This window comes from Kitasatospora sp. SolWspMP-SS2h (assembly GCF_003259315.1).
In the GTDB taxonomy this organism is placed as follows: domain Bacteria; phylum Actinomycetota; class Actinomycetes; order Streptomycetales; family Streptomycetaceae; genus Kitasatospora; species Kitasatospora fiedleri.
On record NZ_QLLT01000031.1, the window covers coordinates 1 to 57425 of the forward strand.

General features: G+C 74.2%; 50 protein-coding genes, 2 rRNA genes and 1 riboswitch (1 of these 53 running past the window's edge). Of the genes, 38 read left to right on the forward strand and 14 right to left on the reverse strand.

Annotated features, from left to right (window positions below; translation table 11 throughout):
• The 13 genes from K353_RS28805 to K353_RS28865 all read left to right on the forward strand — a co-directional run.
• A 23S ribosomal RNA gene (locus K353_RS28805) occupies nucleotides 1–113 on the forward strand; the annotation flags it as partial.
• Nucleotides 114–189: 76 nt separating this feature from the next.
• A 5S ribosomal RNA gene (rrf, locus tag K353_RS28810) occupies nucleotides 190–306 on the forward strand.
• Between the two features lie 101 nt (nucleotides 307–407).
• Nucleotides 408–1019 (forward strand): CDP-alcohol phosphatidyltransferase family protein, encoded by a 612-nt coding sequence (locus K353_RS28815; protein WP_111556448.1) that lies wholly within the window; start codon nucleotides 408–410, stop codon nucleotides 1017–1019.
• A gap of 125 nt (nucleotides 1020–1144) precedes the next feature.
• On the forward strand, nucleotides 1145–3640 hold the full coding sequence (locus K353_RS28820) for a mannose-1-phosphate guanyltransferase (protein WP_111556449.1): 2496 nt from the start codon (nucleotides 1145–1147) through the stop codon (nucleotides 3638–3640).
• 125 nt (nucleotides 3641–3765) lie between these two features.
• Nucleotides 3766–4827 (forward strand): DUF881 domain-containing protein, encoded by a 1062-nt coding sequence (locus K353_RS28825; protein ID WP_111556450.1) that lies wholly within the window; start codon nucleotides 3766–3768, stop codon nucleotides 4825–4827.
• On the forward strand, nucleotides 4824–5156 hold the full coding sequence (locus K353_RS28830) for a small basic family protein (RefSeq protein ID WP_030463668.1): 333 nt from the start codon (nucleotides 4824–4826) through the stop codon (nucleotides 5154–5156). The genes K353_RS28825 and K353_RS28830 overlap by 4 nt, the downstream gene beginning before the upstream one ends.
• Before the next feature lie 9 nt (nucleotides 5157–5165).
• Entirely contained in the window at nucleotides 5166–6086 is a 921-nt protein-coding gene (locus tag K353_RS28835) for a DUF881 domain-containing protein (RefSeq protein ID WP_233533891.1), read from the forward strand.
• A 502-nt stretch (nucleotides 6087–6588) separates the two neighbouring features.
• A complete protein-coding gene (locus K353_RS37315; protein ID WP_318552205.1) occupies nucleotides 6589–7131 on the forward strand; it encodes an FHA domain-containing protein in 543 nt (180 codons plus the stop codon).
• A gap of 65 nt (nucleotides 7132–7196) precedes the next feature.
• Nucleotides 7197–7940, forward strand: a complete 744-nt coding sequence (locus K353_RS28845) for a MerR family transcriptional regulator (RefSeq protein WP_111556451.1) — start codon at nucleotides 7197–7199, stop codon at nucleotides 7938–7940.
• Nucleotides 7941–8036: 96 nt separating this feature from the next.
• The gene (locus K353_RS28850; protein WP_030463664.1) at nucleotides 8037–8510 is read left to right on the forward strand and encodes a bifunctional nuclease family protein; all 474 of its coding nucleotides are present in this window, start codon (nucleotides 8037–8039) and stop codon (nucleotides 8508–8510) included.
• 269 nt (nucleotides 8511–8779) lie between these two features.
• A complete protein-coding gene (locus K353_RS28855; protein ID WP_111556452.1) occupies nucleotides 8780–9457 on the forward strand; it encodes a MerR family transcriptional regulator in 678 nt (225 codons plus the stop codon).
• A gap of 118 nt (nucleotides 9458–9575) precedes the next feature.
• The gene (locus K353_RS28860) at nucleotides 9576–10259 is read left to right on the forward strand and encodes a vancomycin high temperature exclusion protein (RefSeq protein ID WP_233533892.1); all 684 of its coding nucleotides are present in this window, start codon (nucleotides 9576–9578) and stop codon (nucleotides 10257–10259) included.
• Between the two features lie 60 nt (nucleotides 10260–10319).
• On the forward strand, nucleotides 10320–11693 hold the full coding sequence (locus K353_RS28865; protein WP_111556454.1) for a DNA polymerase IV: 1374 nt from the start codon (nucleotides 10320–10322) through the stop codon (nucleotides 11691–11693).
• A 103-nt stretch (nucleotides 11694–11796) separates the two neighbouring features.
• Here K353_RS28865 and K353_RS28870 read toward each other — a convergent pair whose 3' ends face one another.
• Both K353_RS28870 and K353_RS28875 read right to left on the reverse strand, forming a co-directional pair.
• Nucleotides 11797–13266, reverse strand: a complete 1470-nt coding sequence (locus K353_RS28870; RefSeq protein WP_111556455.1) for an MFS transporter — start codon at nucleotides 13264–13266, stop codon at nucleotides 11797–11799.
• 162 nt (nucleotides 13267–13428) lie between these two features.
• On the reverse strand, nucleotides 13429–14529 hold the full coding sequence (locus K353_RS28875; protein WP_233533893.1) for a PRC and DUF2382 domain-containing protein: 1101 nt from the start codon (nucleotides 14527–14529) through the stop codon (nucleotides 13429–13431).
• Nucleotides 14530–14718: 189 nt separating this feature from the next.
• Nucleotides 14719–14825: riboswitch (glycine riboswitch) on the forward strand.
• A gap of 218 nt (nucleotides 14826–15043) precedes the next feature.
• Between K353_RS28875 and gcvP the strand changes: the two genes are divergently transcribed.
• Nucleotides 15044–17917: an aminomethyl-transferring glycine dehydrogenase gene (gene gcvP, locus K353_RS28880; RefSeq protein ID WP_111556457.1), complete on the forward strand. Its 2874-nt coding sequence runs from the start codon at nucleotides 15044–15046 to the stop codon at nucleotides 17915–17917.
• Between the two features lie 87 nt (nucleotides 17918–18004).
• On the opposite strand, the gene K353_RS28885 is transcribed toward gcvP, so the two are convergent.
• Nucleotides 18005–18397 (reverse strand): DUF1844 domain-containing protein, encoded by a 393-nt coding sequence (locus K353_RS28885; protein ID WP_370447676.1) that lies wholly within the window; start codon nucleotides 18395–18397, stop codon nucleotides 18005–18007.
• A 460-nt stretch (nucleotides 18398–18857) separates the two neighbouring features.
• Between K353_RS28885 and infC the strand changes: the two genes are divergently transcribed.
• The 7 genes from infC (at nucleotide 18858) to pheT (ending at nucleotide 26256) form a co-directional block, all read left to right on the forward strand.
• Nucleotides 18858–19571: a translation initiation factor IF-3 gene (gene infC, locus K353_RS28890; RefSeq protein ID WP_111556458.1), complete on the forward strand. Its 714-nt coding sequence runs from the start codon at nucleotides 18858–18860 to the stop codon at nucleotides 19569–19571.
• Between the two features lie 133 nt (nucleotides 19572–19704).
• Nucleotides 19705–19899: a 50S ribosomal protein L35 gene (gene rpmI, locus K353_RS28895; RefSeq protein WP_030268653.1), complete on the forward strand. Its 195-nt coding sequence runs from the start codon at nucleotides 19705–19707 to the stop codon at nucleotides 19897–19899.
• A 104-nt stretch (nucleotides 19900–20003) separates the two neighbouring features.
• Nucleotides 20004–20390 (forward strand): 50S ribosomal protein L20, encoded by a 387-nt coding sequence (gene rplT / locus K353_RS28900; protein ID WP_111556459.1) that lies wholly within the window; start codon nucleotides 20004–20006, stop codon nucleotides 20388–20390.
• 103 nt (nucleotides 20391–20493) lie between these two features.
• Nucleotides 20494–21363 (forward strand): RNA methyltransferase, encoded by an 870-nt coding sequence (locus K353_RS28905; protein WP_111556460.1) that lies wholly within the window; start codon nucleotides 20494–20496, stop codon nucleotides 21361–21363.
• 45 nt (nucleotides 21364–21408) lie between these two features.
• On the forward strand, nucleotides 21409–22497 hold the full coding sequence (locus K353_RS28910) for an ATP-binding protein (RefSeq protein ID WP_111556461.1): 1089 nt from the start codon (nucleotides 21409–21411) through the stop codon (nucleotides 22495–22497).
• A gap of 127 nt (nucleotides 22498–22624) precedes the next feature.
• The gene (pheS, locus tag K353_RS28915; RefSeq protein ID WP_100835352.1) at nucleotides 22625–23746 is read left to right on the forward strand and encodes a phenylalanine--tRNA ligase subunit alpha; all 1122 of its coding nucleotides are present in this window, start codon (nucleotides 22625–22627) and stop codon (nucleotides 23744–23746) included.
• Nucleotides 23746–26256 (forward strand): phenylalanine--tRNA ligase subunit beta, encoded by a 2511-nt coding sequence (pheT, locus tag K353_RS28920; protein ID WP_111556462.1) that lies wholly within the window; start codon nucleotides 23746–23748, stop codon nucleotides 26254–26256. The genes pheS and pheT overlap by 1 nt, the downstream gene beginning before the upstream one ends.
• A gap of 233 nt (nucleotides 26257–26489) precedes the next feature.
• Here the strand turns inward: pheT and K353_RS36125 are convergent, their stop codons facing one another.
• Nucleotides 26490–27107, reverse strand: coding sequence for a hypothetical protein (locus tag K353_RS36125; protein ID WP_233533894.1), 618 nt, complete (start codon nucleotides 27105–27107; stop codon nucleotides 26490–26492).
• A gap of 601 nt (nucleotides 27108–27708) precedes the next feature.
• Nucleotides 27709–28200, reverse strand: a complete 492-nt coding sequence (locus K353_RS28930; protein ID WP_111556496.1) for a GNAT family N-acetyltransferase — start codon at nucleotides 28198–28200, stop codon at nucleotides 27709–27711.
• Nucleotides 28201–28448: 248 nt separating this feature from the next.
• On the opposite strand from K353_RS28930, the gene K353_RS28935 reads away from it, so the two are divergent.
• Nucleotides 28449–29309: a chitosanase gene (locus tag K353_RS28935; protein WP_111556463.1), complete on the forward strand. Its 861-nt coding sequence runs from the start codon at nucleotides 28449–28451 to the stop codon at nucleotides 29307–29309.
• Between the two features lie 246 nt (nucleotides 29310–29555).
• Nucleotides 29556–29954, forward strand: a complete 399-nt coding sequence (locus K353_RS28940; protein WP_111556464.1) for a hypothetical protein — start codon at nucleotides 29556–29558, stop codon at nucleotides 29952–29954.
• A 118-nt stretch (nucleotides 29955–30072) separates the two neighbouring features.
• On the opposite strand, the gene K353_RS28945 is transcribed toward K353_RS28940, so the two are convergent.
• On the reverse strand, nucleotides 30073–30939 hold the full coding sequence (locus tag K353_RS28945) for a 3-hydroxybutyryl-CoA dehydrogenase (protein ID WP_111556465.1): 867 nt from the start codon (nucleotides 30937–30939) through the stop codon (nucleotides 30073–30075).
• A gap of 260 nt (nucleotides 30940–31199) precedes the next feature.
• Here K353_RS28945 and K353_RS28950 point away from each other — a divergent pair, with 260 nt between their 5' ends.
• Nucleotides 31200–32018: an SDR family NAD(P)-dependent oxidoreductase gene (locus K353_RS28950; protein WP_111556466.1), complete on the forward strand. Its 819-nt coding sequence runs from the start codon at nucleotides 31200–31202 to the stop codon at nucleotides 32016–32018.
• A gap of 52 nt (nucleotides 32019–32070) precedes the next feature.
• On the opposite strand, the gene K353_RS28955 is transcribed toward K353_RS28950, so the two are convergent.
• The 3 genes from K353_RS28955 to K353_RS28965 all read right to left on the reverse strand — a co-directional run bounded on the left by K353_RS28955 (nucleotide 32071) and on the right by K353_RS28965 (nucleotide 35000).
• On the reverse strand, nucleotides 32071–33066 hold the full coding sequence (locus K353_RS28955; protein WP_111556467.1) for a ketopantoate reductase family protein: 996 nt from the start codon (nucleotides 33064–33066) through the stop codon (nucleotides 32071–32073).
• A 41-nt stretch (nucleotides 33067–33107) separates the two neighbouring features.
• Nucleotides 33108–33959 carry a polysaccharide deacetylase family protein gene (locus K353_RS28960; RefSeq protein ID WP_111556468.1) on the reverse strand — a complete coding sequence of 284 codons (852 nt, stop codon included), beginning with the start codon at nucleotides 33957–33959 and terminating at the stop codon, nucleotides 33108–33110.
• Between the two features lie 153 nt (nucleotides 33960–34112).
• Nucleotides 34113–35000 carry a DMT family transporter gene (locus K353_RS28965; RefSeq protein ID WP_199528280.1) on the reverse strand — a complete coding sequence of 296 codons (888 nt, stop codon included), beginning with the start codon at nucleotides 34998–35000 and terminating at the stop codon, nucleotides 34113–34115.
• 55 nt (nucleotides 35001–35055) lie between these two features.
• Between K353_RS28965 and K353_RS28970 the strand changes: the two genes are divergently transcribed.
• Nucleotides 35056–36555 carry a PLP-dependent aminotransferase family protein gene (locus K353_RS28970; protein ID WP_111556498.1) on the forward strand — a complete coding sequence of 500 codons (1500 nt, stop codon included), beginning with the start codon at nucleotides 35056–35058 and terminating at the stop codon, nucleotides 36553–36555.
• Between the two features lie 43 nt (nucleotides 36556–36598).
• Here K353_RS28970 and K353_RS28975 read toward each other — a convergent pair whose 3' ends face one another.
• Nucleotides 36599–37531: a rhomboid family intramembrane serine protease gene (locus tag K353_RS28975; RefSeq protein WP_111556469.1), complete on the reverse strand. Its 933-nt coding sequence runs from the start codon at nucleotides 37529–37531 to the stop codon at nucleotides 36599–36601.
• A gap of 148 nt (nucleotides 37532–37679) precedes the next feature.
• Nucleotides 37680–38834, reverse strand: a complete 1155-nt coding sequence (locus tag K353_RS28980) for a methyltransferase (RefSeq protein ID WP_111556470.1) — start codon at nucleotides 38832–38834, stop codon at nucleotides 37680–37682.
• 41 nt (nucleotides 38835–38875) lie between these two features.
• Between K353_RS28980 and K353_RS28985 the strand changes: the two genes are divergently transcribed.
• A complete protein-coding gene (locus K353_RS28985; protein ID WP_233533896.1) occupies nucleotides 38876–39829 on the forward strand; it encodes an ADP-ribosylglycohydrolase family protein in 954 nt (317 codons plus the stop codon).
• Between the two features lie 35 nt (nucleotides 39830–39864).
• Here K353_RS28985 and K353_RS28990 read toward each other — a convergent pair whose 3' ends face one another.
• The 3 genes from K353_RS28990 to K353_RS29000 form a co-directional block, all read right to left on the reverse strand.
• On the reverse strand, nucleotides 39865–41079 hold the full coding sequence (locus K353_RS28990; protein ID WP_111556471.1) for a beta-ketoacyl synthase: 1215 nt from the start codon (nucleotides 41077–41079) through the stop codon (nucleotides 39865–39867).
• 637 nt (nucleotides 41080–41716) lie between these two features.
• Complete coding sequence (locus tag K353_RS28995) at nucleotides 41717–43063, reverse strand: NtaA/DmoA family FMN-dependent monooxygenase (RefSeq protein ID WP_111556472.1); 1347 nt, start codon at nucleotides 43061–43063, stop codon at nucleotides 41717–41719.
• A 122-nt stretch (nucleotides 43064–43185) separates the two neighbouring features.
• Nucleotides 43186–44103 (reverse strand): ribokinase, encoded by a 918-nt coding sequence (locus K353_RS29000; RefSeq protein ID WP_111556473.1) that lies wholly within the window; start codon nucleotides 44101–44103, stop codon nucleotides 43186–43188.
• 214 nt (nucleotides 44104–44317) lie between these two features.
• Here K353_RS29000 and K353_RS29005 point away from each other — a divergent pair, with 214 nt between their 5' ends.
• From K353_RS29005 to K353_RS29060, 12 genes are all read left to right on the forward strand, one after another.
• Nucleotides 44318–45316 carry a LacI family DNA-binding transcriptional regulator gene (locus tag K353_RS29005; protein WP_111556474.1) on the forward strand — a complete coding sequence of 333 codons (999 nt, stop codon included), beginning with the start codon at nucleotides 44318–44320 and terminating at the stop codon, nucleotides 45314–45316.
• Nucleotides 45317–45578: 262 nt separating this feature from the next.
• Nucleotides 45579–46607: an N-acetyl-gamma-glutamyl-phosphate reductase gene (gene argC, locus K353_RS29010; RefSeq protein WP_111556475.1), complete on the forward strand. Its 1029-nt coding sequence runs from the start codon at nucleotides 45579–45581 to the stop codon at nucleotides 46605–46607.
• Entirely contained in the window at nucleotides 46604–47782 is a 1179-nt protein-coding gene (argJ, locus tag K353_RS29015) for a bifunctional glutamate N-acetyltransferase/amino-acid acetyltransferase ArgJ (protein WP_111556476.1), read from the forward strand. The genes argC and argJ overlap by 4 nt, the downstream gene beginning before the upstream one ends.
• A gap of 22 nt (nucleotides 47783–47804) precedes the next feature.
• Complete coding sequence (argB, locus tag K353_RS29020; protein ID WP_111556477.1) at nucleotides 47805–48737, forward strand: acetylglutamate kinase; 933 nt, start codon at nucleotides 47805–47807, stop codon at nucleotides 48735–48737.
• Complete coding sequence (locus K353_RS29025) at nucleotides 48734–49936, forward strand: acetylornithine transaminase (RefSeq protein WP_111556478.1); 1203 nt, start codon at nucleotides 48734–48736, stop codon at nucleotides 49934–49936. Before argB ends, K353_RS29025 begins: the two co-directional genes overlap by 4 nt.
• A 25-nt stretch (nucleotides 49937–49961) precedes the next feature.
• Nucleotides 49962–50516 carry an arginine repressor gene (locus K353_RS29030; RefSeq protein WP_111556479.1) on the forward strand — a complete coding sequence of 185 codons (555 nt, stop codon included), beginning with the start codon at nucleotides 49962–49964 and terminating at the stop codon, nucleotides 50514–50516.
• A 110-nt stretch (nucleotides 50517–50626) separates the two neighbouring features.
• Nucleotides 50627–51820 carry an argininosuccinate synthase gene (locus K353_RS29035; protein WP_111556480.1) on the forward strand — a complete coding sequence of 398 codons (1194 nt, stop codon included), beginning with the start codon at nucleotides 50627–50629 and terminating at the stop codon, nucleotides 51818–51820.
• Between the two features lie 90 nt (nucleotides 51821–51910).
• Nucleotides 51911–53332: an argininosuccinate lyase gene (gene argH / locus K353_RS29040; protein WP_111556481.1), complete on the forward strand. Its 1422-nt coding sequence runs from the start codon at nucleotides 51911–51913 to the stop codon at nucleotides 53330–53332.
• Nucleotides 53333–53436: 104 nt separating this feature from the next.
• Nucleotides 53437–54801: an FAD-binding oxidoreductase gene (locus K353_RS29045; RefSeq protein ID WP_111556482.1), complete on the forward strand. Its 1365-nt coding sequence runs from the start codon at nucleotides 53437–53439 to the stop codon at nucleotides 54799–54801.
• A gap of 288 nt (nucleotides 54802–55089) precedes the next feature.
• Nucleotides 55090–55584 (forward strand): GNAT family N-acetyltransferase, encoded by a 495-nt coding sequence (locus K353_RS29050; protein ID WP_111556483.1) that lies wholly within the window; start codon nucleotides 55090–55092, stop codon nucleotides 55582–55584.
• A 469-nt stretch (nucleotides 55585–56053) separates the two neighbouring features.
• A complete protein-coding gene (locus K353_RS29055) occupies nucleotides 56054–57079 on the forward strand; it encodes a methionine ABC transporter ATP-binding protein (protein WP_111556484.1) in 1026 nt (341 codons plus the stop codon).
• Nucleotides 57076–57425, forward strand: the 5' portion of a protein-coding gene (locus tag K353_RS29060; protein ID WP_111556485.1) for a methionine ABC transporter permease. Its footprint extends 391 nt past the window's final position; 350 of the gene's 741 nt are visible here — the first part of the coding sequence; the start codon lies at nucleotides 57076–57078; its stop codon lies off the right edge, out of view. The genes K353_RS29055 and K353_RS29060 overlap by 4 nt, the downstream gene beginning before the upstream one ends.

The following is a 57425-nucleotide window of genomic DNA, read 5'->3' on the forward strand; positions in this document are numbered from 1 at the left end:
CCACCTCCTTGAGAGGGTAAGGCTCCCAGTAGACGACTGGGTTGATAGGCCGGATATGGAAGCCCTGTGAGGGGTGGAGTTGACCGGTACTAATAGGCCGAGGGCTTGTCCTCAGTTGCTCGCGTCCACTGTGTTGTTCTGAAACAACGACCCCCGCGTCATCGCGGGTGGCGACACGTTTCACCGTGTTTCGGTGGTCATAGCGTGAGGGAAACGCCCGGTTACATTCCGAACCCGGAAGCTAAGCCTCACAGCGCCGATGGTACTGCAGGGGGGACCCTGTGGGAGAGTAGGACGCCGCCGAACAATCTTTGTGGGAAAGCCCCCTGACGGGATGTCAGGGGGCTTTCTTGTTGTAGGGTCGGTCCCGCACGGTTGTCGGTGGTGAAAACAGGAGGCTCCGCACAGTGGAGGTCCAGGAGACGCGCGTTCAGACCGACCGGGTCCTCACGATCCCGAACCTGCTGAGCATGGCTCGGCTGGTGGGCGTGCCGATCTTCCTGTGGTTGGTGCTGTGGCCGGTCTTCGGAGGGCCGAAGAACGACGGGTGGGCGATCGTCGTTCTGATGTTGAGCGGGGTCAGTGACTACCTGGACGGGAAGCTGGCCCGGCGGTGGGGGCAGATCAGCCGGCTGGGGCAGTTGCTGGACCCGGCCGCGGACCGGTTGTACATCGTGTCGACGCTGGTGGGTCTGACCTGGCGGGAGATTCTGCCCTGGTGGCTGACGGCGCTGCTGGTGGCGCGGGAGGCGTTCGTCGGGGTGGTGCTGCTGCGGCTCAACCGGGCGGGTTACGGGCCGTTGAACGTGAGTTTCCTCGGGAAGGCGGCGACGTTCAATCTGATGTACGCGTTTCCGCTTCTGCTGCTGGGGGTGGGCACAGGGTGGGTGCACCAGGTTGCGGGAGTGGTGAGTTGGGCGTTCATCTGGTGGGGGACGACGCTGTACTGGTGGGCCGGTGCGCTGTATGCGGTGCAGGCCCGGCAGATCCTCCGGGCGGAGCACGCTGCTGCCGTTTGAGATCAGCATGAGACGTTTTACACGCCCTCCACGGTGAGTCGGACGTTTTCTTCCGGGTAGGGATGCGTCGGACCGGTTTGATGGACCCGCAGGGGTTCACCACCGCGAAGGAGGACGCACCCGTAATGAAAGCCGTTGTGATGGCGGGCGGAGAGGGCACCCGACTCCGCCCCATGACTTCCAGCATGCCCAAGCCGCTGCTGCCGGTGGCCAATCGGCCGATCATGGAGCACGTGCTGCGGCTGCTGAGGCGACACGGCCTCAATGACACCGTGGTGACCGTGCAGTTCCTGGCCTCGTTGGTCAAGAACTACTTCGGTGACGGCGAAGAACTGGGCATGCACCTCACCTACGCCAACGAGGAAACCCCGCTGGGCACGGCCGGCAGCGTGAAGAACGCCGAGGACGCGCTGCGGGACGATTCCTTTCTGGTGATCTCCGGCGACGCACTGACGGACTTCGACCTCTCCGATCTGATTGCCTTTCACCGGGAGAAGGGCGCGCTGGTGACGGTGTGCCTGACCCGGGTGCCGAACCCACTGGAATTCGGTATCACCATCACGGACGAGGAGGGCAAGGTCGAGCGCTTCCTGGAGAAGCCGACCTGGGGGCAGGTCTTCTCGGACACCGTGAACACCGGCATCTACGTGATGGAGCCGGAGGTCTTCGACTACGTGGCGGCCGGCGAGTCGGTCGACTGGTCGAGCGACGTGTTCCCGCAGTTGCTCAAGGAGGGCAAGCCGGTCTTTGGCTACGTCGCCGAGGGCTACTGGGAGGACGTGGGCACGCACGAGAGCTACCTGAAGGCCCAGGCGGACGTCCTGGAGGGCAAGGTCCAGGTCGAGCTGGACGGGTTCGAGATCTCGCCGGGCGTATGGGTGGCCGAGGGTGCGGAGGTGGACCCGGAGGCCGTGCTGCGGGGGCCGCTGTACATCGGTGACTACGCCAAGGTCGAGGCCGGCGTGGAGCTGCGCGAGCACACCGTGCTGGGGTCGAACGTGGTCGTCAAGCGCGGGGCGTTCCTGCACAAGGCCGTGGTGCACGACAACGTGTACGTGGGGCCGCAGAGCAACCTGCGCGGCTGCGTGGTCGGGAAGAACACCGACGTGATGCGGGCCGCCCGGATCGACGAGGGGGCGGTGATCGGTGACGAGTGCCTGATCGGCGAGGAGTCGATCGTCGCGGGCAACGTCAAGGTCTACCCGTTCAAGACGGTCGAGGCCGGCGCGTTCGTCAACACCTCGGTGATCTGGGAGTCCCGCGGCCAGGAGCACCTGTTCGGGGTGCGCGGCGTGTCGGGCATCCTGAACGTGGAGATCACGCCCGAGCTGGCCGTGCGGCTGGCGGGGGCGTACGCGACCACGTTGAAGAAGGGCGCGACGGTCACCATCGCGCGTGACCACTCGCGTGGTGCGCGGGCGTTGAAGCGGGCGATGATCTCGGCGCTGCAGACCAGCGCGATCGACGTCCGTGACCTGGAGAACGTGCCGATGCCGGTGGCCCGGCAGGCGACGGCGCGGGGGAGCGCGGGCGGGATCTTCCTGCGCACCACGCCGGGGGTGCCGGACTCGCTGGACATCCTGTTCTTCGACGAGCGCGGGGCAGACCTGTCGCAGGCCGGGCAGCGGAAGCTGGACCGGGTCTACTCGCGGCAGGAGTTCCGGCGGGCGTTCCCGGGCGAGATCGGCGACCTGCTGCACCCGGCGAGCGTGTTCGACTCGTACGCGACGAACCTGTTGCGGTCGGTGGACACCTCGGGGGTCCGGGAGGCCGGGCTGAAGGTCGTGGTGGACGCGGCGCACGGCAGTGCCGGGCTGGTGCTGCCGAGCATCCTGGGGCGGCTCGGGGTGGAGGCGCTGACGGTGGCCGGCGGTCTGGACGAGTCCAAGCCGACCGAGGGTGCCGAGGAGCGGAAGGCGGCGCTGGCCAGGCTGGGCGGGCTGGTGGCGTCCTCGCAGGCCGCGTTCGGCGTGCGGTTCGACCCGGTGGGTGAGCGGGTGTCCTTCGTGGACGAGCTCGGCCGGGTGATCCAGGACGACCGGGCGCTGCTGGTGCTGCTGGACCTGGTGGCGGCCGAGCGCCGTTCCGGGCAGGTGGCGCTGCCGGTGACGACGACCCGGATCGCCGAGCAGGTGGCGGCGTACCACGGCACCCAGGTGACCTGGACGACGACCTCGCCGGACGACCTGGCGAAGGCCGCGGCGGCGGACGGCACGATCTTCGGCGGCGACGGGCGCGGCGGCTTCGTGGTGCCCGAGTTCTCCGGGGTGCTGGACGGGGCGGCGGCGTTCGTGCGGCTGGTCGGCCTGGTGGCGCGGACGCAGCTGACGCTGAGCCAGATCGACGCGCGCATCCCGCAGGCGCACATCCAGAAGCGGGACATCGCGACGCCGTGGGCCGCCAAGGGCATGGTGATGCGCTCGGTGGTGGAGGCGGCCGGGAACCGGAAGCTGGACACCACGGACGGCGTGCGGGTGGTCGAGCCGGACGGCCGGTGGACGCTGGTCCTGCCGGACCCGGCGGAGGCCGTCACCCACCTGTGGGCCGAGGGCCCGGACGACGAGGCGACCGAGCGGCTGCTCGACGAGTGGGCCGCGGTCGTGGACGGCGCCGGGAGGTAGTGCGGAGAAATCCCGGTGGGGGCGGGCCCGCGGGTCCGCCTCCACCGGGGTTTGTCACGATCCTGTGCCGAAACCCTCCTGCGGGGCCCGGGGCTGGTCGTGGGGCACCTCGTGGTCGTGAAACGATGTGGCGCATGCCAGCAACGCCGACGCCGAGCGACCCGGAGGGGCGCTTCCGCCGCCCGGACGCCTCGATGTCCCTGCTGACCACGGTCATGGAGCACTCGCTCGACGACGGGTACGCGGAGGCGGCCCGGGCGCGCGGGGCGGAAGGCAGCTCCCGGATGCCGTCGACGGCCAGGGGGCGGCTGGTGCTGGCCCTGGGGCTGGCGCTGGCCGCGGTCGTGGTGACGGTCGGGGCGGTCAACACGCACGCCGCGGCGCCCGTCCTGGCCCAGGAGCGGGACGCCCTGGTGACCCGGGTGAACGACGCCAACAAGGCGGCGGACGAGTTGCAGCGGCAGGTCGAGGCGGACCGCGACAGGGTCGAGAAGGCGCAGGAGGCGGCGCTGCACACCGGCGACGACAGCGCGGCGGCGGAGCTGGCGGCGCGCACCGGGACCGGGGAGATCACCGGTCCGGGCGTCAAGCTGGTGATCGACGACGCGTCCGGGAGCGGTTCGGGCGGCAACGTCAGCGATCCGCGGAACACCGGCGGCTACGGCAAGGACGGCCGGGTCAAGGACCACGACCTGCAGTACGCGGTGAACGGGCTGTGGCTGGCCGGCGCGGAGGCGGTGTCCGTGAACGGGCAGCGGCTGACCGCGCTGTCGGCGATCCGGGCGGCGGGCGACGCGATCCTGGTGGACAACCGGCCGCTGGTGCCGCCGTACACGGTGCTGGCGATCGGGGACGGGCCGCGGCTGGCGCAGGCCTTCCAGGACAACGAGGGCGGCCGCTACCTGAAGATCATCCAGGACAGCTACGGGATCCGGTCGACGGTGTCGGCGCAGAAGTCGCTGACGCTGCCGGCCGCGCTGGGCGTGACGCTCCGGGTGGCCGGGCCGGAGGCGTCCCCCTCCCCGGAGCCCTCGGCCGAGCCGTCGTCCTCCCCCTCGCCGTCCCCGTCCGTCTCACCGTCGCGGTCCGGTGGGCCCTCGGGGTCGCCGGGTGCGGCGCCGTCGAAGTCCGCGCGGTCGACCGCCGCGAAGTCCCCTTCCACTGGAACAGGAGCTGCTACACCGTGATTGCCGTACTGGGTCTGGTGATCGGCGTGATCGTCGGCGTGTTCGTGCAGCCGGAGGTGCCGAACGCGGTGGTGCCGTACCTGCCGATCGCGGTGGTGGCGGCGCTGGACGCGGTGTTCGGCGGCGTGCGGGCGATGCTGGACGGGATCTTCGACGACAAGGTCTTCGTGGTGTCGTTCCTGTCGAACGTCGTGGTGGCGGCGCTGATCGTCTTCCTGGGCGACCAGCTGGGCGTGGGGTCGCAGCTGTCCACCGGCGTGGTGGTGGTGCTGGGCATCCGGATCTTCTCGAACGCGGCGGCGATCCGCCGGCATGTGTTCAGGGCGTAGGGAGCGGCTGTGAGCGAGGAGCGGGAGCCGCGGGAGCGGGACGCGGGACGGCCGGAGCCGGAGCTGCGGCCGGAGGTGCCGGCGGCACCGGAGGCGGGTGACACGCCCGGCGCGCGGTCCGCGGCGGCGGCGCGGGAGGCGTCCGGGGAGCCGCCGGTGGCGGCGCCCGCGGGGTCGGAGCCGGGGGAGCCGGCGGAGCCGCCCGCGGACGGGCGGACCCGGCTGAAGGCGGCGGTGTGGCCGCTGCGGGTGTCGCGGGGGCAGCTGGTGGTGGCGCTGCTGCTGTTCGCGCTGGGGCTGGCGCTGGCGATCCAGGTGCGGTCGACCAACGACCACAGCGAGCTGCGCGGGGCCCGGCAGGAGGACCTGGTGCGCATCCTGGACGAGCTGGACGGGAAGCAGCAGCGCCTGCAGTCGGAGCGGACGCAGCTGGAGCAGTCCCTGGCGCAGTTGGAGAACTCGTCCAACCAGGCCAAGGAGGCCCAGGAGCAGACCCGCAAGAAGGCGGCCGAACTGGGCGTGCTGGCGGGGACGGAGAAGGCGACCGGCCCGGGGATCGTGCTGACGATCGATGATCCCCAAGGGCAGGTGAAGGCGGATATGCTGCTGGACACCCTGCAGGAACTCCGAGCGGCGGGGGCGGAGGCGATTCAGATCAACGACGTGCGCGTGGTGGCCGGCACGTACTTCACCGACAACTCGTCGGGCGGCGGCGTGCAGATCGACGGGAAGAGCGTCTCGCAGCCGTTTCGCTTCACCGTCGTGGGCAATCCGCAGGACCTGGCTCCGGCGCTCAACATTCCCGGTGGTGTGGTGCGCAGCCTGGAGAACCACCAGGCGCGGGCGACCATCGTCCAGCAGCAGAAGGTGCTGGTGGACGCGTTGGCCACGCCGAAGCCGTTGCAGTACGGCAAGCCGGCGGCGAAGTGACGGGGCGCGCTCCGTACGGTTCGTCAGCTGCGGGCAGCCCCCGGTGGTGGGTTTCCGCGGCGGGTCGGCGACACTGGGTCTTACCGTTCGTCAGTCCCCGGCCGGATGCCGGGCCCACCGCCACACCGAGCCTTGAACCCTGCCCCGCGGGCGGTTCTGTCACACGCAAGGGGATTCGCCCGTGAGTTTTCTCTCGAAGCTGTTCGGCCGCAACAAGAAGGCCGCCGAGGCGCCGACCGCGCGGTACCGGCAGGAGGACGCCGGGGTGCCCCCGATGCGTCCGGCGCCGGAGGGGCAGCGTCCGATGTACCGGGACGACGTGACCCAGGGCGCGGGCATCCCGACCGGGCAGTTCGACGGGGCCTACGGCGCGTCGGTTGATTCCCCGGGCGGGCCGCGCATAGGTTTCCCGGCAGGACCCTCAACCTCCGGTGGAGGGTTTGCCCCGGACCCCTATGCCGGGCACGTCCAGTCGGGTGTGCCGCGCCAGGAGGCTGTGAACATGGCTGGCACCAGCCCGTGCCCGCGGTGCGGGAACCGGAACCCGGCCCAGGCCCGGTTCTGCTCGAACTGCGGTACTCAGCTGCGTGGCGGCGGGTTCCCGGAGGGCGCGGCCGAGACCACCTCGACCATCTCGATCTCCGGCATCGAGTCCTACGACCCGACGGCGACCTCGACGGGTGCCACGCCGGCGCTGTCGGCCGAGGTGATGGCGGCGATCGACGCGCTGCCGCCGGGCTCGGCGCTGCTGATCGTGCAGCGCGGCCCGAACTCGGGCAGCCGGTTCCTGCTGGACTCGGACGTGACCACGGCGGGGCGGCACCCGCAGGGCGACATCTTCCTGGACGACGTGACGGTGTCGCGTCGGCACGTGGAGTTCCGGCGGCAGCCCGACGGCGGCTTCTCGGTCGCGGACGTGGGCAGCCTGAACGGCACCTACGTGAACCGGGAGCGGATCGACGAGGTGCTGCTCGGCAACGGCGACGAGGTGCAGATCGGGAAGTACCGGCTGGTGTTCTTCGCCAGCCACCACCGGGGGTACTGACCACTTCTCCGTTTGGAGCCCGAGTGACCCCACAGATTCCTACCCCGTCCCTCGGGTCCTCGCCCGTGCCGGCCTCGCGCCGCACGGGCGAGGCGCGCCGGCGGGGTGACGAGCTGCTGTCGATCGGCGCGGTGCTGGCCTTCCTGCGGGACGACTTCCCGGAGGTGACGATCTCCAAGATCCGCTTCCTGGAGGCGGAGGGCCTGGTCGAGCCGCAGCGCACCCCGTCCGGTTACCGGAAGTTCTCGGCGGCGGACGTCGAGCGGCTGGCGTACGTGCTGCGGATGCAGCGCGACCACTACCTGCCGCTGCGGGTGATCCGCGAGCACCTGGACGCGATCGAGCGCGGCGAGCAGCCGCCGGCGCTGCCGGGGGCGGAGTCCCGTCCGGGGCCGCTGGAGGAGGCGGACCGGGAGCTGGCGGTCGCGGCCGCCGGGCCGAGCGGGGTCCGGCTGGGCCGGGCCGAGCTGATCGCGGCGGCCGAGGCGCAGGAGCGCGAACTCGTCGAGTGGGAGGCGTACGGCCTGGTGCAGCCGGGCCCGGACGGCGGGTACGACGGGGAGGCGCTGCAGATCGCGCGGCTGGTGGCGGAGCTGGGCCGGTTCGGCCTGGAGCCGCGGCACCTGCGGGCGATGAAGGCGGCGGCGGAGCGCGAGGTGGCGCTGGTGGAGCAGGTGGTGGCGCCGCTGCGGCGGCACCGCAACCCGCAGACCCGGGCGCACGCGGAGGCGACGGCGCGGGAACTGGCCACCCTGTCGGTGCGGCTGCACGCGGCGATGGTGCAGGCGGGGCTGCGCTCCCGGGCCTGAACGGCCGGTGGCGCGGGGGCGGGCGGCGGTCCTGATCGCGGTGGCCGCTGCCTGCTGCGCTTTCCTATCGGGGGCGCGCGCCATAGGGTTGCTGGTGTGAATGAGCTCGACGTCGTGGGTGTCCGGGTGGAGATGCCCTCCAACCAGCCGATCGTGCTGCTCCGGGAGGTCGGCGGTGACCGCTACCTGCCGATCTGGATCGGGCCGGGGGAGGCCACCGCGATCGCCTTCGCCCAGCAGGGCATGACCCCGGTGCGGCCGCTGACGCACGACCTGTTCAAGGACGTGCTCGGCGCGCTGGGGCAGCAGCTGACCGAGGTGCGGATCAACGATCTGCGGGACGGGGTGTTCTACGCGGAGCTGGTGTTCGCCGGTGGTGTCGAGGTGAGCGCGCGCCCCTCGGACGCGATAGCGCTGGCGCTGCGCACCGGCACGCCGATCTACGGGAGCGAGGAGGTGCTGGCGGAGGCCGGCATCTCGATCCCGGACGAGCAGGAGGACGAGGTCGAGAAGTTCCGCGAGTTCCTGGACCAGGTCTCGCCGGAGGACTTCGGGGGCGGCCCGCAGTAGGCCGCGGGCCCGCGTTCCGCTAGCCCGGTCGGCGGTGCGCCGCAACTCGGCTCGGCCGGAAAGCCATTTCGCTACCCGTCCATGGGGCACGAATAACCACTCGATGGGGTGAAGTTTCCGGAAGCCCTCGGCGTGGCGATCGTTGACGGTGCTTTGGCGACTGCCTACCGTCAGGTGATGGCCCGCCGGACGGGCCACCCGCAGCCCGGGGCCCGGCAGGGCTCCTGCGGGTCCCGTGGGGCCTTGGGCGGTATGGACGGAGGTTGGCGATGAGCGGCACCGGCGACGAGACGCGTTCCGGAGCGCTGTGCGCGGTGCACCTGCCGCGCGCCGACCGGGCCCTGATCGGGCGGCCCTGGCGGCCCGAACCCGAGGCGGAGGAGCTGCCGCGGCTCGGCCGCTTCCCGGCCGTCCAGCCCGGACAGCCCGCGATCGAGCGGCTCGCCCCGACCTCCGCGCTGGTCGGCTACCGCGGCCCGACGGCCTGCGCCGCGGCTGGCATCACCTACCGGCAGCTCGACTACTGGGCGCGCACCGGGCTGCTGGAGCCCTCGGTGCGCTCCGCGTACCCGGCGGGCGCGCAGCGGCTGTACAGCTTCCGGGACATTCTGCTGCTGAAAATCGTCAAGCGGCTGCTGGACGCCGGCGTGTCGCTGCAGAACATCCGGGTGGCCGTCACCCACCTGCAGTCCGCCGACCCGGCCGACCTGACCGGGCTGACCCTGATGTGCGACGGGGCGACGGTCTACGAGTGCACCTCGCCGCAGCAGGTGGTCGACCTGCTGAACGGCGGCCAGGGCGTGTTCGGCATCGCGGTCGGCGCGGTCCGGCAGGAGCTGGAGGCCACCCTGGGGCGGCTGCACGGCGAGCGCACCGACACCGGCGAGACACTGCTCGGCGACGACCCGGGCGACGAGCTGGCGCAGCGCCGCAACCGCGCGGGCTGACGGCGCGGCGGCCTCCCGGCCCGGCCGGGGAACCGGCGGACCGGTCCGGGCCGTCCTGGTCCGTGTGTCGACGATCTTGAGGTGTGCGGGGCGGCGGGCCCGGGCGGTGTGGCGCGCGGTGCGCCCGGTGGACCGGCGGCGGCAGCGCCGCTGGTTTCAGGTGCTGGTGCTCTGCTCCGCGCTGGGGCTGGCGCCGGACGCCTGGCTGCACCTCGCCCGGTCCGGGCGGGTCGGCACGGTGGCCGACGCCCCCGGGGCACCGGTCGCGGTGGTGTTCGGCGCCGGGCTGATGGACGGCGCGCCCTCCCCGTACCTGGCGCACCGGCTGGACGCGGCGCTGGAGCTGTACCGGGCCCATAAGGTGCGGGCGATCCTGGTGACCGGCGACAACGGCACCGTCCGGTACGACGAGACCGACGCGATGCGCGGCTACCTGATCGACCGCGGGGTGCCCGCGGTGCGGGTGGTCGGCGACTACGCGGGCTTCGACACCTGGGACTCGTGCAGCCGGGCGCACCGGATCTTCGGCGTCGACCGGGCGCTGCTGGTCAGTCAGACCTTCCACGTCCGGCGGGCGCTGGCCCTGTGCGCGGCGGCCGGGATCGACGCGTACGGGGTCGGGGTGGAGGAGCGGCACGACGTCACCTGGGAGTACGGCGAGGCGCGGGAGGTCGCCGGCGCGCTGAAGGCGGCGGTGAACGTGCTGCTGCGGCCGGACCCGACCCTGCTGGGGCCGCGCGAGGACGGGGTGGCGCGGGCGCTCGCGGACGCGGACGCGGCGGGGGCGGGCGGGACCGGCTGAGCCGGGGCCGCGCCGGGGGACCGCCGGGGGATTGTCGGTGGGGCGCGGGATGATCGGGCAGTGCGGACCGTGCCGAGCATCATCCACCTCGACATGGACGCCTTCTTCGCCGCGGTGGAGCAGGCGTCCAAGCCGAGCCTGCGCGGCAAGCCGGTCGTCGTCGGCGGCCTGGGCGGGCGCGGCGTGGTCTCCACCGCCTCCTACGAGGCCCGGAAGTTCGGCGTGCACTCGGCGATGCCGATGGCGCAGGCCCGCCGGCTCTGCCCGAACGCGGCGTTCCTGACCGGCCGGTTCGAGGCGTACCGGGCCAACAGCGAGATCGTGATGGGCCTGCTGCGGGAGCGCTCCCCGCTGGTCGAGCCGCTCAGCCTGGACGAGGCGTTCGTCGACCTGGAGGCCGGGCCGTACGGGCCCGCGCTGGCCGCCGCGGCCACGCCCGCGGCGGGCGCCCAGCTGGTGCTGGCGCTGGCCGAGGACCTGCGGGCCGACATCCTGGAGCGCACCGGGCTGACCGCCTCGGTCGGCGCCGCGGCCTCCAAGCTGATGGCGAAGATCGCCTCCGAGCGGGCCAAGCCGGACGGGCTGGTGCTGGTCGAGCCCGGCACCGAGCGGGCGGTGCTGGCCCCGATGCCGGTGCGGGCGCTGCCCGGGATCGGCCCGGCCACCGAACAGGCGCTGCGCCGGGCCGGGTTGACCACGGTGGCGGACCTGGCGGAGGCCGGGTTCGGGGAGCTGGTCGGGCTGCTCGGCAAGGCGCACGGGGCGGGCGTGTTCCAGATGGCGATCGGCTGGGACGAGCGGCCGGTGGTGCCGGACCGGGACGCCAAGTCGGTGTCGGTGGAGGACACCTTCGAGGTCGACCTGGCCGACCGGGACCGCATCCTGCGCGAGATCGAGCAGCTCGCCGCGCGGTGCGTGCGCCGCCTGCGGGCGGCCGGGCGCTCCGGGCGGACGGTGGTGCTCAAGGTCCGCCGCTTCGACTTCTCGACGCTGACCCGCTCCGAGACGCTGCGCGGGCCGACGGACGACGAGGAGGTGATCGCGGCGACGGCGCGCCGGCTGGCCCTCCAGGTCGACGTCACCGGCGGGGTGCGGCTGCTGGGCGTGGGCGTCGCGCAGCTCGCGGACTACACCCAGGAGGACCTGTTCGCCCAACTGGAGCGGGAGGAACGGGAGTCGGGGACGGCGGCGGTGGTCGAGGAGGCGGTGGCGGAGCCGGTGCCGGCCGATCCGGCGTCCCGGCGCTGGTGGCCCGGACAGGACGTGACGCACCGCGGGTTCGGCCCCGGCTGGGTGCAGGGCAGCGGGGTCGGCCGGGTGACGGTGCGCTTCGAGACGCCGTACTCGGGGGTGGGCCGGGTGCGGACGTTCGCGGTCGGGGACGAGGAGCTGGAGGCTTCGGGCGCGCTGCCGCTGCGGCCCCCGGCGGGGTGAGGGGCGTGCGGGAAGCAGGGGGAGCAGGAGCACCCCCCGCCGATGCCCGTGGCGGGGGGTGCTCCTGCTGCTCGCGTGTGTCCAGTACGCGAGGGGGACGCCGTCAGGCGTCGGTCCTGGTGAGGGCCGGGGCGGCCTGCCCGGCGGGGGCCGGGGCGGACTTGACGGCGCGGATGGCGAACGGGACGGCGGCGGCCACCAGGCACATCGCGCCGGCCACCCAGAAGGCGTTCCGGTAGGCGTTCTCGGTGGGGAGCTGGATCGGCACCGGGAGCTTGAGGACGTCGCCGGTGAGGATCGCGCTCATCACGGCGGTGCCGACCGCGCCGCCGACGGTGCGCAGCACGGCGTTCATGCCGTTGGCGATGCCGGACTGCTCGGCGGGGACGGCGCCGTTGATGTAGGCGGGCATCGCGGCGTAGGCGAGGCCGACGCCGAGGCCGAAGACCGCGGAGGAGAAGTAGATGTCGAACTCGGCGCCGTGGCGCAGTGCCAGGTAGGCCATCGAGACGGCGCCGAGGAAGCCGCCGAGCACCAGCGGGAGGCGGGGGCCGCGGCGGGCGATCAGCAGGGCGCCGAGCGGGGCGGCGACCATCGAGCCGATCGCGGAGGGCAGCAGCATGACGCCGGCGTGCAGGACGGTGGCGGTGAAGCCGTAGTGGGTGAGCTTCTCCGGGGTCTGCGCGAAGTTGCTGATCACCATGAACGAGCCGTACATGCCGAAGCCGATCAGCAGACCGGAGAGGTTGGTGAAGGCGACGGCGGGGCGGGCCATCATCGACAGGTCGACCAGCGGGTGGGCGACCTTGGACTCGACCAGGAGCCAGGCCAGGGCGACCACGGCGGCGACGGCGAACAGGCCGAGGGTGCGGGTGGACGTCCAGCCCCAGTGGTTGCCCTGGCTGACGGCGACCAGCAGGGCGGAGAGCCAGCCGGCCAGGGTGAGCGCGCCGAGCGGGTCGGCGCCGCCCTCCTTGTCGGTGACCGGGTCGGCGGGGACCCGCAGGACCACCAGCAGGACCGCGACCAGGCCGAAGACCAGGCCCATCCAGAAGATCGACTTGTAGCTCCAGTGCTCCAGGAGCAGGCCGGTGGCGACCAGGCCGAGGCCGGAGCCGACGCCCATCGAGGCGGAGATCGCGGCGACGCCGCCGGTCACCTTGTGCCGGGGCAGCTCGTCGCGGACGATGCTGATCGCCAGCGGCAGCACGCCGCCGCCCGCGCCCTGCAGCACCCGGGCGACCACCAGCCAGGTGAAGGAGTGGGTGCCCACCGCGAGGCCGGAGCCGAGCACCAGGCCGGCCAGCGAGACCAGCAGCATGGGCTTGCGTCCGCGCAGGTCGCCGAAGCGGCCCAGCAGCGGGGTGAGCACCGCCGCGGAGAGCAGGTTGGCGGTCATCAGCCAGGTGATGCTGGAGCCCGAGACGTTCAGCTCGCGGGCCAGGCCCGGCAGGATCGGGACGACCGCGGTCTGCACCACGCTGAAGGCCAGCATGGCCAGGATCAGGGCGGGCAGGACCCGGGCGCTGGTGGGCTTGGCGGCCGTGGGGGTGGGCTGTGGTGCCTCACTCACGGGGACTCCTCCGACAGGTTGCTTCAGAAAGGCGATAGTGCAGGGACTGAAGTAACGATGTCGGGAGATGCTTCACCGTGTCAAATATCGATCGGTGAAGCTTTGGCAAAGCGCCGGCCCCGACCCGCCGGAGCGGGCCGGGGCCGGACGGCCGACGGGCCGTCAGGAGCGCAGCGGCTCCGGGCGGGCGTGCTCCGCGCTGCCGTTCGCGGCGGCCGACTGCGGCCGGGCCGCCGGCGACTGCGGCTGCGCGTTCCACGGCCGGCGCTGCCGCGGCCCCTCGCCGTCCCCCTCGCCGGTGGTCGCGTCGTGCACCTCCACCTGCTCGCGGCGCAGCTCCTCGCGGACCACCTCCTCCTCGGTGTACCGCTCCACCACCAGCCGCACCCGCTCGATCGGCGCCAGGTACTTGCGCACCACCGGGCGCTCCTCGCGCAGCGTGACCTCCTCGACCGCCTCGGCGATCTCCTGCTCGCTCAGCGCCGCCCGCTCCGCGTCCGACACCGGGATCCGCTCCACCCGCACCCGCTCGCGCACCACCGGCACCCGGCGCTCCACCTGCTCGGTGGTCACGTACTTGCGCAGCCGGGTGGTGCCCACCTCGTGCCACTCGGTGCTGATGTCGATCCGCTCCTCGCGGCAGGTGATCTCCACCGGCGCGGTCGGCTCCGCCGCGGCCGACCGGGCGGACGGCGGCTGCTGCTGCTGCGACTGCGGCTGGGCCTGCTGGTGCCGGCCCGCGGCGTGCGCGGCCGCAGCGGCGGCGCCGGGGGCGGGCGCCGGGGTGGGGGAGGAGGCGACGGTGCCGAAGTCGCGGTCCGCGACGGGCGCCGCGGGCTCCTCGCGCGGGTGCTCCTTCGCGGTCGCCGCCGCCCCGGCGGTCCCGGCCGCCGCCGTCCCGGTCGCCGCTGCCGTGCCGTCCACCGCCGCCCGGCCCGAACCGGCGTCGCCGCCCGTGTCCAGCCCGTAGTAGCGGTACAGCTGCAGCTCCTGGGCCGGCGAGAGGTGCTGGCCCACGCCGAAGTCCGGCGACTCCTTGATCAGCGACTTGTCGTACGGGACGCGCAGCTCGTCGCCCGCGAACTCGCTGGTGGTCAGCGGGACGAAGGCGTCCCGGCCGAAGATCCCCGTGCGGACGGCCGCCCACTCCGGTTCGCCGGTGGCGTCGTCCAGGTACACCTCGTCGACCGTGCCGATCTTGTCACCGTTCCGGTCGACCGCCTTGTGTCCGATCAGGTCGCGCGGATCGATATCGGTCTGCACGCTGTCCTCCAGTCCTGCTGCTCCTGGGAAGATCCGTCCGGAGGCGGCCGGAGGAGCGTGCCGGGCCGCCACTTCACACCAAACGGCACGTCACGGACGGCGGCACCCCGGACGCCGCCGTCCGGGGCAGATCACAGGTCCGCACCGGTGATCCGGGAGGCCCGCGCTGGTAACCTCGGAGGCGACCGCCGAGCCCGCTCGGGAGAGTCCCGGAACCGCCCGAACGGCGGGGTGCGGGGCGCCGAAGGAGCAACCCCTCCCCGGAATCTCTCAGGCATCCGTACCGAACGGGACAGGTCACTCTGGAAAGCAGGGCAGGACCGTCGGCACCGGAGCCGGCCGACCCGCCCTCGCCGACGGTGCAAGCCGGCCGGGCCCGCGCGGTCCGGACGTGCGAAGCTCTCAGGTACCGATGACAGAGGGGGAGGCTGACGGGTTCGTACGCCCAGGCGCTCCCACGGCCGCCGACCGCGTGCGTACCACCGCCGGTCCGCGACCAGGAGGCCCGACCCCCATGAACGCCCAGCCGACGCTCAGCGACCTTGAGCAGGCCAGCCCCTTCGAGCACCGCCACATCGGCCCCGACAGCGACGCCCAGCAGAAGATGCTGGCCCAGGTCGGCTACGCCTCCCTGGACGAGCTGTCCGACGCCGCCGTCCCCGACGCCATCCGCAGCCTCACCGCGCTCGGCCTGCCCGCCGGCCGCAGCGAGGCCCAGGTGCTCGCCGAACTGCGCGAGCTGGCCGACCGCAACCAGGTCCTCACCTCGATGATCGGCCTCGGCTACTACGGCACCTTCACCCCGCCGGTCATCCTGCGCAACGTGCTGGAGAACCCGGCCTGGTACACCGCCTACACCCCGTACCAGCCGGAGATCTCGCAGGGCCGCCTGGAGGCGCTGCTCAACTTCCAGACCGTGGTCGCCGACCTGACCGGCCTGGACACCTCCGGCTCCTCGCTGCTCGACGAGGGCACCGCCGCCGCCGAGGCGATGGCGCTCGCCCGGCGCGTCACCAAGAACAAGGCCGGCGTCTTCCTGGTCGACGCCGACACCCTGCCGCAGACCCTCGCCGTGATCGAGACCCGCGCCGAACCGACCGGCGTCGAGGTCGTCACCGCGGACCTGTCCGACGGCATCCCCGCCGAGATCGCCGAGCGCGGCGTGTTCGGCGTGCTGCTCCAGTACCCCGGCGCGTCCGGCGCGGTCCGGGACCCGAAGGCCGTCATCGAGCAGGCGCACGGGCTCGGCGCGGTGGTCGCCGTCGCCGCCGACCTGCTCGCCCTCACCCTGCTGCGCTCGCCCGGCGAGCTCGGCGCCGACATCGCCTGCGGCACCTCGCAGCGCTTCGGCGTCCCGATGGGCTTCGGCGGCCCGCACGCCGGCTACCTGGCCGTGCGCGCCGAGTACGCCCGCAACCTGCCCGGCCGCCTGGTCGGCGTCTCCGTCGACGCCGACGGCAACCGCGCCTACCGGCTCGCCCTCCAGACCCGCGAGCAGCACATCCGCCGCGAGAAGGCCACCTCCAACATCTGCACCGCGCAGGTGCTGCTCGCCGTGATGGCCTCCATGTACGCCGTCTACCACGGCCCCGACGGCCTCGCCGACATCGCCCGCCGCACCCACCGCTACGCCGCCGCGCTCGCCGCCGGCCTGCGCGCGGGCGGCGTCGAGCTCGCCCACGACGCGTTCTTCGACACCGTCACCGCGGTGGTGCCCGGCCGGGCCGACCAGGTCGTCGCCGCGGCGCTGGCCGGCGGCGTCAACGTGCACCGGGTCGACGGCGACCGGGTGTCGGTCTCCTGCGACGAGACCACCACCCGCGCGCACCTGGCGGCCGTGCTCGCCGCGTTCGGGGTCGAGGACGCCGAGATCGCCGAGGACGCCGACGCGCTGCCCGCCGGGCTGCTGCGCGAGGACGAGTACCTCACCCACCCGGTCTTCCACAGCCACCGCTCCGAGACCGCCATGCTGCGCTACCTGCGCCGGCTCTCCGACCGGGACTACGCGCTCGACCGCGGCATGATCCCGCTGGGCTCCTGCACCATGAAGCTCAACGCGACCACCGAGATGGAGCCGGTCACCTGGCCCGAGTTCGGGCAGCTGCACCCGTTCGCGCCGGTCGACCAGGCGGCCGGGTACCTCACGCTGATCCGGGAGCTGGAGCAGCAGCTGGTCGAGGTGACGGGCTACGACGCCGTCTCGATCCAGCCCAACGCCGGTTCGCAGGGCGAGCTGGCCGGCCTGCTGGCCGTCCGGGCCTACCACCGGGCGAACGGCGAGACCCGGCGCGACGTCTGCCTGATCCCGTCCTCCGCGCACGGCACCAACGCGGCCTCGGCGGCGATGGCCGGCATGCGGGTCGTCGTGGTCAAGACGCTGGCCGACGGCGACGTGGACGTCGAGGACCTGAAGGCGAAGATCGCCCAGCACGGCGAGCAGCTGGCCGTGCTGATGGTCACCTACCCGTCCACCCACGGCGTGTTCGAGACCGAGATCACCCGGATCTGCGCGCTCGTCCACGAGGCCGGCGGCCAGGTGTACGTCGACGGCGCCAACCTCAACGCGCTGGTCGGCCTGGCCAAGCCCGGCAAGTTCGGCGCGGACGTCTCGCACCTCAACCTGCACAAGACCTTCTGCATCCCGCACGGCGGCGGCGGTCCCGGCGTCGGCCCGGTCGCGGTGCGCGCGCACCTCGCGCCGTACCTGCCCAACCACCCGCTCCAGGCCGAGGCCGGCCCCGCGACCGGCGTCGGCCCGATCTCGGCCGCGCCCTGGGGCTCGGCGGCGATCCTGCCGATCTCCTGGTCGTACGTCCGCCTGATGGGCGGCGAGGGCCTCAAGCGCGCCACCCAGGTGGCCGTGCTGAACGCCAACTACATCGCCAAGCGGCTCGCCCCGCACTACCCGGTGCTCTACACCGGCCCCGGCGGGCTGGTCGCGCACGAGTGCATCATCGACCTGCGGCCGCTCGGCAAGGAGACGGGCGTCAGCGTCGACGACATCGCCAAGCGGCTGATCGACTACGGCTTCCACGCGCCGACCATGTCGTTCCCGGTCGCCGGGACGCTGATGATCGAGCCGACCGAGTCCGAGGACCTGCACGAGATCGACCGGTTCTGCGAGGCGATGATCGCCATCCGCGGCGAGATCGAGAAGGTCGGCGCGGGCGAGTGGGCGGCGGACGACAACCCGCTGCGCAACGCCCCGCACACCGCAGCGATGCTGGCCGGCGAGTGGGCGCACCCGTACACCCGCGAGGAGGCGGTCTTCCCGGCGGGCGTCAACCCGGCGGACAAGTACTGGCCGGCGGTGCGGCGGATCGACGGCGCGTACGGCGACCGGAACCTGGTCTGCTCGTGCCCGCCGCTGGACGAGTACGACGCGTGAGCGCGTAGCGGGAACGCGGAAGCCGCCCGGCCGGGGAGTTCCCCCGGCCGGGCGGCTTCCGCGTGGGGCCCGGCAGGGCCCGGGGGCTCAGGAGTAGACGGGGCCGGTGAACTTCTCGCCGGGGCCGGTGCCGGGGGCGTCGGGGACGAGGGAGGCCTCGCGGAAGGCCAGCTGGAGGGAGCGGAGGCCGTCGCGGAGGGGGGCGGCGTGGAAGTTGGAGATCTCGGGGGCTCCGGCGGTGACCAGGCCGGCCAGGGCGGTGATCAGCTTGCGGGCCTCGTCGAGGTCCTTGTCGGCCTCGCCGCCCTCGGCGAGGCCGCACTTGACGGCGGCGGCGCTCATCAGGTGGACGGCGACGGTGGTGATCACCTCGACGGCGGGGACCTCGGCGATGTCACGGGTCAGGTCGTCGAAGCCGAGGGCCTGGTCGGACTCGGACCCGGACTCGGACTCGGGCGCGTGGTCGGGCTGGCTGGTCAAGGCGTCACTCCGGAGTGCTGGTGCGAAAGCGGGGTACGGATGGAGCGTACAAGGCGGGTGGCGGGGGATCGGAATACCGGTCGGCCCCGGAACGCTGGTATGATTCGAGACTGACCGGCCAGGCGAGCCTTCGGGTTGCCCGGCCAGCAAGTGGAGGCTCCACTCCAGGAGGCCCGAGAGGGCAACCGCGAAAGTCTCCCACCTGATCGGCCGAAGGGCCGACGGGTCCGGTCCGTGGTGGGCGCCGCGAGGACTGCCCGCTGCCAGTGGTGTCCGTCAGGACATCCCGGAACGTGTGGAGCCCCGCCTGTACCGTGCGGGGCTTTTTTCGTGCGTTCGGTGCTCCTGCCAGAGGGCGGCGGCAGCGGAGCATGAATGAAGCCCCGCCCAGTGGTCGAAACCACTACGTGCGACCGCCGCCCGACGGCCGCATCGGAAAAGGTGCAACCGAGGAGGCCCCATCAGCACCGAGCCCCGCATCAACGACCGGATTCGCGTCCCCGAGGTGCGACTCGTCGGTCCCAGCGGCGAGCAGGTCGGCATCGTCCCGCTCGCGAAGGCGCTGGAGCTTGCCCAGGAGTACGACCTGGATCTGGTCGAGGTCGCCGCCACGGCGCGACCGCCGGTGTGCAAGCTCATGGACTACGGCAAGTTCAAGTACGAGTCGGCCATGAAGGCCCGTGAGGCGCGCAAGAACCAGGCGCACACGGTCATCAAGGAGATGAAGCTCCGGCCGAAGATCGACCCGCACGACTACGACACCAAGAAGGGTCACGTCGTCCGGTTCCTCAAGCAGGGTGACAAGGTCAAGATCACGATCATGTTCCGCGGTCGTGAGCAGTCCCGCCCCGAGCTGGGCTTCCGACTGCTGCAGCGGCTCGCGGACGACGTCCAGGACCTGGGCTTCGTGGAGTCCGCTCCGAAGCAGGACGGCCGAAACATGATCATGGTTCTCGGCCCGCACAAGAAGAAGACCGAGGCCATGGCCGAGGCCCGCGCCGCCGCTGACGCCCGCAAGGCGGAGCGGCAGGGTCGCGGACCGGCCGCGGACCAGGCGGACGACGTGGACGGCGAGGTGGACGAGGTCGAGGAGACCGAGGCCGCCGAGGCCGCGGACGACGACGCCGAGGCCGCCGAGGTCGAGCAGCCCGCCGAGGCCGCCCAGGACGCCTGAGCCTTCGGGTTCGGGAGCCGGGAGGCCGAGGCACCCGGTTCCGGGGCGTCCCGCCCTGGAGACGAGATCCATCCAGTTCCGGCCCGCGCCGCACGGCGCGGGCCGGAACGGACCGACGAGGAGATACGGCGACATGCCGAAGCAGAAGACGCACAGCGGCGCCAGCAAGCGCTTCAAGATCACTGGCTCCGGGAAGGTGCTGCGCGAGCGTGCCGGCCGTCGCCACCTGCTCGAGCACAAGCCCTCGACGCTGACCCGCAAGCTGGCCGGCAACGCCGAGATGGCCCCGGGCGACGCGAAGAAGATCAAGAAGCTTCTCGGCAAGTGATCGCCCGCCCGCGGCGCCGCCGCGGGCACCCGCTGATCCTTACCGACCGAATCGAATAACGGACCGCCGGCACGATCCGAGGTCCGGAACCAAGGAGTAATGAAGTGGCACGCGTCAAGCGGGCAGTGAACGCCCACAAGAAGCGCCGGGTCATCCTCGAGCGGGCCTCCGGCTACCGCGGTCAGCGCTCGCGCCTGTACCGCAAGGCCAAGGAGCAGGTCACCCACTCGCTCGTCTACAACTTCAACGACCGCAAGAAGCGCAAGGGCGACTTCCGCCAGCTCTGGATCCAGCGCATCAACGCCGCTGCCCGTGCCAACGGCGTCACCTACAACCGCTTCGTCCAGGGCCTCAAGGCCGCGGGCGTCGAGATCGACCGCAAGATGCTGGCCGACCTCGCGGTGAACGACTCGGTGGCGTTCCGCGCCCTGGTCGAGGTCGCCCAGAAGGCGCTGCCGGAGGACGTCAACGCCGCCAAGGTCGCCGCCTGATCCAGGCCGTCGCCCCGAAGCGTTGCCCCGGACCCGCAGGCCGCCCGGCCTGCGGGTCCGTCGCGTACCGCGCCCCCGCCCGCCCGTGACGAAGATCGTGAGCATGAGCACCGAGACCCCCCTGCTGACCTCCCTGCGCTCCCCGCGCGTCGTCGCCGCCCGCCGGCTGGCCAAGCGCAACCAGCGCGGCAAGGAGCGGCGCTTCCTGGCCGAGGGCCCGCAGGCGGTCCGGGAGGCGGTGGCGTTCGGGCGGCTGCCGGACGGCGAGCACGCCGTGGTCGAGGTGTACGTGACGGCGGAGGCGGCCGAGCGGCACGCGGAGATCGTGGCCGCCGCGCGGGACGCCGGACGGCCGGTGCTGACCGCCACCGAGGAGGTCGTCGCGGACATCTGCGACACCGTCACCCCGCAGGGCATCGTGGCGCTGTGCCGGTTCATCGACACCCCGTTCGAGCAGGTGCTGGCCGCCCGCCCGAAGCTGGTCGCGGTGCTCGCGCACGTGCGCGACCCCGGGAACGCGGGCACCGTGCTGCGCACCGCGGACGCGGCCGGGGCGGACGCGGTCGTGCTCACCGACGCCTCGGTGGACCCGTACAACCCGAAGGCGGTCCGGGCGTCCGTCGGGAGCCTGTTCCACCTGCCGGTGGCGACCGGGGTGCCGGTCGAGGAGGCGGTGGCCCGGCTGCGGGCGGCCGGGGTGCGGGTGCTGGCCGCGGACGGGGCCGGGGAGCGCGACCTCGACCGGGAACTGGACGAGGGCACCCTCCGGGGCCCGTGCGCCTGGGTGTTCGGCAACGAGGCCTGGGGCCTGCCCGAAGAGACCCGCGCGCTGGCGGACGAGGTGGTGCGGGTGCCCATCCACGGGCACGCGGAGAGCCTGAACCTCGCCACGGCGGCCGCCGTGTGCCTGTACGCCTCCGCGCGCGCCCAGCGCTCCCACGACGGGTGTCGCGCCGAGGGCCGGGCGCGCTAGGGTCGGTCCCTGGGCCGGCGAGGGGGCGGGCGGGGGAGGACACCCATGGGCGGCGTCAACTGGGCAGCGGTCGAACCTGACGACCTGCCGGACGGACTGGTGGTCGCGGACGGGCAGGGCCGGGTGGTGGTCTTCAACCGGGCCGCGGAACGCATCACCGGCCGCTCCGCGCACCGCGCGATCGGCGTGCCGCTGGAGCGGGCACTGCCGCTGGAGGACCTGGACGGCCGCCGCTGGTGGCCGCTCACCGACCCGTACGGCGGGCTCGCGGTGCGCACCGGGCAGCCCGAGCGGAACCTGCTGCTGGACGGGCGCGAGGTGCTGGTCTGCGCCAGGTACGTGCGCGAGCGGGCGGCCGGGCCGGTGCGGCAGGTGGTGGTGACGCTGCGCGGCACCGAGGCGCGGCGGCGCACCGAGCGCTCGCACGCCGAGCTGATCGCCACCGTCGCGCACGAGCTGCGCTCGCCGCTGACCAGCGTGAAGGGCTTCACGGCGACGCTGCTGGCCAAGTGGGAGCGCTTCAACGACGGCCAGAAGCGGGTCATGCTGGAGACCGTCGACGCGGACGCCGACCGGGTGGTGCGGCTGATCGCCGAACTGCTGGACATCTCCCGGATCGACGCCGGCCGGCTGGAGATCCGCAAGCAGCGGATCGACCTGGCGGCGGCGGTCCGCCGGCACGTGGCCGGGAAGGTCGCGGCGGGCACCCCCGCCGAGCGCTTCGACATCCGGGTGGCCGGGCCGCCGGCCGAGCAGTGGGGCGACCCGGACAAGCTCGACCAGGTGCTGGCCAACCTGCTGGAGAACGCGGTCCGGCACGGCGAGGGCACCGTGACCATCGAGGTCGGCCCGGCCGAGGAACTGGTGGAGCAGGCCGGGACGCCGCCCCGGAGGATCGAGGGCACCGCCGTCACCGTCAGCGACCAGGGCGCCGGCATCCCGGAGGAGGCGATGCCGCGGGTGTTCACCCGGTTCTGGCGGGGCTCCCGGCGGGGCGGCACCGGCCTGGGCCTGTACATCGTCAAGGGCATCGTGGAGGCGCACGGCGGGGTGATCCGGATCAGCCGGGCCGACGGCGGCGGCGCCAGGTTCCGGTTCGTGCTGCCCGCGGGCGTCCCCGACTTCATGCTCTGACCCGGACCGCGGCGCGGTCCGCCGCCGTGGGGGGTCGCGGCCTGCGACTACACTCGACCCCTGGCGTTCCTGGACGCCCGGCGACGCAGCAGACCTGATCACGAGCAGGAGCACGGGAAAGATAGAGATGTCGGCACCCAATAAGTCGTACGACCCGGTCGAGGTCGAGGCCCTCAAGCCCGAGGTGGTGGAACAGGCCCGGGACGAGGCGCTCGCCGCCTTCGCCGCCGCCGCCGACCTCGACGAGCTCAAGCAGGCGAAGGTCGCGCACACCGGCGACCGCTCCCCGCTGTCGCTCGCCAACCGCGAGATCGGTGCGCTGCCCCCGCAGGCCAAGGCCGCCGCGGGCAAGCTGATCGGCCAGGCCCGCGGCGCCGTCAACCGGGCCCTGGCCGAGCGCCAGGTCGAGCTGGAGGCGGAGCGCGACGCCCGGGTGCTGGTCGAGGAGGCGGTCGACGTCACCCTGCCGTACGGCCGGGTGCCGCGCGGTGCCCGGCACCCGCTGACCACGCTCGCCGAGCGCATCGAGGACACCTTCGTCGCGATGGGCTACCAGGTGGCGTCCGGCCCCGAGGTCGAGGCGGAGTGGCTGAACTTCGACGCCCTGAACCTGCACGCCGACCACCCCGCCCGCTCGATGCAGGACACCTTCTTCGTCGAGGCCCCCGACGGCACCGCCGACTCCGGCATGGTGCTGCGCACCCAGACCTCGCCGGTGCAGATCCGGGCGATGCTCGCCGGCGAGCCGCCGCTGTACGCGGTCAGCCCCGGCCGGGTCTACCGCACCGACGAGCTGGACGCCACCCACACCCCGGTGTTCCGCCAGGTCGAGGCGATCGCGGTGGACGAGGGCCTCACCTTCGGCCACCTCAAGGGCACCATCGAGGTGCTGGTGGAGAAGCTGATCGGCGGCGGCCTGGAGCTGCGCTGGCGGCCCTCGTACTTCCCGTTCACCGAGCCCAGCGCCGAGATCGACCTCCAGTGCTTCGTCTGCCGCGGCGCCTCGGTGGGCAACCCCGACCGCCCGTGCCGGACCTGCTCCTCGGAGGGCTGGATCGAGCTGGGCGGCTGCGGCGTGGTCAACCCGCGGGTGCTGGTCGCCGCGGGCATCGACCCGAGCCGCTACAGCGGGTTCGCGTTCGGCCTGGGCCTGGAGCGGATCCTGATGAACCGTCACAACGTCGCCGACATGCGCGACATGGTCGAGGGTGACGTCCGCTTCACCCTCCCGTTCGGGATGGAGATCTGATGCGCGTCCCGCTTTCCTGGCTGCGCGAGTACGTCGACCTGCCGGCGGGCGAGACCGGCCGCGACGTCGCGGCCCGGCTGGTCCGCGCGGGTCTCGAGGTGGAGACCGTCGAGCAGCTCGGCACCGAGATCAAGGGCCCGCTGGTGGTCGGCGAGGTCCTCTCGATCGAGGAGCTGAGCGGCTTCAAGAAGCCGATCCGGCACTGCTTCGTGAACGTGGGCGCGGCCAACGGCACCGGCGAGCCGCAGGAGATCGTCTGCGGCGCCACCAACTTCCGGGTCGGCGACAAGGTCGTGGTGATCCTGCCCGGCGGCGTGCTGCCCGGCCCGTTCCCGATCTCCGCCCGGCAGACCTACGGCCACACCTCGGCCGGCATGATCTGCTCCGCCCGCGAGCTGGGCATGGGCGACGACCACGACGGCATCATCGTGCTGCCGCCCGAGTACGAGCCCGGCACCGACGCGATCGAGCTGCTCCAGCTGGTCGACGAGGTCCTCGACATCGCGGTCACCCCCGACCGCGGCTACTGCCTGTCGATGCGCGGCGTGGCCCGCGAGGCCGCCGCCGCGTACGGCCTGCCGCTGGCCGACCCGGCGCTGCTGGACGTGCCGCCGGCCAACGCGTACGGCTACCTGGTGAAGGTCGCCGACCCGGTGGGCTGCGACCGCTTCGTGGCGCGCACCGTGACCGGCGTCGACCCGGGCGCGAAGTCGCCGATCTGGCTGCAGCGCCGCCTGCAGAAGGCCGGCATCCGCCCGATCTCGCTGGCCGTCGACATCACCAACTACGTGATGCTGGAGGTCGGCCAGCCGCTGCACGCCTACGACCGCAACCGCGTCGACGGGCCGATCCAGGTCCGCCGGGCGGCGGCGGGCGAGCGGCTCACCACGCTGGACGGCGTCCGGCGCGAGCTGTCCGCCGAGGACCTGCTGATCTGCGACAACTCCGGCCCGATCGGCCTGGCCGGCGTGATGGGCGGCGCCAGCACCGAGATCCTCGACCCGGTCGTCGACCCGGAGACCGGGCTGGCCAGTGGCACCACCGAGATCATCATCGAGGCCGCGCACTTCGAGCCGGTCGCCATCGCCCGCACCGCCAAGCGCCACAAGCTGCCCTCCGAGGCGTCCAGGCGCTTCGAGCGCGGCGTCGACCCGGAGGCCGCCCGGGCCGCCGCGCAGCGCGCCGTCGACCTGCTGGTGCTGATCGCCGGCGGCACCGCCGAGGCCGGGGTCACCGACATCGCCGCCCCGCACCCGGTGCGCACCATCCCGATCGACGCCGACCTGCCCGACCGCGTCGCCGGCGCCGCGTACGGCCGCGAGACCGTCACCCGCCGCCTCCAGGAGGTCGGCTGCGCCGTCGTCGGGGCGGACGTCCTGGAGGTCACCCCGCCGTCCTGGCGGCCCGACCTGACCGACCCGTACGACCTCGCCGAGGAGGTCATCCGGCTGGAGGGCTACGACAACGTCCCGGCCCGGATGCCGGTCACCCCGCCCGGGCGCGGCCTGTCCGAGGCGCAGCGCTTCCACCGCCGGGTCGGCGTGGCGCTGGCCGGCGCGGGCTACGTGGAGATCAACGCGTACCCGTTCGTCGGCGACGCCTCCTTCGACGGCCTCGGGCTGGACGCGGACGACGCGCGCCGCCGCACCGTCAAGCTGGTCAACCCGCTGAACGACGCCGAGCCGGCGCTGCGCACCACCCTGCTGCCGGGCCTGCTGGGCGCGCTGCGGCGCAACGTCGGGCGCGGCAACACCGACCTGGCGATCTTCGAGACCGGCACGGTGTTCCTGCCCAAGGCCGAGCCGAAGGTCGCGCCGCGGCTGCCGGTCGACCGCCGCCCGACCGAGGAGCAGCTCGCCGAGCTGGACGCCGCCCTCCCGGACCAGCCGCGCCGGGTCGCCGTCGCGCTGACCGGCGAGCGGCTGCCGTCCGGCTGGTGGGGCAAGGGCGCGCCGTCCGGCTGGGCGGACGCGGTCGAGGCGGCCCGGGTGGTCGCCGCCGCCGCGGGCGTCGAACTGACCGTCCGCCAGGCGCAGTACGCGCCGTGGCACCCGGGGCGCTGCGCCGAGCTGCTGGTCGGCGAGGAGGTCGTCGGCCACGCCGGCGAGCTGCACCCGCGCGTCGTCAAGGCGCTGCACCTGCCGGAGCGCACCAGCGCGATGGAGCTCGACCTGGACCTGCTGTTCGAGGACGGCCGCCGGGTCTCCGGCCCGCCGGTCTCCGCCTACCCGGTGGCGACCCAGGACGTGGCGCTGATCGTGGACGCGGGCGTGCCCGCCGCGGACGTGGAGGCGGCGCTGCGCGAGGGCGCGGGCGAACTGCTGGAGTCGCTGCGGCTGTTCGACGTGTTCACCGGCGAGCAGGCGGGCGCGGGCCGGAAGTCGCTGGCGTACACGCTGCGCTTCCGGGCCGCCGACCGGACGCTGACGGCCGACGAGGCGTCGGCGGCCCGCGCGTCGGCGGTCGCGGTGGCCGCCGAGCGCACCGGCGCGGTGCTGCGCGGCGCCTGACGGCCCGATGGCCTGACGGTCCGAGGATCTGAGGGCCCGAACGACGACGGAGCCCCGTCGCACCCCCGGGCGGGGGAACGACGGGGCTCCGGGCTGTGCGGGCTCCGGGCTGTGCGCGGTCCGGGCTGTGCGCGGTCCGGGTTTTGCGCGGTCCGGGGCGGGGCTGCTAGGTTCTCGCCGTCAGCCTTCGAACGCGCCCCCGCGGCAGCGTCGGAGGCTTTTTTCATGACCACTCATGGATATCGGGCGCTGCTGCGGCAGCGGGAGTTCGCGGGGCTGTACGCCGGGTTCGCGCTGTCGTCGGGGGCGGGGACGCTGTCGGGGTTCGCGCTGGGCGTGCTGGTGCAGGCCCGCACCGGGTCGCCGTTCCTGACGGCGGTGAGCATGTACGGGTCGTCGTTCGCGGCGGTGCTGGGCGCGTTGACGCTGATGTCGGTCGCGGACGGGGCCCGGCCGCGCCGGACGCTGGTGGCGCTGCACCTGTCGGCGTTGGCGGCGACGCTAGGGCAGGCGGTGCCGGGGCTGCCGCTGGCGGCGCGGTTCGGTCTGCTGCTGCTGGTCGGGTTCTTCCAGTCGCTGGGGTCGGGGACGCGGATGGGCCTGCTGGCGGAGATCGTGCCGCCGGGCGGGTACGCGCCGGCCCGGTCGCTGATGAACGTCACGGCGGGCGGGGCGTCGGTGCTGGGGTTCGCGCTGGGCGGGGCGCTGCTGGCGGTGCTGACGCCGTACCAGGTGCTGGGTGCGGCGGGCGCTCTGACGGCGCTGGCCACGGCGGTGGTGGCGGTGACGGTGCGGGAGCGGTCGGTGCGGCCGCCGCGCCGGCCGGGCCTGCGGGAGACCTGGCGGGGCAACGTCGAGCTGCTGGGGCGGCCGGGGCGGCGGGCGCTGCTGCTGAACCTGTGGGTGCCCAACGGGCTGGTGGTGGGCTGCGAGGCGCTGCTGCTGCCGTACGCGCCGTCGGCGGCCGGGACGCTGCTGGCGGCGGGCGCGGCCGGGATGCTGGCGGGCGACCTGCTGGTGGGGCGGCTGCTGGACGCGGCGCGGCGGGCCCGGCTGGCGTTCGGGCTGCGGCTGCTGCTGGCGGGGCCGTTCCTGCTGCTGGCGGCCCGGCCGCCGGGGTGGGCGGCGGCGCTGGCGGTGGGCGCGGCGGGGGTCGGGTTCGCGGCGACGCTGCCGTTGCAGGAGCGGCTGCTGGCGCTGACGCCGGCCGCCGCGCGGGGGCAGGTGCAGGGCGTGGAGTCGGCGGGCCGGCTGGCCTGGCAGGGGGTGGGCGCGGCGCTGGCGGGGGCGCTGGCGCAGCTGGTGGCGGTGCGCTGGGCGATCGGGGCGCTGGCCGGGGTGTCGCTGCTGGTGACGGTGGTCTCGCGCCCGGCGGTGCGGCGCGAGGGGGCGGCGGCGCGGCGCGAGGGGGCGGGGCAGGGGCTGGGGCCGGTGCGGGCGCGGAGGCGGCGGCTACAGCGGGCGGTGCATGACGTGCAGTCCGACGTAGCCGAGGCGGGGGTGGTGGAAGCCCTCGGGGACGGTGCCGATGATCTCGAAGCCCAGCGAGCGGTAGAGGCCGACGGCCGGGGCGTTGGTGGCGACGACGGCGTTGAACTGCATGGCGCGGAAGCCCCGGGCGCGGGCCCAGCGCAGGGCCTCCTCGCCCAGGGCGCGGCCGGTGCCGCGCCCGGCGTGGTCCGGGTCGACCAGGAAGCTGGCGCTGGCGACGTGCGCGCCGTTGCCCGCCTGGTTGTCGTTCATCTTGGCGGTTCCCAGGACGGCGCCGGTGGTCTCGTCGACGGCGACCACGGTGCGGTTCGGGGCGGGCAGCATCCACCAGCCCCGGGCGGTGTCGGACGTCAGGTCGGTGGGGTAGGTGAACGTCTCGCCGGCGGCGACGACGCGGTGGAAGAACGGCCAGACGGCGTCCCAGTCCCCGGCGGTGGCTTCGCGGATCTCCATCCGGCCCAGCATGGCCGCCGCCGCCCGGTCCGGCCAGCGGTTTTCCGGCGGCGCCCGGGTGGCGGCGGCCGGGGCGGGCGGGGCGCGGGGTGACGGCCCGTCGGGCGGCCCGGGCGGACGAGTTAAACCGGATGCGGCCGGACGTCTTGCGGGAGCGTGAGGCGGACGCTTCAATCTTCGTTAGGAAAGTTTCCTAACCCTCTGCTGCGGGCACCCCCATGCCCGCAGCCGGCAGACGGAGCGTCAGAATGCACCCCAGCAAGCACCGCACCGCCCGCACCACCCGGGCCGCCCTCGCGATCCTGGTCGGCGCCCTCCCGCTGACCCTGGCCGCGGCCGGCACCGGCCACGCCGCCACCCCCGCGGCGAGCACCGCGAGCGCCGTGGCGGTGGCCGCCGTCGGACTGGACGACCCGGCGAAGAAGGAGATCGCCATGGAGCTGGTCTCCTCGGCGGAGAACTCCTCGCTCGACTGGAAGGCCCAGTACAAGTACATCGAGGACATCGGCGACGGCCGCGGCTACACCGCGGGCATCATCGGCTTCTGTTCCGGCACCGGCGACATGCTCGAACTGGTGCAGCACTACACCGACCTCAAGTCCGGCAACGTGCTGGCCAAGTACCTGCCCGCGCTGAAGAAGGTCAACGGCAGCGACTCGCACTCCGGCCTCGGCACCGCCTTCGTCAACGACTGGAAGACCGCCGCCAAGGACACCGTCTTCCAGCAGGCCCAGAACGACGAGCGCGACCGGGTCTACTTCAACCCCTCGGTCCAGCAGGCCAAGGCGGACGGGCTGCGCGCGCTCGGCCAGTTCGTCTACTACGACGCCATCGTGATGCACGGCCCCGGCAACAGCTCCGACAGCTTCGGCGGCATCCGCGCCGCCGCCATGAAGAAGGCCAAGACCCCGGCCCAGGGCGGCGACGAGACCGCCTACCTGAAGGCCTTCCTGGACGCCCGGAAGGTGATCATGAAGCAGGAGGAGGCGCACGCCGACACCAGCCGGGTCGACACCGAGCAGCTGGTGTTCCTGAACGCCAAGAACTTCGACCTCAACCCGCCGCTCAAGTGGAAGGTCTACGGCGACCCGTACCAGATCAACTCCTGACCCCCCCGGGCCGGAGACGGCCGGAGGCGGCCCGAGACGGCCCGAGACGGCCCGAGAGGGCCCGAGGTGGTCCGAACGGCCCGGCGCCCGTGCGCGCCGGGCCGTTCGCCGTGCGCCGGTCGATTCGCTGACGTACCGTCAACACACTTGCTGCGCACGGTTATTACGGATCGGACACATTCCGGGCGGGCGGCCCCGGCGGCTCGTAGCGTCGGCCCTGACCCGTGTCCGTCCCGAGGGGAGACCATGCGCATCCGAGCGATCGCCGCCACCGCCTGCCTGGCCGCCGCGGCGGCCCTGGCCGTGGCGGGCTGCGGGCGGACCGGCGGCACCGGGGCGCAGCTCGCGCAGGACGCCGGACGGGCCGCGTTCGGCGACGTCGAGGTCACCGCCTGCAGGGTGGACGACGCGCTGCAGTGGCCCGCCGCCACCGTCCGGATCACCAACCACACCGCGACCACCAGCAATTACGTGGTGCAGATCGCCTTCGAGGACGGCAGTGGCCGGCAGGTCACCGAGGGCGTCGCCGCCGCCGGTTCGCTCCCGCCCGGCCGGGACGCGGTCGAACAGGCCCAGGGCACCGCCGACCCGCACGGCCCGGTCAGCTGCCGGGTCGCCGACATCGTCCGCTACGCCACCCCCTGACGGCCCCCGCCGCCGGGCCGCGTCCCCCACGAAGTCGGAGCGGTCCGGCGGCGGTGCACCGGGTGTCGGTGCGCCGGGTGCCGGTGCGTCAGGAAGCGTTCCGTCAGGAAGCGGCCCGTCAGGCGGCGGTGTAGTCGTAGAAGCCGCGGCCGGACTTGCGGCCCAGCAGGCCCGCGTCGACCATCCGGGACAGCAGCGGCGGGGCCGCGTACAGCGGCTCCTTGTACTCGTCGTACATCGACTCGGCGATCGAGACGATGGTGTCCAGGCCGATCAGGTCGCACAGCCGCAGCGGGCCCATCGGGTGGGCGCAGCCGGCCTCCATGCCCTTGTCGATGTCGGCGGCGGTGGCCACGCCCGACTCGAACATCCGGACCGCGGAGAGCAGGTACGGCACCAGCAGGGCGTTGACCACGAAACCGGCCCGGTCGCGGGCCCGGATCGGCTCCTTGCCCAGGGCCTCGACGGCGAACTGCTCGGCGCGGGTGGTGGTCTCGGCGGAGGTGGTCAGGGTCGGGATGACCTCGACCAGCTTCTGCACCGGCGCCGGGTTGAAGAAGTGCAGGCCGATCACCTGCTCGGCCCGGGTGGTCGCGGCGCCGAGCTTCACGATCGGGATGGAGGAGGTGTTGGAGGCCAGGATCGCGTCCCGGCGGGTCACCACCTGGTCCAGGGCGCGGAAGATTGCGACCTTGACGTCCTCGCGCTCGGCGACCGCCTCGACCACCAGGTCCCGGTCGTGGAAGTCGCTCAGCTCGGTGGTGAACGACAGCCGGGCCAGCGCCGCGTCCCGCTCCTCCTCCGACAGCTTGCCGCGCCGCACCGCGGTCTCCAGCGAGTTGGTCAGCCGGGTCCGGCCCAGTTCCAGGGCCTCGCCACTGGCTTCCGAGACCAGCACGTCCAGGCCGGAACGGGCGAACACCTCGGCGATGCCCGACCCCATGAGGCCGCAGCCGACTACTCCGACGCGTGCGATGTCACTCAACTCAGATGCCCTTCGGAAGGAGCCGGGGATCACCCGGCGGTGGTGTCGCGGGCGCCGCGGCCCGGCGGGGGGCCGGGCGGTCCGCCCGGACGACGGTACTACCCGCCTTAACGCCCGTTCACATCGGTGCGTGCCGACGGCCTCCGCGCCGGGCCCTGGGCCGAACGGGTGGGCGCCGGCAATGCGCCGCGCGCGCTCCCCGTGCGCCCCCTCCGGCGGGACCACAATGCGGAGGTCCAGCCGGAGGAGGGAGCAGGCAGATGGGGACGGGATCACTCGCCGGACAGGTCGGACTGGTCACCGGGGCCGGCCGCGGCATCGGCCGCGAGATCGCCGTCGGGCTCGCCGCCGAGGGCATGGCCGTCGGACTGCTCGGCCGCACCCGGGAGACCCTGACCGCCACCCTCAAGGAGTGCGTCCGGCACGGCGCCCGCGGCGTCGCCGTCACCGCCGACGTCACCCGGCCCGGCGCCGTCCGGGAGGCCGTCCGCTCGATCGAGCGCGACCTCGGCCCCGTCGACCTGCTGGTCAACAACGCCGGACAGGTCGACCGCGCCGAGGTGCCGCTCTGGGAGACCGATCCCGCCCAGTGGTGGCAGGTCGTCGAGACCAATCTGCGCGGCCCCTACCACCTGCTGCGCCACGTCCTGCCCGGTATGGTGCAGCGCCGCCGCGGCCGGGTCGTCAACCTCAACAGCGGCTTCGCGCTGCGCCCCGACGGCCACTACACCGCGTACGCCACCTCGAAGGGCGCGCTGCTCCGGCTCTCCGACAACATCGCCGACTCGGTCGGCCGGCACGGCGTCGTCGTGCTCGACATCAGCCCCGGCACGGTCGCCACCGAGATGACCGCCGGCATGCCGGTGTTCCGGGACACCAGGGCCTGGGGCTCCCTCCCGTACATGGTCGCCGTCACCGTGGACGCCGCCCGCGGCCGCTTCGACGGACTGCACGGACGCTTCCTGCACGCCGGGCGCGACAACCTGGAGACCCTGGTCGCCTCCGCCCCCGCGATCCGCTCCACCGACGCCCGCACCCTGCGGCTGCGCCCGTACGGGCCGGACGACCCGCTGGGCTGAGCCCCCTCACGCGCCGACCGGTGCCCCCCGCCGACCGGTGCCCCCCGCCGGGTCAGCGCTCCAGCAGGGCGGCCAGCTCGGCCTCCGGCAGCGAACCCGCCGGGCGCCCCTCGCGGGCGAACGCGGCGGCCAGCCGCTGCAGGGCCGCGTTGAGCGGCACCGGCACCCCGTGCAGCCGGCCCAGCAGCACCACCTCGCCGTTCAGCCAGTCCGCCTCGATGTCACCGGTGCCGCGCGCCAGCGACTGCCAGGACGAACCCCCGGCCCGCGGCCCGCCCGCCGGCGGCACCTGCCCCACCCGGTCGCCGCGCCGGGCCCGCTGCTCCTCCTCGGACGGGTACGCGATCCCGGCGGCCGCCAGCACCGCCTCCCCCTCCGCCCGCAGCCGCCGCCACACCCGCAGCCGGAGCTCGCCGTCGATCGGACCGGCCACCGCCTCCAGCGCGTTGCCCAGGTTGCTCAGCAGCTTGGCGTACTTCCAGGCCATCACGTCCGCGGCGAGGGGCGCGTCGAAGTGCGAGTCGGCCAGGTCGGCGGCGATCCGCCCGGCCAGCTCGTCCGTGCCGTGCGGGTAACGGCCCAGGTGCAGGACGCCCGAGCGCGGCGAGCCCGCCGCCGCGACCCGGCCCGGCTCCAGGTGCGAGGACGGCAGCCACACGCACATCCCGTACACCCGGGCGAAGCGGCGCAGCGCCAGCCGCTCGTTCTCCACGCCGTTCTGCGCGCACACCAGCGGCAGCCGCTCGCCCGCCGTCCCGCCGCCCGCGACCGGCCGCGGCGCCCACCGGTCGAGCAGGGCCGCCGAGTGCTGGGTCTTCACCGCCAGCACCAGCACGTCGTCCGGGGTCAGCCCGACCTCCTCGGGGCCGCCGACCGCCGGGACCGCCAGCCGGTGGGTGCCGTCCGGGACGGTCAGGCGCAGGCCGTCGGCGCGCAGCGCCGCCAGGTGCGGGCCGCGGGCGACCAGCAGCACCTCGCGCCCGCTCTGGTGGAGACGTCCGCCGATGGTGCCGCCGACCGCGCCGGCGCCCAGGATGAGGTAGCGCATGGGTCGAGCATCGCACGGCCGGAGCCGGGGATGACGCCGGGTCAGGCGCAGAGCTCGGAGGCCGTCACCGCGTGCAGGCCCTGCCCGGCGAGGCCGTCCAGGATGGCCGGCAGCGCCGTCACCGTGCCCGGGTGGTCCATGTGCAGGGCGACCACCGAGCCGGCCGCCGCCGCCCGCAGCACCCGGCGGGTCACCGTCTCCGCGCCCGGGTCCGCGTAGTCGCGCGGGTCGACGTCGAAGGACAGCACGTGCGGGTAGCCGACCCGCTGGGCCTGCTCCTTCACCATCGCGTTCGCGTACTGCGCGGCGGACGGCCGGAACCAGCGGCCGATCGACCCGGTCAGCCGCTCCAGCCGCTGCGCGCACTGGGCTATCTCCTCGTGCGCCTGCTCGGCGCTCAGCGCGCAGATGTCCAGGTGGTTCTGGGTGTGGTTGCCCAGCTCGTGCCCGCCGGACAGGATGCGCTCGGCGATCCGCGGCTGCTCGTCCAGCCAGCTGCCCACCGCCAGCACGGTCAGCCGGGCGCCGCGCTGCTCGGCGGTGGTCAGCAGCGCGGTGGCGATCGCCGGGTCGCCCTGCCCGTGGAAGGTCAGCGCCAGCTGCGGTCTGGTGCGCGGGCCGGTCACCACCTCCTGCGGGGTGTCCGCGGCCAGCGGGGGCAGCGCGAACGGGGTGGCGCTCGGGGACGGCGAGGGCGACGGCGACGGGGACCCGCTCGGGCCCGCGGCCGGCGACTCGGTCAGGTGCGCGGGCTGCGGACGGGCCGCCACCGAGGGGCCGTCCGGGCCGTGCACGTCGGAGGGGCCGCCGCACGCGGCGACCAGGCCGCCGGCGGCGCTCAGCGCGGCCAGACGGGAAGCGGAACGCAGAACACTGCGGCGGTCGACTGTCATCGCGGCCCAGCTAAGCGAGGTTCCGCGGGGGCGGCAAACGGCAGCCGCCCGGACGAGTGGACGCCCGGCCGGAAGGTGACGGGGCGTGAGCGGCCCGGGTCGGGCCTCGGACCGGATCTCGGGCCGGGGCGGGCCGAAGTGGGGTGGGCCCGGTCAGGTCGCCGCGCCGAACAGCAGGGCGCCGGTCACCAGGGCGGCGCCCAGCAGCTGGAGCGGGGCCGGGACGGTGGCGGTGAGGACCGCGCCGGAGAGGGTCGCGGTGAGCGGGATCAGCCCGCCGAACAGGCCCGCCCGGTCGGCCGGCAGCACCGTCAGCGCCGAGTACCAGAGCAGGAACGCCCCGCAGGTCAGCACCGGGCCCAGATAGAGCAGCGCGAGCAGCTCGCCGCCGGTGGGCACCCGCAGCGCGGACGGCGAGAGCGCCGCCGCCGCGGCGAACAGCGGCACCGCGAGCAGGGTGGTGTACGCGGACACCCGGACCGGGCCGAGCCGCGGCAGCAGCGGGACGGCCAGCAGCGAGAACGACGCCTCGCACAGCAGCGTCCCGGCCGCGTACAGCAGGCCGAGCGCGTCGCCGTGGCCGAAGCCCTGGGTGAGCGCCGCGCCGCACACCACCAGGGCCGCCGCCGCGAGCAGCCGGACGGCCGGGCGGCGCCGGGCCAGCAGCGGGCCGGCCACGCCGAGCAGCAGCGGGGTGCAGCCGACCACGCTGCCGACCACCGCCGGGTCGGTGTGCCGCAGCGCGGCGACCAGCAGCAGGTTGAACCCGAACAGGCCGGTGCCGGACAGGGCCAGCAGCAGGGCGAGTTCACGGAGCGTCAGCCGGTGCGCGAGCCGCGGCCGGCGGCGGGCCAGCGGTAGCAGGATCGCGGCCGCCAGGGTGTAGCGCAGGGCCTGGCCGCCGGCCAGCGGGTAGGCGGAGAACGCGGCGCTCACCCCGGTGGAGGCGCCCAGCAGGGTCATCGCGCCGGCCGCGCGCAGCGAGCCGGGCGGTCGGGCGGCGGTGGTGGCGGTGGTGGTGGCGGTGGTGGTGTCGGGCATGGCTGCCACGCTAGGAGTGCGGTGGTCCGGTTCCCAGGGCCACTCGGGGGGCCTGATGGAGGACCAATGCACAGTGCGGACCGCTAGCCTGGGAGCTCGTCCGGGCCCGGGGCGGGCCTCGGCCGGTCGGCCGGTCCGCCGGTCGGACGGTCTGGTGCGGTGGAGGGGTGGAGGGGCGGTCGCGGTGCGGGAGTTGCTGATCAGCTGGGAGCCGGGCGGCGGGGACCTGACCGGGCGGCTGACCCGGGCGCTGCGGGCGGCGGTGCGGGAGGGGCGGCTGGCGGGCGGGGTGCGGCTGCCGGCCAGCCGGGCGCTGGCGGCGGAGCTGGGGGTCTCGCGCGGGGTGGTGGTCGAGGCGTACGAGCGGCTCGCCGCCGAGGGCTACCTGGTGGGGCGGCGGGGATCGGGCACCCGGGTCGCGCCCGGGGTGGCGGTGGAGCGGGCCGGGGCGGCGGTGCGGGCGCCGGCGGCCGAGCCGCGCTACGACCTGAAGCCGGGCTCGCCCGACCTCGGGGCGTTCCCCCGGACGGCCTGGGCGGGGGCGGTGCGGCGGGCCCTCCAGGGGGCGGCCAACCGGGACCTCGGGTACGGGGACCCGGCCGGACTGCCGCGACTGCGGCGGGAGTTGGCCGCGTACCTGGGCCGGGTGCGGGCGGTGGCGGCGGGGCCGGAGCAGGTCGCGGTGGTCAGCGGGGTCGGGCAGGGGCTGGCGCTGCTGGTGCCGGTGCTGGCCGGGCGCGGGCTGCGGCGGATCGCGGTGGAGGACCCCGGCTCGCCCGGCACGCTGGCCCTGCTGCGCGCCCACGGGGTCGAGCCGGTTGGCGTCCCCGTCGACCAGGAGGGCCTGGTGGTGCGGGAGTTGGCGGCCGGTGGGGCGGACGCGGTGCTGGTCACCCCGGCCCACCAGTACCCGACCGGGGTCGCGCTGTCGGCCCGGCGCCGGACCGAACTCGCCCGCTGGGCCCGGGCGGGCGGGCTGGTGCTGGAGGACGACTACGACGCCGAGTTCCGCTACGACCGCGAACCGCTGGGCGCCGTACAGGGGTTGGCGCCGGAGCGGACGGTCTACCTGGGCTCGCTCAGCAAGACCCTGGCGCCCGGCCTGCGGCTGGGCTGGGCGGTGCTGCCCGGCTGGCTGGCCGAGGACTTCCGGGAGGCCAAGCGGTACGCCGACCTCGGCACCGGGGCGGTCGACCAGCTCGCCTTCGCCGCCCTGCTGGAGAGCGGCGGCTACGACCGCCACCTGCGCACCGTCCGCCCCCGCTACCGGGCCCGGCGCGACGCCCTGGTGGACGCGCTGCGCGCGCACCTGCCGCGGGCCCCCCTGCGCGGCGTCGCCGCCGGGCTGCACCTGTACGCCGACCTGCCGCCGGGCGTGGACGAGGCGGCGCTGGCCGCGGCGGCCCTGCGCCGCGGGGTGCGGGTCGCGACCGTCGGGCCCGGGCGGCTCACCCCCGGCGGGCCGGCCCTCGCGCTCGGCTACGCGGTCCTGCCCGAGCAGCGGCTGCGCGAGGCGGCGGAGCTGCTCGGGCAGGCCCACCGGGAGGTGAGTTGACGTCGCGTCGGATCAATTGCCATGGAAAAAGTGTGACGACTCGTCAGAAGATGTGGACCAGGCGGTCGGTGGCGACCACCGTCACGGCTGCCACCAGGGAGAGCACCACGCTCAGGTTGATCGCCTGGACCAGCCCGCGCTGCTCCCGCGGCGCGTAGCCGAGGCCGGCCCCGGCGGCCAGGCCGGTGAGCAGGCCGCCCAGGTGGCCCTGCCAGGACGAGAAGCCCGCCGACAGCGCCATCCACACCACGAAGGTCACCAGCAACTGGCTGCCGCCGAGCGGGTCGTAGCCCTGGCGGCGGCTGAGCACCCAGTAGCCGCCGGCCAGGCCGAAGACCGCGCCGGACGCGCCCAGGGTCAGGACGTGCGGCGCGAACAGGTACTCCAGCGCGGCGCTGCCCAGCGCGGACAGCAGGTAGAGCGCGAGGAAGCGCAGCACGCCGAGGCGTTCCTCGACCACCCGGCCCAGCACCCACAGCCAGTACATGTTGAACACGATGTGCAGCACGCCCATCGGCCAGGCGGTCGGCTCCAGGTGCAGGAACGCGTGGGTGATCAGCCGGTACCACTCGCCGTGCGCCACGCCCGACAGGTGCGGCACGTACGCGGCCGGGTCGGTGCCCGCGGGCGGCGCCAGCACGCCGGAGCCGAGCATCGCGAACCGGTCGACCGTCTCCGGCCGGACCAGCTCCACCAGGTACGCGGCCACGTTCAGCGCGATCAGCATGAGCGTCGCGTACGGGCGGGCGGTGATCCGCCCGCCGAACGCCGTCCGGGCCCGGCGGACGCCCTGGTGGCCGGACTTGACGCACTCCACGCACTGGTAGCCGACCGCGGCCTCGCGCCGGCAGTCCGGGCAGACGTGCCGGTCGCAGCGGGTGCAGCGGACGTACGACTCCCGTCCGGCGTGCCGGAAGCAGGTCGGTGGCGCCGCCTCGGGAGCGTCGGCTCCCGGGGCGGGGTGTGCGGTGTCCACGGTGGGGCCTCCCTTGACCGGTGGTGCTCGGCCGCAGGGCGTCCACGGCGAGGTCCCACGGCGAAACGGCGCTCACCCTAGGGCACGGCGCGGACGGCGCGCCCGGCAGGGGCGGACCGGGGGAGGGCCGGGGCGGCGGGGGCCGGGCTCAGCGGCGGACGGTGCTCAGCACGACGAACTTCGGACTGCCCGCCACGGTGCGGCAGTTGCCGAACAGGCGGCGCAGCGTGACGTGGTAGCCCAGGTGGCGGTTGCCGACCACGCGCAGTTCGCCGCCCGGGCGCAGGACGCGGCGGGCGCCGGTGAACATCCGGCGGGCGACGGCGTCGGTGGTGGCCTGGTGGGAGTGGAACGGCGGGTTCAGCAGGACCAGGTCGGCGGAGGCGTCCGGGAGGTCGGCGAGGGCGTCGGCGACCAGGAAGTCGGCGCGGCGCTCCGGGCCGAGGTTGGTGCGGAAGGTCTCCTCGGCGGAGGCCACGGCCTGGAACGACTCGTCGACGAAGAGGAGTTCGGCGTCCGGGTCGGCGAGGGCGGCGGCGGTGCCCAGGACGCCGTTGCCGCAGCCCAGGTCGACGACCCGGCGCGGGGCGCCGGCCGGGGCGGGCAGGTGCCGGAGGAGGAACCGGGTGCCGATGTCGAGGCGGTCGGCGCAGAACACGCCCGACTGGTTGGCGACCCGGCGCCCCGAGAGCACGCCGATGCCGTCCGGCAGCCGGTAGCGCAGCGGCCACGGGTTGGCGGGGCGGGCGAGGGCGGGGTCCGGGGTGGTGCGGATCAGGCGGGCCTTGCGGACGGCGAGCGAGGTGCGGGTCGGGCCGAGGATCCGCTCGAACAGGGCCAGGGTGGAGGTGTGGATCTCGGTGACCATGCCGGTGCCCAGCACCGGGGTGTCCGGGTGCACGGCCGGGGCGAGGCGGTGCAGCTGGTCCTCCAGCAGCGCGAGGCTCTTCGGGACGCGCACCAGCAGCAGGTCGATCCGCTCCGGCGGGGCGTCCTGGGTGCTGCGGACCTCGACGGCGGCCGGGTCGAGGCCGTTGCGGGCCAGGTTCGCGGCGACCGCCCGGGAGGCGAGGTGGGAGTCCGTGACGGCGGTGATGGCGGCGCCCTTCGCGGCCAGCGCGGTGCAGAGCGCGCCCCAGCGGTCGCCGAGCACGGTGACGGCCCCGTCCAGCGGCACCGCCCGCTCGTCCAGGTCGCGCAGCAGGTACTCGTCGGCGGCGTCCCAGGCACGCAGCTGCTCGCGCGGGTCCTCGGGAAAGCGGGCCAGCTCGAACTCGCCCCAGGCGGTGGTGAAACAGTTCATCGTGCCCCCAGGCTAGCGGAGGGCGAGCAGGTCACCGGCCGGTGACGGAGAGTGGGGCGGACGTGCGGCAGCGGCGGGAACGGGTGGTCGGGGCGGTCCTCGGCTCGGCGGTCGGGGACGCGCTCGGCGCGCCCTTCGAGTTCGGCCCGGCCGGGATGTTCGGGGCGCGCTTCCCCGGTGAGGCCGCCATGTGCGGCGGCGGCGGGTGGGACCCGGGCGAGGCCACCGACGACACCCAGCTGGCCGTCCACCTGGGCGAGTCGCTGCTGGCGGCCGGGGGACTCGACCTGCCCGACATGTTCGAACGGTTCCGGGGGTGGGCGGCGGGCGACCCGAAGGACATCGGCATCCAGACCGAGATCGTGCTCGGCGGCGGCCTGCCCTGGGACCTCGCCGCCGCCGTCCACTTCCAGACCGAGGGGCGGGCCGCCGGGAACGGCGCGCTGATGCGGGCCGTCACCGGGGCGGTGTGGTTCGCCCCGCAGGGGCGGGCGGCGACGATGGCCGCGGCCCGCCGGATCACCGCCCTCACCCACGGGGACGGCGCGGCCTGGGAGGGCACCGCGATCCTGCACGAACTGCTGCGGGTCGCCCTGGACGGCGGCGATCCGCTGGCGGCCGTGCCCCGGACGCTCGCGGCGGTGCGGGCCGAGCACCGGGAGCGCTGGGCGCGCGTCCTCGCACCGGACTGGTGGCCCGAGCTGGCCACCGAGAGCAACGGGGCGGTGTGGGCCTGCCTGGGCTCGGCGCTCTGGGCGCTGCGGGTGACCGGCGGCTTCCCGGACGCGCTGCGGGCGGTGATCGACCTCGGCGGCGACACCGACACCACGGCGGCCGTCACCGGTGGGCTGGCGGGGGCGGTGTACGGGGCGGACGCGATCCCGGACGCCTGGCTGGAGCCGCTGCACGTGCCGCTGCCCCCGACCGGGCGGGTGCTGCGGGCCGGGGAGCTGGCGGCGCTCGCGGTGGCCCTGGACGCGGGCGGGCGGGGGTAGGCCGCGTCCGCGGCGTCCGGCGGGCGCCCAGCGGGTCAGGGAGTGGTGAGGACCAGGCTCGCGTTGTGGCCGCCGAAGCCGAAGGCGTTGGTGAGGGCGGCGGTGTGCGGGAGCGGGCCGGGGGTGGTGAGCAGCCGCAGGGGCAGGCCCGGGTCGGGGGTGGTGAGGTTGCGGACGGCGGGGGCGTACTGGTGGTGCAGCGCGTAGGCGGTGGCGAGGGCGGCGAGGGCCCCGGCGGCACCGAACAGGTGGCCGGTCATGGACTTGGTGGCGGTGACGGCGGGGCGGTGCGGGCCGAAGACCCGGCCGAGCGTCTCGGCCTCGGTGAGGTCGCCCTTGGGGGTGGAGGTGGCGTGGGCGTGCACCAGGCCGACGGCCTCGGGCGGCAGGCCGGCGTCGGCGAGGGCGCGGCGGACGGCGCGGGTCTGGCCGTCGGGGTGGCCGGCGGTGATGTGGTGGGCGTCGGAGGTGACGGCGGCCCCGGCGAGGACGGCGTAGCGGCGGGCGTCCGGGCGCAGGGTGGCGCGTTCGAGGACGAGCACCGCGGCGCCCTCGGCGATGACGAAGCCGTCGCGGCCGGTGTCGAAGGGACGGGAGGCGCGTTCGGGGTCGTCGTTGCGCAGGGAGTGGGCGCGGGCCTGGGCGAAGCCGGCCAGCGGGAGGGGGTGCAGGCAGGCCTCGGTGCCGCCGGCGACGACGACGTCGGCGCGGCCGAGGCGGATCAGGTCGAGCCCGAGGGCGACGGCCTCCGCGCCGGAGGCGCACGCGCTGACGGGGGTGTGGGCGCCGGCCCGGGCGCCCAGGTCGATGGAGACCCAGGCGGCGGGGCCGTTGGCCATCAGCATGGGGACGGTGTGCGGGGAGACCTTGCGGACGCCGGAGCGTTCGAGGACGTCGTCCTGGTCGAGCATGGTGACCGCGCCGCCGGTGCCGGTGCCGATGACCACGGCGAGCCGCTCGCCGTCGACGGCGGGGCGTCCGGCGTCGGCCCACGCCTCGCGGGCGGCGATCAGGGCGAGCTGCTCGCTGCGGTCCAGGCGCCGGGCCTCGACCCGGTCGAGCACCGCGGCGGGCTCGACGGCGAGCTGCCCGGCGATCCGGATCGGCAGGTCGGCGGCCCAGGGGCGGTCGAGGGCGCGGATGCCGTTGCGCCCCTCGCACATGGCCTGCCAGGTGGCCGGGGCGGTTCCGCCGAGCGGGGTGGTGGCCCCGAGACCGGAGACCACGACGGTGTCGTGTGCGGTGCGCATGGTGATACTCCCGTTGTGATGGCAGCACAATGATCGGGCTCTCCGGCGGTCGGCCGGACGATCCGATACCGCCCACTCTGCCAAGGGGGAGGCGGGAGTTCGGCTGCCGGGCGCGACCGAGTCGCATGCGGTGAATTTGTAGGGTCGTGACAAGTGGTGCGGGCGGGAGGTCACGCCAGCAGGGCCCGGGCCGATAGGGCGGTGCGGGCGGCTGCGCACCGTCGTCGCGCCCGCCGTCGCCGCCAGCCGCGTCCTGATCCTGACCGTCCCCGCCGTCTTCGCTGCGGGCGTCAGGTGCGCGCTGCGCACCCGGGGCCGTCGAGGTGGTCGAGGTAGGCGTGCAGGCCGACCACACCTACCTCGGGCTGGACCCGGAGGCACTGGGCCTGGTCGACGGAGTGGTGTTCATCCGCTCCATCGCACGCCAGCAGGGTCCGTTCGGCGGCGGCTGAGGAGGGGCGGGCGGACGCCCGGTTGGGGTGGGGGCGGGGTCAGCGGGGGGTGTCCTCGCGGCTCTCGACCAGGACGGCGGGCTCCAGCGGGGAGGCGATCTCCTGCTGCTCGTTCAGCCAGTGGAACGCGCTCATGACTCACACCTTTGTTCGTGCGGAGCGAGGCGGGGGGAACGGGGAGCGGGTCAGTGGCGGTGCCGCGCGGCCGGGTGGTCGGCGGGCAGCGCCCGGTCGCCGGAGCCGGTCAGGCGCTCGCGCAGCGACTCGCCGTCCGCGTACGCGCCGCGGAACGCGCCGCGCTCGCGCAGGATCGGCAGCACCGACTCGACGAACTCGACCGTGGAGGCCGGCTGGACGGTCGGCGAGAGCAGGAAGCCGTCCAGGTCGGCGCCCTCCGCCAGGGCGCAGAGCTCGTCGGCGATCTCCTCGGCGGTGCCGACCACCGGGCGGGCGCCCACCCCGTGGGTGTGCCAGTCGGCCAGCATGTCGCCGACCGTCTTCCCCGCGAACCGGGCGACCTGGGTCTGCGACACCTCGGTGGACAGCTCGCTCATCGGGGTGTCCGGCGGGTACGAGGACAGGTCCAGGCCGGTGAACATCGCGTACGAGGCGACGGTGACCTCCGGGCGCTGGGCGTCCAGCACGCGCTGCCAGCGGCGCTCGGCGTCCGAGGTGGTCGCGCCGACCACGCAGGAGAACGCCGACATCACCTTGACCCCGTCGGCCCCGCGTCCGGCCCGCCCGGCCTCCGCGCGGATCGCCTTCGTGTGGCCGGCCAGCTGCCCGACGCTGCCGCTGCCGACGAACATGCACTCGCCGTGCCGCCCGCCGACCCGGCGGCCCGCCGGGGACGCGCCGGCCTGGAACAGCACCGGGGTGCCCTGCGGGGAGCGGGCGGTGTTGCCGTAGCCGTGCGAGCGGAAGTACGGGCCCTCGTGCGCGACCCGGTGCACCTTCGCCGGGTCGGCGAACCGGCCGGCCTTGTCCTTCTCCAGGGCGTCCGGCTCCCAGGCGCCCTCCCAGTACTTGTAGACCAGGTCGAGGAAGTCCTCGGCCATCGCGTACCGGTCGTCGTGCGCGACCATGTCCATCCCGAACGCCTTCACGGCGGTGTCGGCGGTGCCGGTGGTGACCACGTTCCAGCCCAGTCGGCCGCCGGAGAGCTGGTCCAGGGTGGCCAGCCGGCGGGCGAACGCGTACGGCGGCTCGACCAGCACCGAGCCGGTCACCACCAGGCCCAGGTCGGTGGTGGAGGCCAGCAGCGCCGAGGCGATCACGAACGGGTCCAGCCGCGGCAGGTCGAGCGTCTCCTCGGTGGCGATCGGCGGGCGCACCCCGTCGATCTCCGACCAGCCCCAAGCGTCGGCCAGGAACAGGAAGTCCAGCTTGGCGTCCTCGCACAGCCGCGCGACCTCGCGCCAGTAGCCGAGGGTGTCGAACAGGTGGCGGCGGCTGTCGGGGTGCCGCCAGGTGGCGGTACCGCCGGCGTTGGTCTGGGCGTTCTCGAACAGGCCGAGCTTGAGGCTGCGCATGGTGTTCTCCGTTGAACAGGCGGTGCGGGGGAAGCGGTACGGCGGGGCGGTTCGGGACGTCGGGACGGGTCGGGGTGCCGGGAGGCCGCGGGCAGTTCGGGACGCCGGGACGTCAGGGCGGTTCAGGACGCGGCGGGCCCCGGGGAGTCGAGCTGCGCCGCGCGGGGCATCGAGGACTGGGCGCCGAGCCCGGTGACGGCCAGCGAGGCCGCCCGGACGGCGCGGGCCGCGGCGGCGGGCAGGTCGGCGCCGCGGGCGAGCGCGTCGGCGAGGGCACCGCAGAAGGTGTCGCCGGCGCCGACGGTGTCGACGGCGTCCACCACCGGGGCGGGCAGGTGGACGCTGCCGGGGCGGCCCGGCCGTTTGATCAGCGCCCCGTCCGCGCCGAGCGTGACCACCACCGCCCCGCAGGGCAGCGCGGCGCGCTCCAGCAGCTCGCGCGCGGCGGGCAGTCCGGAGACGGGCCCGGTGCCGAGCAGGGCGGCCAGCTCGCCCAGGTTGGGGACCAGGACGTCGACGGCGGCCAGCACCTCGGGGGCGACCGGACGGGCCGGGGCCGGGTTGAGCACGACCGTGCCGCCCTGCTCGCGGGCCCGCAGCACGGCGGCGGCCACCACCTCGGCGGCCACCTCGTGCTGGACCAGGAGCACCTCGCCGGGCGTGCGGGCCAGCCACTGCGGCAGGTCCTCGACCGAGAGCACGGCGTTCGCGCCCGGGTTGACCACGATGGTGTTCTCGCCCGCGCGGTCGACCACCACCGAGGCGATCCCGGTAGCGGCGTCCGGCGCGGTGAGCACCGCGTCGAGGTCCACGCCCTCGGCGGCCAGCACCCGCCGGATCGGCGCCGCGTCCGCCCCGACCCGGGCCACCAGGCGCACCTGCGAGCCGAGCCGGGCCGCCGCGACGGCCTGGTTGGCGCCCTTGCCGCCGACGCCCTCGACGAAGCCCCGCGCGAGCACGGTCTCGCCGGGCCGCGGCAGGTCCTCGACGGTCAGGACGAGGTCGCGGTTGACCGAACCGACGACGGTGATGGACGGCATCCGGACTCCTCGGGAGATCGATCTCCCACACTCTGGACCAGCGCTCACGGACCGTCAAGTACCCTCGTGCTGCGCATCGCGCCGACCCGGGTCCACCGGGGCGCCACCCGCCGTTCCGAGGCCCGGCGGGCACCGTGCCGGGACCGGCGCCGCCGCCGAAGACCGCTCCGACCGCTCCGACCGTTCAACCGCTCCGACCGGGGAGGACCCCCACGTGACAGCGCCCCGACTCCTCGACGTGGCCGCCGCCGCCGGCGTCTCCCGCGCCACCGCCTCGCGCGTCCTGGCCGGCACCCCGCGCAACGTCGACCCCGACCTCGCCCGCCGCGTCGAGGAGGCCGCCCGGCGGCTCGGCTACCGCACCAACCACTCCGCGCGGGCGCTGCGCACCGGCACCACCGGCACCGTCGGCGTGGTCGTCCCCTCGCTCGCCAACCCGTACTTCGTCCAGCTCGCCGACGCCGTCGCCCGGCAGGTCCGGGCGGCCGGCGGGCAGCTGGTGGTCTCCGACGCGGCGAACTCGCCGGCCATCGAGGCCGAGCAGATCGAGACCCTGCTGAGCGGACGGGTGGACGGGCTGCTGGTCGTCCCGGTCTCCGCCGCCGCCTCCGGGGCCGCCGTCCGGGCCGCCGCCGGGCGCGCCCCGGTGGTCCTGTTCGACCGCTGGGCGCACGACTCCGGCACCGTCGCCGTCACCCTCGACAACGCCGCCGCGATGCGCCTGCTCCTCGACCACCTCGACGCCCTCGGCCGCCGCCGGATCGCCCTGGTCGCCGCCGACCAGGCGTCCTCCTCCGGCGCGGAACGCCTCGCCGCCTTCACCGCCGCCCGCGGCGCCGACGCCACCACCGTCCTGCTGCCCAGCTTCACCACCGACGCCGGCCGCACCGCCGGGCGCCGCGTCGCCGAACGCCGCGCCGAGATCGACGCCGTCGTCTGCGGCGCGGACGTCCTCGCCGTCGGCCTGGTCAGCACCCTCCAGCGCTCGGCGGTCTCCGTGCCCGGCGAGATCGCCGTCACCGGCTTCGACGACACCGAGCTGCTCGAACTCCTCGACCCCCCGATCACCTCCATCCGCCACCCGCTCGCCGACATGGCCGAACGCGCCCTCACCCTCCTCCAGGCCCCGGCCCCCGCCCGCGCCGAGAACGTCGAACGCTTCCCCCCGCAACTCGTCGTCCGCGCCTCCACCGACGCGGACGCGCACGGCTGACGCACCGTCAACTCGCTTTCCGGAGAAGGGAATCGATTCACCCCACCTCCCGCCCGGCGCGCAGCCGTCCGCCGGGTCGGCCCCGGACCCCGATCGAGCCGCCGCCGCGGGGGCCGGCCTCGGTCAACAGCCGTGCCAAGGCGGCGAGATCGGCGATGGGCACCCCCCCGGGAGGCGGGTGCGGCCGGGTTCGGGCCCGCCGCATCCTTGCATGATTTTGCTGGGTTGCGTATATTCATGCCGGGCTTCAGGAGGGAATGCCATGGTATTGCGAGTAGCCGTAGCCGGAGCGAGCGGGTACGCGGGCGGTGAGGTGCTGCGACTGCTGCAGGCGCACCCGGAGGTGGAGATCGGGGCGCTGACCGGCGGTTCCAACGCGGGCCGGCGGCTCGGCGCGCTGCAGCCGCACCTGATCGGCCTGGCCGACCGGGTGCTGGAGCCGACCGACCCGCAGACGCTGGCCGGGCACGACATCGTGTTCCTCGGCCTGCCGCACGGGCAGTCCGCGGAGATCGCCGCCCAGCTCGGCGAGGACGTCCTGGTGGTCGACCTGGGCGCCGACCACCGGCTGAAGTCGGCGGCCGACTGGGAGCAGTTCTACGGCTCCCCGCACGCCGGGACGTGGCCGTACGGCCTGCCCGAGCTGCCCGGCCACCGCGAGGCGCTGCGCGGCAGCCGGCGGATCGCCGTGCCGGGCTGCTACCCGACCGCCGTCACGCTGGCGATGTACCCGGTGTTCGCCGCGGGCCTGGCCGAGCCGGAGGCGGTGATCACCGCCGCGTCCGGCACCTCCGGCGCGGGCAAGGCCGCCAAGACGCACCTGCTGGGCAGCGAGGTGATGGGCTCGATGAGCCCGTACGGCGTCGGCGGCGGCCACCGGCACACCCCGGAGATGGCACAGAACCTGACCCCGCTCGCGGGCGAGCCGGTCACCGTCTCCTTCACGCCCACCCTGGCGCCGATGCCGCGCGGCATCCTCGCCACCTGCTCGGCCAAGGCCCGGCCCGGCACCACCGGCGCCGAGCTGCGCGCCGCGTACGAGAAGGCGTACGGCGACGAGCCGTTCGTCCACCTGCTGCCCGAGGGCCAGTGGCCGCACACCTCGTCCGTGTACGGGTCGAACGCGGCGGTGCTGCAGGTGGTGCTGGACGAGCACGCCGAGCGGATCATCGCGATCAGCGCGATCGACAACCTGGTGAAGGGCACCGCGGGCGGCGCGGTGCAGAGCATGAACATCGCCCTCGGCCTCCCCGAGGAGCTCGGCCTCCCGCTGAACGGAGTCGCACCGTGACCACCCCCCAGGACCAGAACGTCGGCGTCACCGCGGCCCGGGGCTTCCGCGCGGCGGGCGTCACCGCGGGCATCAAGGCGTCCGGCACCCCGGACCTCGCGCTGGTCGTCAACGACGGCCCGCGGCACACCGCCGCCGGCGTGTTCACCTCCAACCGGGTGCACGCCGCCCCGGTCAAGTGGTCGCGCCAGGTGCTGAACGACGGCGAGCTGGCGGCCGTGGTCCTCAACTCCGGCGGCGCCAACGCCTGCACCGGCCCCGAGGGCTTCCAGGACACCCACGCCACCGCCGAGAAGGTCGCCGCCGAACTCGGGATCGGCGCGATCGAGGTCGCGGTCTGCTCCACCGGCCTGATCGGCGTCCGGCTGCCGATGGACAAGCTGCTGCCCGGCGTCGAACTCGCCGCCGCCGCCCTGTCGGAGACCGGCGGCGAGAGCGCCGCGATCGCCATCAAGACCACCGACACCGTGCACAAGACCGCCCAGGTCACCGCCCCGGCCGGCTGGACGGTCGGCGGCATGGCCAAGGGCGCGGGCATGCTCGCCCCCGGCCTGGCCACCATGCTGGTCGTGCTCACCACCGACGCCGAGGTCGACTCCGCCGCCCTGGACGCCGCGCTGCGCGACGCCACCCGCACCACCTTCGACCGGGTCGACTCCGACGGCTGCATGTCCACCAACGACACCGTGCTGCTGCTCGCCTCCGGCGCCTCCGCGGTCGCCCCCGAGCAGGCCGAGTTCGCCGAGGCCGTGCGCGCCGTCTGCGCCGACCTGGCCCGCCAGCTGATCGGCGACGCCGAGGGCGCCTCCAAGGACATCCGGATCGACGTGGTCAACGCCGCCACCGAGGAGGAGGCCGTCGACGTCGCCCGCACGATCTCCCGCAGCAACCTGCTCAAGTGCGCCATCCACGGCGAGGACCCCAACTGGGGCCGGGTGCTGTCCGCGATCGGCACCACCTCCGCCGCCTTCGACCCCGACCGGCTGGACGTCGCCATCAACGGCGTCTGGGTCTGCCGGGACGGCGGCGTCGGCGAGGACCGCGACCTGGTCTCGATGAAGGACCGCGAGGTCGTCATCACCGCCGACCTCAAGGCCGGTCGGGCCTCGGCCAGCATCTGGACCAACGACCTGACCGCCGAGTACGTGCACGAGAACAGCGCCTACTCCAGCTGACCCACGGGGGCCGACACACGCCATGCAGATCGCACCCAAGGGCGAACAGGCCCGCAGCAACGCCGCCCTGCCCAAGGCCCGCACCCTGATCGAGGCGCTGCCCTGGCTGGAGCGCTTCCACGGCAAGACCGTGGTCATCAAGTTCGGCGGCAACGCCATGGTCGACGAGGACCTCAAGGCCGCGTTCGCCCAGGACGTCGTCTTCCTCCGGTTCGCCGGACTGCACCCCGTCGTCGTGCACGGCGGCGGCCCGCAGATCAACGCCCAGCTGGAGAAGCTCGGCCTGGAGTCCTCCTTCACCGCCGGCCTGCGCGTCACCACCCCCGAGACCATGGACGTGGTCCGGATGGTGCTCGCCGGGCAGGTCCAGCGCGAACTGGTCGGCCTGCTCAACACGCACGGCCCGTTCGCCGTCGGCATGACCGGCGAGGACGCCCACACCATGACCGCCGCCAAGCGCTACGCCGTGGTCGACGGCGAGCAGGTCGACATCGGCCTGGTCGGCGACATCGTCAACATCGAGGCCGGCGCGGTGAAGGCGCTGATCGCCGACGGCCGCATCCCGGTGATCTCCTCGATCGCCCGCGGCGCCGACGGCCACGTCTACAACATCAACGCCGACACCGCCGCCGCCGCCATGGCGGTCGCGCTCGGCGCCGAGATGCTGGTCGTGCTCACCGACGTCGAGGGCCTGTACAAGGACTGGCCCGACTCCGACGACGTGATCAGCCAGCTGACCGCCAGCGAGCTGGAGGAGATGCTCCCCACCCTGGCCACCGGCATGCTCCCCAAGATGGAGGGCTGCCTGCGCGCCGTCCGCTCCGGCGTGGGCACCGCCCGCGTCCTGGACGGCCGCGTCCAGCACAGCCTGCTGCTGGAGATCTTCACCGACGAGGGCATCGGCACCATGGTCGTGCCGGACGACGAGAGCACCGTACTGGGGGGACTGGCATGAGCAGCAACGACGCCGTCATCGAGCGCTACCGGCACGCGCTGATGAACAACTACGGCACCCCGCGCATCCCGCTGGTGCGCGGCGAGGGCCCGCTGCTGTGGGACGCCGACGGCAAGCGCTACCTCGACCTGGTCGGCGGCATCGCCGTCAACGCGCTGGGCACCGCCCACCCCGCGATCGTCGAGGCGGTGACCCGGCAGCTCACCACCCTGGGCCACGTCTCCAACCTGTTCACGGCCGAGCCGACGATCGAGCTCGCCGAGAAGCTGGTCGAGCTGGACGGCCGCCCGGGCAAGGTCTTCTTCTGCAACTCCGGCACCGAGGCCAACGAGGCCGCCTTCAAGATCTCCCGGCTGACCGGCCGCACCCACCTGGTCTCGCTCCGGGGCGCCTTCCACGGCCGCACCATGGGCGCCCTCGCGCTCACCGCCCAGCCCGGCAAGCAGGACCCGTTCCGGCCGCTGCCCGGCGACGTCAGCCACGTCCCGCTCGGCGACGTCGAGGCCCTGCGCGCGGCCGTCACCACCGACACCGCCGCGGTCTTCCTGGAGCCGATCCAGGGCGAGAACGGCGCGATCCCGCTCCCCGAGGGCTACCTGCGGGCGGCCCGCGAGATCACCCGGGCCACCGGCACCCTGCTGGTCCTGGACGAGATCCAGACCGGCATCGGCCGCACCGGCCACTGGTACGCCCACCAGGCGACCGAGGGCGTCGACCCCGACCTCGTCACCCTCGCCAAGGGCCTCGGCGGCGGCCTGCCGATCGGCGCCGTGCTCGCCTTCGGCCCGGCCGCCGACCTGCTCGGCCCCGGCCACCACGGCACCACCTTCGGCGGCAACCCGGTGGTCGCCGCGGCCGGCCTCGCCGTGCTGGACACCATCGAGCGGCAGGGCCTGCTGGAGCACGCCGCCAAGCTCGGCGAGCGGCTGCGTACCGGGATCGAGGCGATCGGAGACCCGCTGGTCGACCACGTCCGGGGCAAGGGCCTGCTGCTGGGCATCGTGCTGACCGCGCCGGTGGCCGGGAAGGTCCAGGCCGCCGCGCAGGAGGCGGGCTTCCTGGTCAACGCCGCCACCGCGGACGCCGTCCGGCTGGTCCCGCCGCTGGTGCTCACCGAGGAGCAGGCCGACACCTTCCTCGCCGCGCTGCCCGAGATCCTCCGGACGGTCCGCGAAGCCGCCCCCGACGCGAACAGCTGAGCGTCCTTCAGGAGAATCATCAGTCATGACCGAACCCCGCTCCGAGCACACGACCTCCGCCACCGGCCCCACGCCGCAGGTCCCGCAGACCCGCACCGCGCGCCACCGGCGGATCGTGGACCTGCTGACCCGGCAGCCCGTCCGCTCGCAGAGCCAGCTCGCCAAGCTGCTCGCCGACGACGGACTCGTGGTCACCCAGGCCACCCTCTCCCGGGACCTGGACGAGCTCGGCGCGGTGAAGATCCGCAACCGGGACGGCGCGCTCATCTACGCCGTCCCGGCCGAGGGCGGGGACCGCACCCCGCGCGCCCCGATGGGCGAGTCCGCCAGCGAGGCCCGGATGGCCCGGCTGGCGGGCGAGCTGATGGTCTCCGCCACCGCCTCCGGCAACCTGGTGGTGCTGCGCACCCCGCCCGGCGCGGCCCAGTTCCTGGCCTCCGCGATCGACACCGCGGAGGTGTTCGAGATCCTCGGCACCATCGCTGGGGACGACACCGTGCTGCTGATCAGCCGCGACGCGGCCGGCGGGCAGGCGCTCGCCGACCACCTGATGCAACTCGCCCAGGCCAAGTCGCAGTAGTTCCGAGGCGTTTCGCACGCGCTGTGCGGTACTGGTTTGTGAACTCATACGCGGTGGTGCATACTTATGCCTAACGCCGCATGGAACCTGTGTTGTGAATGGAGATAGCCGTGACCGATCGCGTCGTACTCGCCTACTCGGGCGGTCTGGACACGTCCGTCTGCATCGGCTGGATCGCCGAGGAGACCGGCGCCGAGGTCATCGCCGTCGCCGTCGACGTCGGCCAGGGCGGCGAGGACCTGGAGGTCATCCGCCGGCGCGCGCTCGACTGCGGCGCCGTCGAGGCCGAGGTCGCCGACGCCCGCGACGAGTTCGCCGACGAGTACTGCCTGCCGGCCCTCAAGGCCAACGCCCTGTACCAGGGCCAGTACCCGCTGGTCTCCGCGCTCTCCCGCCCGGTGATCGTCAAGCACCTGGTCGCCGCCGCGCAGAAGCACGGCGCCACCACCGTCGCCCACGGCTGCACCGGCAAGGGCAACGACCAGGTCCGCTTCGAGGTCGGCATCCAGTCGCTGGCCCCGAACCTGAAGTGCATCGCCCCGGTCCGCGACTACGCGATGACCCGCGACAAGGCGATCGCCTTCGCCGAGGCCAAGAACCTCCCGATCGTCACCACCAAGAAGAACCCGTACTCGATCGACCAGAACGTCTTCGGCCGCGCCGTCGAGACCGGCTTCCTGGAAGACATCTGGAACGCCCCGATCGAGGACGTCTACGAGTACACCCAGGACCCGGCCGCCCCGCGCGAGGCCGACGAGGTCGTCATCACCTTCGAGGCCGGCGTCCCGGTCGCGATCGACGGCCGCAAGGTCACCGTCCTCCAGGCCATCGAGGAGCTCAACAAGCGGGCCGGCGCCCAGGGCATCGGCCGCCTCGACATGGTCGAGGACCGCCTGGTCGGCATCAAGTCCCGCGAGATCTACGAGGCCCCCGGCGCGATCGCCCTGATCACCGCCCACCAGGCCCTGGAGAACGTCACCGTCGAGCGCGAGCTGGCCCGCTACAAGCGGCAGGTCGAGCAGCGCTGGGCCGAGCTGGTCTACGACGGCCTCTGGTTCTCCCCGCTCAAGCGCGCCCTGGACGGCTTCGTCAACGAGGCCAACCAGCACGTCTCCGGCGAGATCCGGATGGTCCTGCACGGCGGCCGCGCCGTGGCCAACGGCCGCAAGTCGGACCGGTCGCTGTACGACTTCAACCTCGCCACCTACGACACCGGCGACACCTTCGACCAGTCCATGTCCAAGGGCTTCATCGAGATCTTCGGCATGTCCTCGAAGATCGCCGCCCGCCGCGACCTGGCCTGATCCACCACCGGCACCCGCCCCGACCGCCCGTGGCGGCCGGGGCGGTGCCGCACCCAGACCTGCTGTGCCACACCCGAAGGAGCCCACGCGATGACCGCCGACCAGCCCGCAGACGTCCGCCTCTGGGGCGCGCGCTTCGCCGACGGCCCCTCCGAGGCCCTGGCCAAGCTCTCCGCCTCCGTCCACTTCGACTGGCGGCTCGCCCCCTACGACATCGCCGGCTCCAAGGCGCACGCCCGGGTCCTGCACGGGGCCGGGCTGCTCAGCGCGGCCGAACTCGACGCCATGCTGGCCGGGTTGGACCAGCTGCTGGCCGACGTCGAGTCCGGCGCGTTCGTGGGCACCGTCGCCGACGAGGACGTCCACACCGCCCTGGAGCGCGGCCTGCTGGAGCGCCTCGGCCCCGACCTCGGCGGCAAGCTGCGCGCCGGGCGCTCGCGCAACGACCAGATCGCCACCCTGTTCCGGATGTACCTGCGCGACCACGGCAAGGCCATCGGCGCGCTGGTCCTCGACCTCCAGCACGCCCTGGTCGGCCTCGCCGAGGCCCACCCGGACACCGCGATGCCCGGCCGCACCCACCTCCAGCACGCCCAGCCGGTGCTGTTCGCCCACCACGTCCTCGCCCACGTCCAGGCCCTCGGCCGGGACGCCGAGCGGCTGCGCCAGTGGGACGCCCGCACCGCCGTCTCGCCGTACGGCTCCGGCGCGCTGGCCGGCTCCTCGCTCGGCCTCGACCCGGAGGCCGTCGCCGCCGAACTCGGCTTCGAGCGCGGCTCGGCGGGCAACTCGATCGACGGCACCGCCTCGCGCGACTTCGTCGCCGAGTTCGCCTTCGTCACCGCGATGATCGGCATCAACCTCTCGCGGATCGCGGAGGAGATCATCATCTGGAACACCAAGGAGTTCGGCTTCATCACGCTGCACGACGCCTTCTCCACCGGGTCGTCGATCATGCCGCAGAAGAAGAACCCCGACATCGCCGAGCTCGCCCGCGGCAAGTCCGGCCGCCTGATCGGCAACCTGACCGGCCTGCTGGCCACCCTCAAGGCGCTGCCGCTCGCCTACAACCGCGACCTCCAGGAGGACAAGGAGCCGGTCTTCGACTCCTGCGACACCCTGGAGGTCCTGCTGCCCGCCTTCACCGGCATGGTCGCCACCCTGACGGTGCACCGCGAGCGGCTGGAGGAGCTGGCCCCGGCCGGCTTCTCGCTCGCCACCGACATCGCCGAGTGGCTGGTCCGGCAGGGCGTCCCGTTCCGGGTCGCGCACGAGGTGGCCGGCGCCTGCGTCAAGGTCTGCGAGGCCGAGGGCATCGAGCTCTCCGACCTGACGGACGCCCAGTTCGCCGCGATCTCGCCGCACCTCACCCCCGAGGTCCGCACCGTCCTCTCGGTCCACGGCGCGATCGCCTCCCGCGACGGCCGCGGCGGCACCGCCCCGTCGGCCGTCGCCGTCCAGCTCGCCGAGATCAAGGAGGACCTCGCCACCCAGCAGTCCTGGCTGGGCTGAGAGGTCTCCGGCAGGCGCCGGGCCGGGGGCCCGGGGGACGGCGGAACGGCCCCGGGCCCGCCGTTCCCCGGGCCCCCGGCCGTCCCCCGGCCTACGCTGGAGCCATGGCCACAGCAGCCATGGCGCTCGCCGAGGGGTTCCGGGGCGAGATCGTGGTGCCCGGGGACGCCGGGTACGACGCGGCGCGGGCGGTGTGGAACGCGGCGGTGGACCGGCGGCCCGGGCTGATCGCCCGGTGCAGCGGCGTCGCGGACGTGCTCCAGGCCGTCGCGGTGGCCCGGGAGCACGGCCTGCCCGCCGCCGTGCGGGGCGCCGGGCACGGCCTGGCGGGCCTGGGCACCTGCGACGGCGGGATGCTGATCGACCTGTCCCGGCTGACCGGCGTCCGGGTGGACCCGGCCCGGCGGCTCGCCCGGGCGCAGCCGGGGGTGACCTGGGGGGCGTTCGACCACGAGACGCAGGCGTTCGACCTGGCGACCACGGGCGCGCCGTACTCGGCGGCGGGCATCGCGGGGACGACGCTCGGCGGGGGAGTCGGCTGGCTGGCCCGGTCGTACGGGCTGACCTGCGACAACCTGGTGGAGGCGGACGTGGTGACCGCCGAGGGGCGGCTGCTGACGGCGAGCGCGGCGGCGCACCCGGAGCTGTTCGCGGGGCTGCGCGGGGGCGGCGGCAACTTCGGGGTGGTGACCTCGTTCACGTACCGGCTGCACCGGGTGGGGCCGCACCTGCTGTGCGGGGCGGTGTACGTGCCGGTGGAGCTGCTGGCGCCGACCCTCGCCGCGGTGCGGGACTTCATGGCGGACGCCCCGGACGGCCTGACCGTGATGGTGGAGTTCGGGCGTCCGCGCGGGATGCCGCGGCTGCCGGACCGGACGGTGCTGCGGATCGGCCTGTGCTGGTCCGGCCGGGCGGACCGGGGGCGGGAGGCGGTGGCGCCGCTGCGCGCCCTGCCGGGGGTGGTCGCGGACACCGTGCAGACCCGGCCGTACCCGCTCTGGCAGCGGATGCTGGACGCCGGCCTGGGCCCGGGGGCGGGCAACGCGGGGCGCTCGGAGTTCCTGTCGGTGCTGGACGCGGCGGCGATCGACCGGCTGGCCGAGCAGGTCGACGCGGCGCCCGGCCCGCTGGCCCGGGTGCAGCTGGCGTTCCTGGGCGGCGCGGTGGCCCGGGTGGGGCCGGAGGACACCGCGTACACCCACCGGACGGCGCCGTACCTGCTGAGCGCGGTGGCGCGCTGGACCGACGGCCCGGCGGAGCCGCACGCGGCGTGGGTGCGGCGGTGCTGGGAGGCGATGCGGCCGTTCTCCTCGGGCGGCGCGTACGTGAACCTGATGGGCGCCGAGGGGCAGGGCCGGGTGGTGGAGGCGTACGGGCTGGCGAAGTACGAGCGGCTGGTGGCGCTGAAGGAGCGGTACGACCCGGCGAACCTGTTCCGGGTCAATCAGAACATTCGGCCGAACGGGTGACGCGGGGGCGCCCGGGCGGGCGTGACGCTCGCCACGTCGGGCGTCGGGAAGGTTGAGAGCAGGGGTCGGCTGGGTAGAGCGGTGGCGAACGTCTCTCTTGACGGTCGCCCGACTCCCCGGATACTGAGCGTGAGCGTGTCAGTTCCGGCTGTCCGGACCACCGTCCGGCGGGGCGCGTCGCGCTTCTCCCGGGCCGGGCAGATCCCCGTCCGGGCACACCTCGGACAGGAACCGGTGCCGGACCCTCACTCGCACGCGCCGGGCACTTAACGATGGAGGCCCCCGCACATGGGCATGAGTGTGATCATCGCAGCGGCACGACCGGAGGAGGCGGAGCAGATCCTCAAGCTCCAGTACCTCGGTTATCAGAGCGAGGCGGAGCTGTACAGCGACTGGACGCTGGAGCCGCTGACCCAGACCCTGGAGAGCCTCCAGGCCGAGATGTCCGAGCACCGGGTGCTGGTGGCCCGGCTCGGCGACGAAGTGGTGGGCAGCGTCCGCGGCTGGGTGGACGCCGAGGGCGTCGGCCGGATCGGCCGGCTGGTGGTGCACCCGCGGATGCAGCGGCACGGCCTGGGCCGCCGCCTGCTGGAGGGGCTGGAGGAGCAGCTGGCCGCGGACGGCGCGACCGGCGGCTTCGAGCTGTTCACCGGCCACCGCAGCCTGGGCAACCTGCGGCTGTACCGCCGGCTCGGCTACCGCGAGACCGAGGTGCGCGAGGTGTCCCGCCGGCTGTCGATCGTGACGCTGGCCAAGCCGGTGGCGACCAGCCTGGCCGCCTGAACCGCGCGGCACCGGCCGCCCGAACCGCGCGGCACCCGGGCCCGACCCGGCGCGGCGCCCGACCCGAACGAGGGGTCGGGCGCCGCAGTGCTTGTGCCGCAAGGGTCGTGTCCGCAATGCGGACAGCGAGTCCTGAAAACTGGGACACGGACCATATGTCTGATTTACTGGGTTCCATGACCACGACGACGACATGCATCCCCACCGGCGCGACGCCGGCAGGTGAGTCGCGCATGTGCGGCCGTCGAATGTGTCGCCGCTGAGGGCCACCGCCCGGCGCCCGCTGACACCCCGTCCGCTGATGACTCGTTAGGGCCACGCCCACGGGCGGCCCGCCCGATCGGCGGACATGATCGGAACGAAGCCGGCAGCCCACTCTTCCCGGGCACCCGCGTGCCCATCCCGCCATCGGCGCGGACGCCCCCGCGGCCGTCCGCCGACCGTCCGCCGACGAACAACGGAAGCAGCTGTGATCACCACCAAGGGCCTGACCAAGGTCTACCGCTCCGGCGGCCGCGAGGTCCGGGCACTGGACGACGTCGACCTGCACGTGCGGCAGGGCGAGGTGTTCGGCGTCGTCGGCACCAGCGGCGCCGGCAAGTCCACCCTGATCCGGTGCGTCAACCTGCTGGAGCGGCCCAGCTCCGGCACCGTCACCGTCGACGGCGTGGAACTGACCGCGCTCTCCGGCAGCGAGCAGCGCGCCGGGCGCGGACTGCGGGAGGCCCGGCAGCGGATCGGCATGGTCTTCCAGCACTTCAACCTGCTCTCCTCGCGCACCGTCCAGGGCAACGTCGAACTGCCGCTGGAGATCATCGGCCTGGACCGCCGCGAGCGCCGCCGCAAGGCCGCCGAACTGCTCGACCTGGTCGGCCTCGCCGACAAGGCCCGCAGCTACCCCGGCCAGCTCTCCGGCGGCCAGAAGCAGCGCGTCGGCATCGCCCGGGCGCTGGCCGGCGACCCCAAGGTGCTGCTCTCCGACGAGGCCACCAGCGCGCTCGACCCGGAGACCACCCGCTCGATCCTCACGCTGCTGCGCGAACTCAACCAGCGGCTCGGCCTGACCGTCCTGCTGATCACCCACGAGATGGACGTCATCAAGTCGGTCTGCGACTCCGCCGCCCTGATGCGCGGCGGCCGGGTCGTCGAGACCGGCCGGCTCACCGACCTGCTCGCGGACGGCCACTCGCGGATCGCCCGGGACCTCTTCCCGCTCGGCGACTTCGGCACCGGGGGGCCGGACCGCACCGTCCTGGAGATCACCTTCCAGGGCGACGCGCCCGCCCAGCCGTTCGTCTCCCAGCTGGCCCGCACCTACCAGATCGACATCAACATCCTCGGCGCGGCCGTCGAGACCATCGCCGGCCGCCTGGTCGGCCGGATGCGGGTCGAACTGCCCGGCAGCCACACCGACAACGTGGTGCCGATCGGCTACCTGCGCCAACAGGGACTCCAGGTGGACGTCCTCGACCTGTCGAACGGAGCGGCGGCATGACCTGGGACCAGATGCAGGAACTGATGTGGCCCGCCACCTGGGAGACCTTCGGCATGGTCGGCATCGCCGGCCTGGCCAGCCTGCTGATCGGCCTGCCGATCGGGCTGCTGCTGGTGCTCACCGACAAGGGCGGCCTGCTGCAGAACCCGGCCGTCAGCCGGGTGCTCGGCGCGGTCGTCAACGTCGGGCGCTCGATCCCGTTCGTCATCCTGATCGTCGCGGTGATCCCGCTCACCCGGGCGATCGCGGGCACCACGCTCGGCTGGCAGGCCGCCAGCGTCCCGCTCGCCATCGGCGCGATCCCGTTCTTCGCCCGGCTGGTGGAGACCTCCGTCCGCGAGGTCGA

What these genes read in the sequence shown, in the direction of transcription:
- K353_RS28820 (WP_111556449.1), top strand. Translation starts at nt 1,145, where the DNA reads ATGAAAGCCGTTGTGATGGCGGGCGGAGAGGGCACCCGACTCCGCCCC.
- K353_RS28825 (WP_111556450.1), top strand. Translation starts at nt 3,766, where the DNA reads ATGTGGCGCATGCCAGCAACGCCGACGCCGAGCGACCCGGAGGGGCGC.
- K353_RS37315 (WP_318552205.1), top strand. Translation starts at nt 6,589, where the DNA reads ATGGCTGGCACCAGCCCGTGCCCGCGGTGCGGGAACCGGAACCCGGCC.
- K353_RS28855 (WP_111556452.1), top strand. Translation starts at nt 8,780, where the DNA reads ATGAGCGGCACCGGCGACGAGACGCGTTCCGGAGCGCTGTGCGCGGTG.
- gcvP (WP_111556457.1), top strand. Translation starts at nt 15,044, where the DNA reads ATGAACGCCCAGCCGACGCTCAGCGACCTTGAGCAGGCCAGCCCCTTC.
- rpmI (WP_030268653.1), top strand. Translation starts at nt 19,705, where the DNA reads ATGCCGAAGCAGAAGACGCACAGCGGCGCCAGCAAGCGCTTCAAGATC.
- K353_RS28905 (WP_111556460.1), top strand. Translation starts at nt 20,494, where the DNA reads ATGAGCACCGAGACCCCCCTGCTGACCTCCCTGCGCTCCCCGCGCGTC.
- K353_RS28910 (WP_111556461.1), top strand. Translation starts at nt 21,409, where the DNA reads ATGGGCGGCGTCAACTGGGCAGCGGTCGAACCTGACGACCTGCCGGAC.
- pheS (WP_100835352.1), top strand. Translation starts at nt 22,625, where the DNA reads ATGTCGGCACCCAATAAGTCGTACGACCCGGTCGAGGTCGAGGCCCTC.
- pheT (WP_111556462.1), top strand. Translation starts at nt 23,746, where the DNA reads ATGCGCGTCCCGCTTTCCTGGCTGCGCGAGTACGTCGACCTGCCGGCG.
- K353_RS28930 (WP_111556496.1), bottom strand. Translation starts at nt 28,200, where the DNA reads ATGGAGATCCGCGAAGCCACCGCCGGGGACTGGGACGCCGTCTGGCCG.
- K353_RS28935 (WP_111556463.1), top strand. Translation starts at nt 28,449, where the DNA reads ATGCACCCCAGCAAGCACCGCACCGCCCGCACCACCCGGGCCGCCCTC.
- K353_RS28940 (WP_111556464.1), top strand. Translation starts at nt 29,556, where the DNA reads ATGCGCATCCGAGCGATCGCCGCCACCGCCTGCCTGGCCGCCGCGGCG.
- K353_RS28950 (WP_111556466.1), top strand. Translation starts at nt 31,200, where the DNA reads ATGGGGACGGGATCACTCGCCGGACAGGTCGGACTGGTCACCGGGGCC.
- K353_RS28955 (WP_111556467.1), bottom strand. Translation starts at nt 33,066, where the DNA reads ATGCGCTACCTCATCCTGGGCGCCGGCGCGGTCGGCGGCACCATCGGC.
- K353_RS28960 (WP_111556468.1), bottom strand. Translation starts at nt 33,959, where the DNA reads ATGACAGTCGACCGCCGCAGTGTTCTGCGTTCCGCTTCCCGTCTGGCC.
- K353_RS28965 (WP_199528280.1), bottom strand. Translation starts at nt 35,000, where the DNA reads ATGCCCGACACCACCACCGCCACCACCACCGCCACCACCGCCGCCCGA.
- K353_RS28970 (WP_111556498.1), top strand. Translation starts at nt 35,056, where the DNA reads ATGGAGGACCAATGCACAGTGCGGACCGCTAGCCTGGGAGCTCGTCCG.
- K353_RS28980 (WP_111556470.1), bottom strand. Translation starts at nt 38,834, where the DNA reads ATGAACTGTTTCACCACCGCCTGGGGCGAGTTCGAGCTGGCCCGCTTT.
- K353_RS28990 (WP_111556471.1), bottom strand. Translation starts at nt 41,079, where the DNA reads ATGCGCACCGCACACGACACCGTCGTGGTCTCCGGTCTCGGGGCCACC.
- K353_RS28995 (WP_111556472.1), bottom strand. Translation starts at nt 43,063, where the DNA reads ATGCGCAGCCTCAAGCTCGGCCTGTTCGAGAACGCCCAGACCAACGCC.
- K353_RS29000 (WP_111556473.1), bottom strand. Translation starts at nt 44,103, where the DNA reads ATGCCGTCCATCACCGTCGTCGGTTCGGTCAACCGCGACCTCGTCCTG.
- argC (WP_111556475.1), top strand. Translation starts at nt 45,579, where the DNA reads ATGGTATTGCGAGTAGCCGTAGCCGGAGCGAGCGGGTACGCGGGCGGT.
- argB (WP_111556477.1), top strand. Translation starts at nt 47,805, where the DNA reads ATGCAGATCGCACCCAAGGGCGAACAGGCCCGCAGCAACGCCGCCCTG.
- K353_RS29025 (WP_111556478.1), top strand. Translation starts at nt 48,734, where the DNA reads ATGAGCAGCAACGACGCCGTCATCGAGCGCTACCGGCACGCGCTGATG.
- K353_RS29030 (WP_111556479.1), top strand. Translation starts at nt 49,962, where the DNA reads ATGACCGAACCCCGCTCCGAGCACACGACCTCCGCCACCGGCCCCACG.
- argH (WP_111556481.1), top strand. Translation starts at nt 51,911, where the DNA reads ATGACCGCCGACCAGCCCGCAGACGTCCGCCTCTGGGGCGCGCGCTTC.
- K353_RS29045 (WP_111556482.1), top strand. Translation starts at nt 53,437, where the DNA reads ATGGCCACAGCAGCCATGGCGCTCGCCGAGGGGTTCCGGGGCGAGATC.
- K353_RS29050 (WP_111556483.1), top strand. Translation starts at nt 55,090, where the DNA reads ATGGGCATGAGTGTGATCATCGCAGCGGCACGACCGGAGGAGGCGGAG.